Origin of the sequence: Alginatibacterium sediminis, assembly GCF_003610775.1 — a bacterium.
Lineage (GTDB): Bacteria > Pseudomonadota > Gammaproteobacteria > Enterobacterales > Celerinatantimonadaceae > Alginatibacterium > Alginatibacterium sediminis.
The window spans coordinates 115344-173014 of sequence record NZ_RAQO01000006.1 but is presented as its reverse complement, the minus strand read 5'-3'; the positions used below and the strand labels follow the sequence as shown (position 1 = coordinate 173014).

The window sequence follows — 57671 nt, the reverse complement described above, 5'->3', positions numbered from 1 at the left end:
CTGCCACAACCACAATATCAACTGGGATCAGTTCATTACCCCCGACTCGTTCAATCACCCGTTCTTGAATCACTCGAAGCAGTTTGATTTGAACACTAATAGGCATGCTTTCAATTTCATCAAGAAACAATGTCCCCCCATTAGCTTGCTCAATCTTTCCAATGCGCAGCTTATTAGCACTAGTAAACGACCCAGCCTCATGACCAAATAGTTCACTTTCAATAATGCTCTGCGTCATTCCTCCGCAATTTATGGCCACAAAAGGTTTCATTTTACGAGGACTAAACTGATGAAGTGAGCGAGCAATAACCTCTTTTCCAGTCCCTGTTTCGCCGTTGATAATGGTGTCTACGCCGGTATGTGCCAAGGCCAATACTTGCTGGCGAACCGCATCCATGGACTTAGACTGGCCGATTATGACTGACTCTATTTCATGCTCAATGGATTTATCGCTTTGTATCAGCGTGCTTTGGTTTTGCTGGCTTTGCGTCAATGCGAGATTCAACTTTTCCGTCAAAAGCCCAGTATTGAGCGGTTTTTCAAGAAAATCGAAAGCACCTAGCTTCATGGCTTCAATAGCCATGGGTATATCACCATGGCCACTCATCAATAAAACCGGAACATTGGCTACTCGGTGTTGGATTAATCCAAGTAAGGACAATCCATCAATTTTAGGCATGCGGACATCGCACAGTACCACTGACTGACAGTTCGGCTTCAATGACTTCAAACCCGCATTGGGATCGGTGAAACAACTCACCGAAAACCCCTCAAGTTCAAGCATTTCACTCACCGCCTCAACCACATCTGTTTCGTCATCAATAAGTACAATGTGTTTAGCTAATGTCATGCGCGAGCGCCTTTTTGTAAAGTAACGATAAATTCTGTTCCTTGATGCTCTAAGGACTCAACGTGTATTGAACCGCCGAAGTCCTTAATGATGTTATAGGCAATGGACAATCCAAGCCCAAGCCCCTTTCCACTGACCTTTCGAGTATAAAATGGGTCAAACAGATGAGGAATGTCTTCTTCGGGGATGCCTAAGCCGTTATCCAAAACCGATATTTTAACCTGTGACTGCGATTCCTTTATCGAAATACTGATTTGGGGTTGCGGGCTATTTTCTACCGCATCTAAGGCATTACTGATGAGATTCACCAGCACTTGCTCTAATCGAATACTATTGGCTCGTACTGCATAGTTAGCATGCTTACTGTAATTGATACGCACGTTGTTGCGCCTCGTATCAAAGAGATCAATCGCGTCGCTTATGATTGCATTGAGCTCCACAGATTCAATTTTCCCATCACTTTTGCGCGCAAAAGCCCTCAGATGTCGAGTTATCGCAGCAACCTTTTCGAGCAATACTTCTATTTTTTGTATATTTAGTGCCGCTTTATCGGATCGCCCCTTTTCAAGCCAAAGTTGTGCGCTTCGAATATGACTATTTACCGCTGTAAGCGGTTGATTTATCTCATGGGTAAACCCGACACTAAGCTGCCCTAATGCCGCTAGTTTTCCGGCTTGGACTAGTTCATTTTGTGTAATACGAAGCCTTGATTCAGCTAGGGTGCGTTCTTCAACTTCGGCTTCCAGCTTCATATTGGTTTGCTTCACCACCTTAGCCGTGCTTTGGAAGACTTTGAGATACTTAGCCATTTGAGTCACTTCATCTTCACCACGTATAAGTACCTGCGTATCCAAGTGCCCGGTAGAGATGGCAAACATATTGTCTTTAAGTTGTAGTAAACGCTCTAGAATGTTCTTACGTACATAAAACCAAGAAATCGCTGCGGCGGTAAGCACGCTGAATATAGATAAGAACAAGGATAATCGTTGATTAGAAAACAAAGACTGCTGTGCTTTGACAATCGATAGGTCAATATCACTGTTGACCTTAGCGGTATGGCTTTGAACCTGAACGGTTAGTTGATTTAGATGTTCGCGACTGTTTTGCAGTAAATATTGTTCTTGGTAGCGATAATCCAAGGCTTTGTTTTTCATCGCATACAGGCTACTTGAGCTTGACGCTAGATTATAAATAACGCTTAGTTGACGGTCCAATTCAACAAAATCGCCAGCTTGACCGCTGTCTTGCCAAAGCTTCCACCACTGTTCACCGACTTGCTCTAGGCGCGAGCTGGTGTAATCAAGCTCATTAAAACTTGAATCATTGTAGAGTTTTTCGACCAAGCCCAATTGATAGTACAAAAATGACTTTAACTGCGGATATTGGATTCTGTCTTTACTGACTTGTGGTAATCCATCTAGGGAAAGGCTCGCTTGTTGTAACAAGGGGTAAAATCCCTCGAGTAAGTTCTTAAGCTCTTTGTTTAGCTGTTCTGATTCGACTTCACTTTGATATAAAAGACTTAAGCTGTTGCTAACTTGGGCAATAAGATCCTTAAAATAAGAATGATATTCTGGAAACTGAACCATAATCTCATCCATCACTTCAATGGCGGTATCAATCTGCGCAATCGCCTGATTTCGTTCAAGGTTAGATTCAGCTTCAGTGAGTTCAGATGACGCGGTAATAATAAGCCGCACCATGTCATTAAGCCTAGCGGCTTGCTTAAGTGCAGGTATTTCACTTTCTTTGAGTTCAACAAGACGCTGATTTAGCCCGCTAAAGGTAAATGATGAAACCAATGATAAAAACAGTGTTGTCATCGAAAGCATGGTTAAAGCCAATACCAGCCTAAGCTCAATACCTTTCCAACCGAAGCGCTTTTTGCGTGTTAGCGGGCTGGATTTAGACTGTACTGACCGAGTTACGCCTGAACGAAACGCTTGATAAGCCTCACCTACCACACGCATCTCCTTTTATTTCGATGACCTGATATTCAGAATGACGAAATACAAGCCCCGCCATTTAACAAGCCAAACAAAATAACACAACATTCGAGCAACAAAACAATGCGTACCTTGATTTGAGATAGCAGACACATAGTTGAGTCTTTAACTTTAAATGGGAACTGATTCTAAGGGGTATTGAATGGACTTTGAGACCAACGCTATTAACGCGCAGACTAACGCTGCGCTAGCCTAGGTTTACAATTCGCAGTTTAACATCAAGATAAGGCAAACCACATCGAAACAATATGCCGTTCACAATGAACAAGTTGCAGGTCTAGATTACGGGTTTGTTGCTGATGGTAAAGGAGACTATAAGCCGGTTGAAGTGACTAAAACCATGGCTTATACCATGCCATCAAGTCACTGCATTGGTCTATGTTTCGACAATTGTTGGTCAGGTGTGCATGGTGCATGCTTATTTGCCTTTTAGCAACATTCGCCAAAAAATAAAACACGTCTATTTAAAGCGCTCCAGCTTTGGCCTAGCGCGTGGCTTATGGCTTAGCCGTCATTTGCACTATAGAAAGGTAGCGCTTAGGGTAGCCACTTTTGAAGTAATTAGTTTCAGTGACACCAAAGTGTTTTTTAGACGAGGAACTATGGATAAAGTGCAAACTATCTTTACTTATTTTTGTGATAATTCCAGCATGCCCTGGTTTTCGAATGTTGGGGTCGGTTCCGGTAAATATAATCAAATCACCAACCTGTGCATGCTCAAAATCAACGCGCTTGGAGTAAAGCTTGGGGTAATTAGCTGTTGTTCGAGGAATAGAGATATCAAATTTGTGATATACAAATTGAATGAATCCCGAACAATCGAATCCCTTAGGAGAGGTCCCGCCCCAAACATAATCAGTCCCAATGTAATCTCTTGCAAAATCAATCATCTGCTGCGTTTGAGAATGGCTAGATTGCCCTACTTCACTTCGACCAGCTTCCATCACGCTTGGTGCAACGCTACTTGCAGAACAAGCACTGGATAAACCTAACAATGATAGCGCTAGAATTGAGCGATAGCAGTGCTTAGACAGCACTCTTACAGGCATCGATAAGCCATTCATTTAATCTTCCTGATAGGTAAACGTTATACAAATGAGAATATTTCGCAGAACAACTTAAAAGAAAAGCGCAGGCTTCGCAAGTTTTGGGCACTTAGCTTTAAGCTTTGGAATCTTTTCTGTATCGGGTTATGGCCATTCAACTTTTTCTAAATAGTATACCAAACAGCAATACTTGAGCCCACAGACTTAAGAACACTTCGCTTTTTAGCATGTAAAACTCTAGCTTTTCGCTACTTAAAAATGACTAAAACCAACGTTGAGAAAGACCTCAAATAGCAGATTGAATAAGCTCTCCTTTTACGAGATCAATTTCGACTAGGCTAAGTTTGTCATCTCTAAATAATGCGAAACGAATCCGATTTTCTTCCCATTTCAATTGGGAAATTCGTATGCTTAAGCTTTGACTGAGGTTATGCACCACTGCAAGGTCAACACTTGGCTCTTTCGAGCGCAATATCGTGTACGCCAAATCACTGACGGCCGGATTATCTGGTGCATAACCTTGCAGTAAATCAACAGACTGCTGAGTTACTATTTGCTGTTCAAAATTTTGTTGCCCGTCTACAGTATAACTAATATCCACGGATCCGAGGACTGCCCGCGTGTGACTGTTAGTCATACGCTCCAAAGGGCCTTCCATGGGGTTTTTGCATGGTGTCGATAGAGGATCTAAGACATGCTCACCACGGACATGCCAAACCAAATCCAGTTGTTTTACCCGTGGATTGTCTATTGAATTAAACTCAATCGCTACATCACCCAACCACAATATTCTGCGTGTAAATACAACGCCTTTATAAGCATCTTCGTCCCACTGCACTATGGTATGACTATCGACTTTAAGCGGCTTATCATTCCAATCACTTGTAGTATCTAGCCAAGTATAGTCCTTGGTTTGTCGATAAGCGTTTACCTTTGGAGTAGCGGGTGCTTGATTACTTTGCCCTACCGCAAGGGTATTGTGGGTCAAGGTGTTTTTATAATAACCGTAATGCAGCTCGGCGCCGTAACCAGTCGTACCTAGGTCTGGAAGAATTTCTTTACCGTTACGAGTTAGAATGAGACCAAGTCGGTCATAGTGATCATGCTCGCCACCATAGCTCGAATGCTTTAATAGCAGCATGTTGTTCTCTAGTGGTTCATGCATAATCGTAATGCCTGAGACCGGCGCATGCATCGAGTTGCAACTGAGCAAGTTTAGCTCTGGCAATGTCTCTACACCATACAACAAGGCATGAATATTATTGCGCTCTGAATGTTGATAGATATTTGTTAAAGCTGAAGCGAACAACGGATCGTTAAACTCACGATATGCAAATTCAAACAAATGACTATGACTGAGCTTTTCTTGGCCAGCGATGCAATCATTTAATCTCGGAAAATCTCCAGTATTCATTAAGAGCTTAAGTGGAAAAGCCAGCATTGTATAAAAGTTGGGGTGGGATTTTAGTGAGTGAGTGGTTTTACAGGCCATCAGTTCAAAATTAAGCAGCGCCTGAAGTGCATAATAGTGATAATGAATGGAGCCTTCAAACCATAAGCCCTCCCCCTTAACGCCATGCTCTAACTGATAAACTAATCCATAGTTAGAATGAACTGCAAAATCAACATAAAGCGGCTCGTCTAAAACTAAACCGATCACGCCAATTGTCGCTGATATTTTCATCTCGTGATTGTGCAACTGATCGCTGCGATGCTTCATTAAAAACTTTGCTCCCTCTTTAAGCAATCGTTGTTCAATATACAACTGTTGCTCAAGGCTTAGCTCATCTTTAATAAAATCATACCCTTTAGCAAAATCAAGATTACAATTGGCTTCACAGAGTGTTTGAGCATTGGCTTTACCTGGACCATTATAAGGAATACCGCCGTGCTCTTCGTAGTCAGGGTAGAATTCTGCATAGCCGAGTAAAATATCTTTTACTTTATCTAAGTACTGTTGGTCTTGGGTCAGTTGCCAAAGCAGGCCAAGGTCATTACACGCTTTAGAATTTAGTCCGTTTAGCCATCGCCACCATGCTCCGTCATAGGGTTCACCTTTTAAGACTTCGCCATCAACAGGACATACATGTTCGTGTTCTCGATAGCGATTCCATATTAAACGCACACCATGCTCTGGACAAAAATAGTATAGATTCCAGGTAGCCCTTGCATCGGGTGGGATTAATATTTCGCTGTTCATTACAACTTGATTGTCATCAATAATCTGCTTGATGAGGTGAGTACTGGCTCTGTGGCGGATACTTGCCATTTCTTGCGGGGTAAACTGCAACATACGTGAAGACCTATATTTTATGATGTGAATGGCTAAATTTGAAATAGCGCTTAGCATTTAAATAACAGATGTTTTCGACCAGTTGCGTTAGCAAATCCGCATCATTTGGAATTTCTCCTTTGTCCGCCCATTCACCAATGAAGTTGCACAGGATTCGTCTAAAATATTCATGCCGTGAAAACGATAAGACACTGCGTGAGTCGGTCAACATTCCAATGAATCGACCTAAACAACCAAGATTAGCTAAATCTTGTAGCTGTTGTTCCATGCCAGATTTATGATCGTTAAACCACCACGCTGACCCTAATTGAATTTTTCCCGGTGAGCAGTCGCTATCCTGAAAGGCACCCAAAATAGACCCCAGCACGACGCTATCTTTAGGATTTACGCTATATAAAATAGTTTGTGGAAGTTGTCTTTTTTCATCAAGCATACTTAATAGTAAGCTTAAGTTATTGGCAATAGTCTTGTCGTTTATTACACTAAAACCTGCCCCGCTCCCCAGACTATTCAGCCGCCGTACATTTACATTAGTCAACACTCCAACATGGATCTGCATCGACCATCCATACTTATGATAGGCCTTGCCTAAAACTCTAAAAACTGCGGTTTTGAACTGAGCAATTTCTAATTGAGTAAGCAACTCAAAGCTCTGTATTTTAGCCATTATGTAGTCTAGACGCTTAGGTAAACAAAGAGCGAAATCTACAATCTTGAGTCCTAAGTCCGACAAGCAACAGCCAGTGTCTGCGAAGTATTGAACTCGACTGAGCATCGCCTGAGCATAACTTTCAAAATCTGTAATTGGGATTTCAGTGACTTGCTCTAACTGGCGTAGCACTTGATTAAAACCAACTGCATTTTCTATATCAAACAAGCTATCAGCACGAAATGTTGGTAGAACCTGAACTTTAAAATCTGACACAGATAACTTTCGATGATACGCAAGATCGCTGAGAGGATCATCGGTGGTACATAGAGTGTCGACTTTACTCGATAATAAAAGCTGCTGAATCGAATGCGAGTCTAATTGCAGCAACCGATTACAGTGCTCCCAAATTGCATCACAATTTTCCGGTTTGATGACCAGGTCTAAGTCGAAATAGGTTTTAAGTTCTAAATGGCACCAATGGTAGAGCGGATTACCAAGTAAATAAGGCATAGTCTCGCACCACATTTGAAACTTTTTATAATCACTTGCATCGCCAGTAATATAGCGTTCTTCTACGCCATTACTACGCAACGCTCTCCAAAAATAGTGGTCACTGCTTAGCCATGCTTCAGTGATCGACTGATATTTTTGATTTTCAAAGATTGCTTTCGCATCAAGGTGATTGTGATAATCAATAATAGGCAATTGGCAGGCAATATTATGATATAAACCTCTGGCCGTTTCGCCTTGGAGCAAAAAGTTTGAATTGATAAATGGTGTCATAGTCGGCAGGCTCTTTGAGAATTTGTTCTGGAAATCACCCTTTCGACAGATGATTTTAAAAACATTCGTTTGCTAAAAAGAGGAGGGAACCATTCCCTCCAACATTCTTAATTAACTAGCGGTACTGACTTTCAACACCGTCGTTTGTTTAGCACTTCTTAGCAATAAGCCACCAACGCTCACAATTACTACCCCACAGAAGACAAAGGCCATACGTCCCCAGAAAGGATTCGGAATTAGTACCATCAGCGTCACTAGTGCACCAAAGACCAAGATTAGTTTGCCTAACATATCGCGCTGTTGACGATCCATTTCATCTTGACCTTCACCTTCAATAACAGGCGTATCAACATCATGCCAGAATGCTTGCAGTTCTTGACTGCGCTTAACAGCAGGTTCTTTGTAGAATTTCGTGGTCAAGCAGAAGAAGCCGCCGGTAATGAACAGATGTCCAGCAATACCAAGTAAGACTTTAAGGTCTTTTGCCTCACGACTCGTAAACGGTGATTCAAGGTTGAGCCAATCAGCAACAACGTCAGCGGTAATCACGAAGCTAACAAGGTATGACACAACCACACCAACTGCTAAAGTGGCCCATGCAGCCCAGTCAGGTGTCTTTTTGATAAACATACCAAAGAATAGAGGTACCAAAATCGGCATTTGAAGCAAGGTACTTACGTACATCATTGCATCAAACAAGCTCAGGCCCCGTAAGGAGTTAATAAACAAGGCAACCCCTATGATTAGCACACCAAATACCATGGTGACAATCTGGCTCACCCGCATTAGCTTTCTGTCGTCTGCGTTCTTATCAATGATTGGGCTATAGAAGTTTCGAACAAATACCCCTGAATTTCGGTTCAACCCAGAATCCATAGATGACATTGTTGCAGCAAACACCGCTGACATAAGTAAGCCAACCATACCCACAGGCATCGCATTTTCTACGAAAACAAGATAGACCGCATCAGCGGCCTTACTGCCTAGTTCTGCCGCATGAGCTGTTGCCGCTTCTGGATATATAACGGCTGTTACCCATGGTGGTAAGAACCATATTGCTGGACCAATGAGCATTAGAACAAATGCGAGTAGTGCGGCTTTACGGGCGTTGGTTGAATCTTTGGCGGTTAGGAATCGATACGAGTCCTGCATATTGTTGATATTTTGAAGCTGTTTGACGAACATGAAGATAAACCACGACACAAACAACAACGGATAGTTCATGCCCGAACCCATGATGCTATCGGCTGGGAATTGTTCTATTAGATTAGATGGACCGCCAATTTTGACAAGCGCTGCAACAGCACAAACAACGGTAACAGCCATAATAACGACCATCTGTACGAAGTCAGATGCTACAACCCCCCAAGCGCCGCCAAGTACTGAAATAAATAGAACGATGAGTCCGGTCGCGACAATAGTAGTCTCGATATCGATTTTAAATACCGCACTAACAAACAATGCTAAGCCATTTAGCCAGATACCCGTGTAAACAATACTGGTTGGCATGGTTGCCCAGGTAAACACTTGTTCGTTCGTAGCACCAAAACGACGACGAACGCCTTCAATTGGTGTAACCACACGCATTTGTCGAAATCGGTACGAAAAGAATAACCAGGATAGAAGAAAGCCGAATGCATTGGCCATAAATACGACCATAATCGGAAAACCATCGGTAAATGCTTTACCAGCGGCGCCAGTAAAGGTCCATGCACTAAACTGCGTCATAAATGCAGTTGAACCCACCATCCACCACAACATTTTGCCACCACCACGAAAGTAGTCACTCGTAGAGCTTCCCGCAAAACGCTTAAAGATAACGCCTATCGCTATCATAAAGATAAAGTAGACACCTACAACAACCATGTCAATATTCACATTGAGCTCCTTTGCATTTCAAAAACCTTCAAATAATTTTTTTAAACCTACGTTTCATTATTGTGGAATAATCGTTTTAATAAAGACAAATGAGGCTAAAGTGTGATCTGAGTACGATAAATAGTTCCCAAAACCTTGCTCATTAAATCAGCTCTACATTTCGCAACTTTTTTAATATTTTATTAACAAATATATAGTCTTAGCAGAGTTATGCACTCCTGATAATCTGAAAACGCTTTCATGTCAGGCCTACGAATCGAGCAAAAAGAAAGATAGTGAGAAATGATCTATTGAGGTTTTCTGGGATGATACAAAACCGGTTTGGAGTATAATAAAATGATGCAATGAACACATGCGTTGGACTCAATAACGAGGTTTTTCTGAAAACTATGGTCGAAGCATTGTCAGTTGAAGTGAAAAACAATCTCAAAATCTCATTCAACTATTGTTACTAGCAAGTATTTAGTTCCCCCCATCTTACACAATGCCGCTATGGCCTCGATCGCTTAGGTATACGCCGCTGACAATATGACTTTGTAACTCGGCTAATTTCAGATTCCCTTAGATAGCCTTAAGCGGCAGAGGCCACACAACAATAAACTGCCCTAAAAACTGAATTTATCTAATTGTTACTACATTTTTTCAACATTGCTCACAATTTAATAGATTCCCCATTTACATAAAAATAAAATAATTCTAAATTTATTTTGAAACGCCGGTTCATATTTCAAAGTATAACTAGCTTTAATGGACTACCAAAAACTAAGAGGGATCATTTTTATGTATCGTCTTCACACAGCTATCGCATCAGCTGTCATCGCAAATTGCTTACTTGCTTCACCAGCAGCATTTGCCTCAGATGACAACCTGGTATCGAACAAGCCACTAGAGTTAGATATTCATTTTCACCAGAAAAAATTTGTTTATAACAACGATTGGTTAGTTGAGAAAGAAGCAGCCAAATTAACTAACCTCTCTCTTAACAATGTTGCGTCAATGGCAACCACTAATAGCGAAGAAGCATTCAACCTTATGATAGCGTCAGGGAATTTACCCGATATTGTCGGTGGGGAAATGCTCAAAGAGAATGTGAATCGATATGGCCCCGAAGGTGCTTTTGTACCTCTCAACGACCTAATTGCAGAACACGCACCCCATATCAAGGCACTGTTTGATGAAAGGCCAAATGTCTACAATTCGATAAAAGCTCACGATGGCAATGTTTACTATATTCCCTACATCCCCGATGGCAAATACGGGCGGGCTTACTTTATACGTTACGACTGGCTTAATAAGCTCGGCCTAGAAACTCCGCAAAATGTTGATGAACTCTACCAAGTCTTAACCGCGTTTAGAAACAATGATCCCAATGGCAACGGCAAAAAGGACGAAGTCCCCTTTTTCACCAGGCACTGGGAAGAACTTATTCGTCTGGTCACCTTATGGGATGGTCGTTCATCAGGCTCAGACAAATACCATGACTTCTATGTGGAGGACGGGATTCTAGCTCATGGTTATGTGGGCGACAATTATCGAGAAGGGATTAAGAATCTAGCGAAGTGGTACGAAGAAGGTCTTATCGACGCAGAGGTCTTCACTAGAGGAAGTCGTTCTAGAGAGTATTTATTGGCCAATGATTTAGGCGGAATGACACACGACTGGTTTGCCTCCACTTCTGGTTATAACGACGCACTAGCTGACAAAATGCCAGACTTCTTGTTCAAAGCGTTTGCGCCACCCGCCTCCCCCTCAGGAAAACGAGTCGAAGAACATCGCCGGTCTCAAGTTAAAAACTCAGGTTGGGCCATTTCCTACTCAAACGAAAATGTGGTCGAAACTATCAAGTATTTTGACTTTTGGTTCAGCGAGGAAGGCCGTCGTCTAGCCAACTTTGGTGTTGAAGGTGTGCATTACGACATGATTGACGGAAAACCAATTTTTAAAGACACCGTGCTCAATTCTGATACACCAGTTACTTCACAAATGTGGGCTATCGGAGCACAAGTTCAACGCGGCTTCCAACAGGATTACGCCAACGAAGAACAGTGGTCAAATAAATTCGCTTTAGATGGTATTGCGCTGTATGACCAAGGTGACTACTTACTTGAACCATTTCTTGGTGTATCGATGAACACCGAGGAAAAAGGCGTTTATGACAAGCATTGGATTACCATTCGAGACTACATGCTCGAGATGCAACAAGCTTGGATACTAGGAGCCCGAGATATTGATGAAGATTGGGACACCTACCAAGACCAACTAAAACGCATGGGATATCCAAAAGTGATTAAAGCAATGCAATCCGCCTATGACCGCGCCTACAAATAAAAACAGCCTCAAAATCTTGGCATAGGATTGCCGGATTGATGCAAGTATCAGGATCACTGTTGCCAAACTAGTGGTCCTGCCTTTCCCCTAGTGTTTCACCCTAATTAAGTTCATTAAGAAGCCAATTAAAGCACGTAAAGGAGTATGTATGTCTGGAGTAAAATTGGAAGGTGTGGTCAAAAGCTACAAGGACGTCACCGTTGTTCATGGAATAGATCTCGAAGTTAAATCTAAAGAGTTCGTTGTTTTGGTTGGGCCATCAGGATGTGGTAAGTCGACAACTTTGAGAATGCTTGCTGGGCTGGAAGAAATCAGTGATGGGCAGGTTTCTATAGACGACAAGGTCGTCAACCACATAGCTCCAAAAGACAGAGATGTTGCCATGGTTTTCCAAAACTACGCCCTATATCCTCATCTTAGTGTTGCGGAAAACATCGCCTTTGGCTTGCGCATTCGTAAAGTTCCAAAACCGCGAATCGAAGAACTGGTCAAAGAAGTTGCTCATACCTTAGAGCTAACGAGCTTATTAGAACGCAGACCCGCGGACTTATCAGGAGGTCAGCGTCAACGTGTAGCAATGGGAAGAGCTATCGTAAGGCATCCCAAAGTGTTTTTGTTTGATGAACCCTTGTCGAACTTGGATGCTAAGTTACGAACCCAAATGAGGGCAGAAATAAAACAACTTCACACTAAACTTGGTGTCACTAGTGTTTATGTTACTCACGACCAAGTGGAAGCGATGACTTTAGCCGATCGGATTGTCGTTATGAGTGATGGTCGAATAGAACAAATTGGCACCCCAATGGAGCTGTTCAACAACCCGATTAATACCTTCGTTGCAACCTTCATTGGTTCTCCACCAATGAACCTAATTAGCACCACCATCACCAGCATTGATGGTTTGGTCTACGCCGATATTTCAGGCAACAAATGTCTACTCCCACAATTAGAAAATCCCTGCGATTTAGAAGTAATCATTGGTATCCGACCCGAATATGTCGATATCGTTCCCGTGGACAATAGTAGCGCGGTACCAATACACGTTGATCTAGTGGAGACCTTAGGTTCAGAAGCGCTACTGCACTGCAGAATTCAAGAATCTGCTTTTGTCGTCAAAGTCGACACCCATGGAAAAGTTGAGCATTTAAAGCATCTTGACACCCTTTACTTTCGACAAGACGCAATTACCGTTTTCGACAAAACGACCGGACGAGCTCTAAGCCGAAGTTCAGTTGGCTGTAATGCCTAAGGAATGATGATGGAAAATGAACAAAGTTACCAAGTTATAAACGAGAGTCCGCGGAGTAAAAAGCTCACCTGGCTAATCCATCACTTTCAGAGGGAATGGCGGCTCTATATAATGTTAGCGCCGACACTCATTTGGTTTATTTTATTTCTTTATAAACCCATGTATGGTTTGCAAATAGCGTTTAAAGATTACAGCGTTTTTAAAGGTATAACAGACAGCCCTTGGATAGGCTTGGAGCACTTTTATACGCTATTTGAAAACGACCAGTTTATCCGAGCTATAAAAAATACCGTAATCATCAGTGGCGCCAGTCTTCTCTTTGGTTTTCCTGTACCAATTATTCTGGCACTAATGTTCAACGAAATCATTAACCCGAAATTCAAGAAAACCGCGCAAACCATCGTCTATCTACCTCACTTTATCTCAGCAGTTATTATTGCTGGGATTGTGATCACGGCATTCGCTCCCTCAACCGGGGTCGTCAATCTATTACTCAATGCCTTAGGTTATGATTCTGTCTATTTTCTTACAAAACCAGAATGGTTTCGAACGATCTTTGTTGGCACCGGAATTTGGCAAGAGGCCGGGTTTAACTCTATTGTATTTTTGGCCTCGATTGCTGGTGTAAATCCTTCACTCTATGAATCGGCAGTGGTTGATGGTGCATCGCGCTGGCAGATGATGTGGAAAATCACGTTGCCTTGCATCATGCCAACCATCTTAATAATGCTCATTATCCGAATAGGGAACATTCTAGAGGTGGGCTTTGAAATGATCATTATGCTTTACCAACCTGCAACCTATGCAACTTCCGACGTGATCAGTACGTTTATTTATCGTCAAGGTTTGCAAGCCGCTCAATACGACTTAGCTGCAGCCGCAGGGCTCTTCAATGCTGTCATCGCATTTGTATTGGTTATTGCTGCCAATACCATCAGTAAAAAAGTCTCCCGCACCTCACTTTGGTAAACAGGAACCCTAATGAGCCAAATAATGAACATGAATCTATACTCACGAGGCGACAAAGCATTTGTTTACATCAATATGTTTTTAGTTGCTCTATTTACGATTAGTACGCTCTACCCTTTCATTTATGTAGCTTCATTATCAATGAGTATGGGCGAGGCGGTAACTTCTGGGCAAGTGGTGCTAACACCGGTCCAAATTACCTTTGCTGCATACGAGAAGGTGATTTTTGATTCCGCATTTTGGATATCCTATCGAAATACTTTCATCTATACGATCGGCGGCACACTTACGAGCTTAGCTTTTATTGTTCCGTGCGCCTATGCGCTGTCTCGTCCACAATTACTTGGCCGAAAATACTGGAACATCATGATCGCCTTCACTATGTGGTTTAACGCCGGAATGATCCCGTTTTTCTTAAATATGCGCGATCTAGGGCTCTTAGATAGTTACTTGGGGATTATTATTGGATTTGCTTGTAATGCATTTAATATCATACTGCTGCGTAACTTTTTCGAAGCGGTCCCTCCGTCTTTCGAAGAGGCAGCCCGTATGGATGGCGCTAATGATTTCCAAGTATTATGGAAGGTCTTTATCCCACTGGCTAAACCAGCTATCGCGACGGTCACTCTGTTCTGTATCGTATCGCGCTGGAATGGCTTCTTCTGGGCCATGGTATTGCTCCGCGATGAATCAAAAGTACCTTTGCAAGTTTACCTTCGACAAATGATCACGCAATTGTCAGATGATGATACCTTTTCAAGTTCATTACTAGAAGCTGCCTACTCATTTGAAACCGTTAGTGCTGCGATTATGGTTTGTTCCATTATTCCTGTGCTGTTGATCTATCCATTTGTGCAGAAATACTTTAACAAAGGCATCATGTTAGGTGGCGTGAAAGAATAATGGTACTAACACGAACTGCGTTATAGTTTTATTCGATCAAGTAGCAGACCGTTACAGGTTAAGCCTTAGCCAATTAGGCTGGGGCTTTTTTATTGCTCGGTGACAGCAATGCACACCTATCCTTGGCAAACTCACGACGTCAAAGAGCTAAACCTTTCAAGCCTATGTTGAAAGAATGAGCAAAGAAGACTTGCCAATACCGTGTTTGGACCGCTGCTTACTTTAAATCTTTGGGAATCATCACACCTAGTCAATTTCCGTAATTTGTGTCGGAAGTCCATGTACTTACCAACCCAAATACAAGTCGGCAACACTTCAAAGGCTACTAATCCATAACAGCGATACAATTGGTTACAAATACACACATCGACATTATTATTTTTGATACGACGGTTTAAAAATATAGGTATGTGATTTTGATCTTGTATTTTTATATTTATTTAACCTAAATTAGTGCAAGCAAATAAATAGAAGAAAAATGATTTTTCTTCACAAAAGTTACTGAGATCATAATGAGTTTTTCGAATCTAAATCAGGCGGTGAATAGGGCCTTAAGTTCCATACTGATTTTTTTTATGGGGGCGATGGTAGTCACTGTCGTTTGGCAGGTGTTTACCCGCTTTGTCACCAATGACCCGTCGGTTTTTACCGATGAGTTATCACGCTACTTGCTCATTTGGATTGGGATCCTCGGCGGTGCTTACACTTATGCAGTCAAACGTCATCTTGCCTTAGAGCTTTTAATGCCGCATTTATCCTTTACTAAGCAACAAGTGCTCTGCATTTTTATAAACCTTCTGATCGTTGCCTTTTCATCGATTACGTTTGTTTACGGTGGCAGCGCTTATGTGTTGAACACATTAGAACACCAACAAGTTTCCCCTGGTCTAAGCATTGCTGGTCATCAACTCCTTATTGGCTATGTCTATGCTGTTGTCCCTATCGCTGGCTTACTGATTAATTATTACGGCGTACTCGATATTTCGGATTCTTTTGTGAAGATTCTAACCGCTAAGAAAGGGAGTAAATAATGACCCTGCTAGAGCTTATTTTTTCACCCGAGTACCTAGAAGTTATGCCTGATTTCTTCTACGACGTACTCCCTATCGCAATACTATTTGGAACCTTAGCAGTATTGCTTTTAATTGGTATGCCTATCGCTTTCGCCATTGGCAGCGCGGCCTTATTTACTATTTTTATCGACTTCCCACTCGATAAAGCTGCAATCTTAGTGTCTCAACAAATGGTCAATGGTTTGAATAGCTTTGGCTTACTGGCACTGCCATTCTTTATTGTGGCTGGAAATCTAATGAACCGCGGCGGACTGGCCGTTAGGCTGATTAATTTCGCGATGTTATTAGGCGGACGCCTACCTGGATCATTGTCACATGTAAATGTTATTGCAAATATGATGTTTGGCTCACTCTCAGGTTCAGCCGTTGCGTCCGCAGCAGCCGTCGGCGGAATCATGAAACCGCTGCAAGATAAACACGGGTATCCAACAGCCTTTTCTTCGGCGATTAATGTTGCATCGTGTCCAACCGGGCTGCTCATTCCGCCGTCTAACATCCTTATTTTATACGCACTGGTTAGCAGTACATCAGTTCAATACTTGTTTATAGCCGGCTACATCCCTGGATTGCTCATGGGACTAGGGATCATGATTGGGATCTTTTTGCTCGGCAAACGCTACAAAATACCACAACAAAAAATTGTGTTAGAGCAACGTCCCTTAAACGTCATCTTTGATGCCCTTCCAAGCTTGTTACTGGTCGTGATTATCATGGGAGGAATTGTCGGGGGAGTCTTTACCGCAACGGAAGCTAGTGCTATTGCGGTTGTGTATAGCCTATTCCTAGGCTTCGCCTATAAAGAGCTCAAGGTAAAAGCCCTGCCTTCGATTTTGCTCGATAGTGTATTAACCACCTCGATAGTACTGCTGATGATAGCGACCTCATCAGCCATGTCGTGGGCAATGGCCAACGCCGACATTCCCAATGCTATCGCTGAGTTTGTACTTAATTACTCATCTAATCCGATTGTCATCATGTTGTTGATGAATGTGGTGTTGCTGGTTGTTGGCACATTTATGGATATGTCCCCAGCCGTGCTCATCTTCACACCAATATTTTTACCGATTGCCATTCTACTTGGCGTTGACCCGGTGCACTTTGGGATCATTCTAGTCTTTAACTTATGTATCGGTATTTGTACTCCTCCAGTTGGCACCGCTCTGTTTGTTGGGTGCAGTGTCTCCGGAGCAAAAATTGGAGAGGTGGTACCAAAGCTGTTACCACTTTTCTTAATAATGGTCACCACGCTGGCACTGATAGTAGCCTTTCCGGCGCTAACCATGTGGTTACCTGAATTAGCAGGATATAAATCCTAAAAACGCTACAACATTTACACTAAAGGAATAACTCGATGAATGTTAAACATTTACTACTCGCGACATTGGTTGCGGGAATGGCCAGCAGTACGGCGGTTTACGCCAAAACGATTAAGCTTTCACATATTTTGCCGACAGAACATCCAGTACACCAATCCTTGGAATGGTTCGCAGAAGAAACAAGTGGCGAAATTAAAGACCGTATTAAGGTTTATCCAAACGGGACCTTAGGTAGTGAAACAACCTCCATGCAAATGGTTCAAAATGGAACAATTGGCTTAACGAAGGTCAGTGCTGCGCTACTTGAATCATTTTCTGAATCCTACAAAATACTATCCTTACCCTATCTGTATCGTGATTTGGACCATTACTATAGTGTGGTCAACGGCCCTATCGGTAAGGAAATTCTAGAGTCATCACGTGATAAAGGCTTTATTGGTCTCGCATTTATGGATGCTGGGGCTCGCAGCTTTTACACGGATAAACCTATTGTCACCCCAGCAGATTTAGCCGGCATGAAAATTCGAGTTCAGAACTCGCCACTTGCCATTGATATCATTAAATCGCTAGGCGCAACGCCGGTACCACTGCCTTATGGCGAGCTTTACTCTGCGCTGCAACAAGGTGTAGTCGATGGAGCTGAGAATAATATCCCATCGTATTATTCGTCGCGTCATTTCGAAGTTAAGAAATTCTATTCGTATGATCGCCATACCATGGTGCCAGACGTACTCGTCGTTTCGACCGATGTATGGAATGGGTTTACAGACGAAGAACGCTCTAAAATCCGCAATGTGATCATGAAAACTAACGACGTTCAGAAAAAGAATTGGAGCGACTACGTTAGTAAAGCAAAAGTTGATCTCGCGGCAAAAGGGGTCACGTTTGTAGAAAGTGATACACCAACGTTCCAAGCAGCGGTCACACCTGTATACGACAAATTTAAAGCTGAATACCCACAATTTGGCGATATGCTCATTGATATCCAAAACACCAAATAGTTAATCTCGCAAACCAATCTCTCAAGCGATGCCTCTCCAGCATCGCTTTTTAGTCATACAAATATAGTAGATATGACGCTTATTATCTTTCATTATGAATAGCCTAAAACCATACAAAATGGCTCAAAGATCACTACACTCAATCGAAGTCTGTAACGTTTTTTGAAGCAATCTAAAATTAGTATTTCCATCTTCACCTGTCAAAAAATAAAGCTCCTCAGACAACAAAAATCATCTCATAAGCGAAGTATTGGCAGCCCTTTAAAACCCGATGATAAATATATAATGGTCTGGAGACGAACTATTGGAGGTATAGCGAGATCCAAAGAGCATAGTTAAGATGGAAGTGATGCCACAAAGCACATCTGGCCATATTGCATCCAAAGGCCTCAGCAGTTTTACTAAAGATATTAGCATTGAGACAATGTAAGCGACTACCGAAAGAGCGATTTGGAATTGGAATTGGAATTGGAATTGGAATTGGAATTGGAATCAAAAATGGGAGCATACATTTAGCGCGCATCCAAGCCCTGATATCGGAAACTGAAAAAGCACTCATTGAGTGCTTTAAAATCTTTCAGAAACTGCGTAATACTTATCCTAGTTCGCGAAAAACAATACCTTTAATCGATAAGAGACTTCACATAGGCAGCAATTTCGGAATCTTTACAGTTATCAAAGAAACAAGCCTGGAATTGTGTGCTACCCACTGCAGTTTTAACTAAAGATTGGTCAATCGCTTTGAGTGAATCAATCAAACTAGTTTTGGCAACAGCAGCTTTAACTTCATTTAAAATACCAGCGTTTTGTTGCTGTGGAGCTGCGCGCTCGATTGGATAGCCTTGCCCACGCTCGCCAGTAAATGCTTTCTCAAACATATAGCGAACATTAAGCTCACCCGCCCAGCCAAAGCCTTTAGCGAATGCCAAGGCTAAAGCGTTACCATTGTTGATCTGATTAAACAGAAAAGCATCTGAAGGCTCCAGGCAGTAACCACAAACCACTCCAGGGTGAAGATTAAGTGACATCATTGCACCTTGCCCCGTTCCACAGCCTGCAACTACAAAATCAACGGCTTTAGAATTAAGCAGTATACTAGCCATGATTCCAAGGTGGATGTATGTAAGGTGGTGATCATTTTCGTTTGTCATACCGACGTTAAATACATCATGGCCTAAATCACCCGCAACCGTGTTTAGTTCCGCTGCAACCATCGCATTTTTACCGGCTTGGCTGTTTTCCATCATCAAAGCAATTTTCATTGAACTCTCCCGCAGCATGCTGCAACAAATTAGTATTCTAAATAAAATCTTTACGCATTGGCGTAAAGTTATCGATTAGTACTCCGGCTTTAAGACATACACAGCCATGCTCAATATTTGGCTCTTTGTACATCGTATCCCCGGCTTTTACGATTCTTTTTTCATCATTAATAGTGAACTCAAACTCACCGGATAGAACATAAGTTAGTTGTTCATGGGGATGATTGTGCAACGCTCCAATGGCACCTTTTTCAAAGTGCACCTCAACCGCCATCATATTGTCGCTATGCGCCAAAACCTTGCGGGAAATACCGTCACCAAGATCAGTCAACTCTATGTCTTTGTTAAAAATAAACATGAAATTCCTATTTATATTAATTAGTTACGGCAACGAATCCATTGCGAAGCTTTATATGCTGACGCATATATGTTTAACCGCAACCCTAGCCTTGAATTACTATCTAGCTAGCCAGCCGCCATCAACCGCGATGGTATAGCCATTGATATAAGAAGCGGCATCTGATGCCAAGAACACACAAGGGCCAGCTACGTCTTCAGGCGTACCCCATCGGTCTGCTGGAATGCGTTCAAGGATGCTAGCATTGCGTTCTTCATCAGCTCGTAAAGCAGTGGTGTTATTGGTTGCCATATAGCCGGGAGCTATCGCGTTTACGTTGATATTATGATTTGCCCACTCGTTAGCCATGGCACGCGTAATGCCCATAACCGCACTTTTTGAGGCCGTGTATGAAGGTACGCGGATACCGCCTTGAAAAGACAACATCGATGCAATGTTAATTATTTTTCCACCGTGGCCTTGAGCGATAAACTGTTTAGCAACAGCTTGAGACATAAAGAAAACAGTTTTCGAGTTAATGTTCATCACATCATCCCAATTCTGCTCAGAGAACTCGATGGCGTCTTCACGACGAATAATGCCAGCATTGTTAACCAAAATGTCAATCTTGCCGAACTCAGCAATTGCCTGCGCTACGATATCAGCAATTTCATCTTGCTTTAGCAAATTGGCCCGTACATCTAAAAACGAAAAAGCATGTTCATTCATTTTTTCAATCGTTTCAGTCGGCTCTACGTAGTTAACCCCAACAACTTTGCAACCGGCTTGGGCAAGTCCAAGAGCCATTCCTTGACCTAAGCCAGTGTCACATCCAGTTACAATTGCAACTTTCCCTTTAAGATTGAAAGATTCCAAGATCATGTTCCTACCCTCTATTGTCTTTGCTCTGATGACGATTGCCGAATAAGCTCGGTTGAATTAAGTCATACAATATAAGAAAATGATTGCACATACAATTATTTTTGAAACGTCATTTCAATAATACTGAGTGTATGTGCAAATGTGTGAACTGGATCGATCTTAAGTTCTGTTTTTTTAAAAAAGGGTTTCAATAAAAATGATTGATGGTATTTTCACTTGATACTTCAATGATTAGGTATCATCTAATAATGGAAAAAAACACCCAGCCTGAGTCCGTATCTTCTGTGCTAAAAGTCTTTAACATTCTCGAAGCCTTAGGCGATCAAAAAGAAATTGGCGTCTCAGAGTTATCGCAGCGCTTGCTAACATCGAAAGCGACAACCTATCGTTTCTTACAGACAATGAAGACTTTGGGCTATATCTCGCAACAAGGTGAAGCCGATAAATACTCGCTAACTCTAAAAATGTTTGAGCTCGGTTCCAAATCTTTAGAGTGGGTTGATATGGTAACAATCGCAGAATCCGAAATGCGAGTTATTTCAGAAGATACCAATGAAACGGTGCACCTTGGAGCACTTGATAGCGGTTCTATCATCTATATTCATAAGATTGATTCAAGCTTTGCACTGCGTATGCACTCTCGGGTTGGAAGAAGAAACCCGTTACACACAACGGCAATAGGGAAAGTATTGTTAGCTGAGCGCGAAGAAGCCTACGTGCGTAATATACTTAATGGTGCTGATTTCGTAAAAAGCACTCCTAATACATTAGAAAATATTGAACAGTTGCTTGAAGAACTTAAAATCGTTAAGCAGCAACATTTTGGCGAAGACAACGAAGAACAAGAACCAGGCTTGCGTTGTATCGCGGCGCCAATCTATGACCGCTTTGGTGTTGTTATCGCTGGCGTATCTATCTCATTTCCGACAATCCGGTTTGACGAAGACAAAAAATCTCACTATGTAGAAATACTGCATAACGCTGGACGTCATATTTCAGAGCAATTGGGCTTCAAAAACTACCCGGTGAAATAACACCAATAATAAGCTCAATCATGATTTATATGTGACGAATTAGTCATCTAGTTCGTCACAATCTTCAACGTATGCGAATTAACGCAAGGTATCCATATCCACAAAATCCATGTCATCAAAGGTTTGATTTTCACCTAACATCCCCCAAACAAAACTATAGTTCTGGGTACCGCAGCCAGAATGTATAGACCAACTAGGTGACAGGACCAACTGCTTGTCTCTAACGACAATGTGCCGTGTCTCTTCCGGTTGACCCATGTAATGAAAAACAACTTGCTCAGGCTTCACGTTAAAGTACAGATAGGCTTCCATTCGTCGTTCATGAGTGTGAGCTGGCATGGTATTCCAGACGCTACCCGGCTCTAAATGCGTTGCCCCCATGCACAGTTGGCATGTTGGCAGTACATCTGGGTGTAAGTACTGATTAATGACCCGCGCATTCGCGTTCTCTAAGCTGCCCAGTTCAACAACTTTTGCTTGCGAACGGGTGATGATTCTTGATGGGTAAGCATGGTGTGCTGGAGCGCTTAGACAATACAACGAGGTATAGCTGTCTTCTAAGCTAGTGAATTCGATATTTTGTTCACCTTGGCCCAAATAAAGGGCATCAAGATTTTCAAGAACGTAGACTTTATCATTACAACGCACTTCAGCTTTTGGTCCCAAATTGATAATTCCCAATTCGCGGCGTTGTAAAAAAAAGTCCGTCCCAAATGCTTTATCATCAACATAGTCATTGAGTTTAAGCGTTTGCTTCGAAGCGCTCACGCCTAGTGCAACCACTCGATCAATATGGCTATAAACTAAGGTTATTTGTTCTGGATTAAAAAGAGATTCGGTTAAGAATTCTTGTCTTAACCGAGCGGTGTCGTAATGTTTGGTATCTAAAGGGTTATTGTTGTAATTAATAAACATAGAAGTCTCCTGAACTTGGAGAAAGTGTACAACTCATCGAGAAGGGATCAATCCAATTTCTATACAAAACATTAAACTTGAGAGCTAAGCCGCATTTTTGAACCATTGTTTTGATTAATTTATAATATCGTTTCCATTAACAAATGAAGAACTAGGGACCCATTACATTTAGGGCCGTATTTAATCTGAAGCTTTACAAAACGTGAAGCCCCGCATAAATTTTTCAGGCAATACCCTAATCATTGCGACCAAAAAACATATGCGGGCTCCAAAGCTAATTACATAGAGAGTTCGTAGATACTCTCTACTTCTTCGGCGGTTGGCTGATGAGGATTCCCAGGTAAGCATGGGTCAAGCATCGCTTTACCAACCCAGGCATTGATATCAGAATTTTGAACACCCAAGCTACTAAAACCTTCAGGGATCTGTACCCGTACAGAGAGCTCTTTGATTAGCTCGATTGCTTTCTCGGCTCCTTGTTTATCACTCATATCTAACTTTTGGTCTAGTAAAGCCTCAGCGACCAATTTATAGCGCTCAGGAACATATTTAGCATTATATTCACAAACATAAGGTAGTAAGATCGCATTACACACCCCATGCGGTAGATTATGGGTTGCGCCAGGTTGATGCGCCATAGCGTGCACAAGCCCAAGCCCCGAACTGTTAAAGGCCATGCCTGCTAGAAACTGCGCGCAAGCGAGTTTATCGCGCGCTTCCACATTCGTACCATCGTCAACTGCGATTGGCAGCCATTGGCGAATCAACTTGATTGCCTCGCGGGCTGTTGGCTCTGTCAATGCGTGTGCTCCGGGAGTTACGTAGGCTTCAATGGCATGAGTTAAGGCATCCATTCCCGTAGCCGCAGTTACATCCGCTGGTAATCCAATCATTAAATTGGCGTCATTTACAGCAATGTCAGGGATTTGTTTTGCATCTATGATCACCATTTTGACTTGTTTTTTCTCATCCGTAATCACGGAGTTTGACGTCATTTCGGCCGCCGTTCCAGCAGTGGTATTTACAGCTACAAAATATTGCCCAGGGTTTGTGACTTGCCCGACCCCATTAAAATCGCATATATCTCGGCCTGGGTTCGATGCCATTACTCGTATCGCTTTAGCGCAATCCATTGGACTGCCACCACCGACAGCCATAAACGCATCACACTCGTGTTCTAAGTATACTTGATAGCCTTGGCGAACTAAGCTTGCAGTTGGGTTTGGGCTAACCTGATCAAATAGAGCATAGGAAATATTATGTAACTCGAACTGGGCAAACACCTCGTTCAAGATACCTAACTTGATTAAATTTTTATCAGTTACCAATAAAACTCGTTTGGGTTTCTGCTTGGCGAGTTCTTCGATTGCGTCCACAACTGCGCCTGGACCGGCGAAACTTAACTTCGGTAAATTTAGTGCAAATGCCATGCTTAATGCTCCTATAGATTAAAAGTCTCTTTTAGATCCTGCATATCCGCTAGACTGATACCTTCTGGCTCAAATCCACTGGCGAGACATCCCAAAAATAGCTTTGCCCCTTTGTTAGCAACATCAATATAATCAAACGCTTCTAGGGCATCTTGGCCAGTAGAAACTGCGCCATGTTTTTCCCAAACTGCAACATCAAAGCGCATCAATTTTTCTGTGGTAGTGTTTGCCATGGTCTGACTGCCTGGCATGCAATACGGTACAATCCCAATCCCTCGGGGAACAAATGCTCTTACTTCCGGCAACATCTTCCAACACGCATTGGTAAAGATTTCGTCACTACTCACATAATCACGATGATGAGATAACATGATTAGTTCTAATGGATGAGTGTGAACCACACACCGGTCTTTTGAGCCCGATTTTTGCTTAGCTATTATTATTTCCACGTGAGAAATAAACTCGCTAGTTGGTGCATAATCGGTTTGGCCTCGCCCTCCCCATAGGATGTGATAACCTTTGGCTTCATCATCAATACGAAGCACACAACCGGCGTCTTCAGGACGACTTAATTCACGGATCCGCTCGCCAGTGCCTTTCACAAAAAAGATATGGCCAGCGCTTTCCTTAGGGAAGGAAAACTCGCCAATACTATTAAGCGAGCAATGGGGAAATAGATTTATATCGCCATCGAGCTCACCAAATATATCGGTTAAATCTACCGATATATTTCCGCCATTGCGTTCAGCCCATTCACGCAACCATAAATACGAACCTACCTCAGAGACCTTTGTAATTTCATGCAATACTGCGTCGTTTAGTTCGATATTAGTTTTCATTGTTTACCCTTGATAAGGAAGATGTAAAAGCTAAAAAAAATATTATTTACTACCGCTCACGCCATAAAAAACATGCTGCTTAACTCACGACTCACGGGGGAGTTATCTGGATTGCTAGCCATAATGTCTTTCATATAGGCCCACCAGCGCTGACAAACCTCAGTCTGCGCAATACGGTTCCACTGCTCCTCACTTTGGACTTCAACGTAAGCAAATAATTGGTTCGAAGGCGTGTCTAAGAAAATCGAATAATTACTTGCACCGTGATCTTTTAGTACCTCAATCAGCCCAGGCCAGATCTCGTCATGACGTTTTTGGTAAGCGAGCTGGCAGCCCGGGTTTAACAGCATGACAAACGCTTTACGAATCGTTGAATCGGTCATGATTATTTCCTTTTCTTAGAAATCTAAGTCAGTTTCCAACTTTGTTGCGTAGGCGCTGGAACACGCCAGGCAATGCGATGACGCAAATCAACATTGCACCAATGATGATTGACATTACGATGCCAGGTACATTGATGAGACCTAAGCCCGAATTCACCAAGCCCATTAGGAACACTGCAATGACAACCCCAACAATGGTTCCTGAACCGCCTAAAATACTGACACCACCTAGAACTACCATGGTGATGATGTTCAGCTCCCATCCCAAGGCAATAGTTGGGCGAGTGCTGCCAAGTCGAGAGGTCAACATAATTGCTGCTATTGAACAAAAGAATCCAACCATGATGAAGATAATGAGCTTGTGCTTAGCAACATTGATTCCCGAGTAATAGGCTGCTGTAGGATTGTTACCTATGGCATAGGTTCGACGACCAAAGTTGGTTTTTTGCAAAAGAATATAAAAAAGAACCGCGATGACCAGGAAGCTTGCGAATTCAAAGCCGATGAATGGCGCAACATAACCTTGTCCGAAAAACGAAAAACTCTCTGGGTAGTTCTTTAGTGCTTGATCGCCAAGCAATATATAGGTAATCCCTCGAAATAAGCTCATGGTGCCAATGGTTACAACAATTGCTGGAATATTGAGTCTAGTAATCAGTAGTCCATTTAAGGCCCCGCATAACGTGCCTACAATCATTCCGGCTGAACAAATCAAGAACAAACTATCGGTTACTTCTGCAGTGAATCCCATCGCTGTCGAGCTTAACGCAATGATAGATGCAACAGAGATGTCGATGTCTCGAACGATAATAACTAGCGCGAGTGGTAACGCTATAATCGCCTTCTCTGAAAAGTTGAATGTCGCATCAGACAAAGACCAGGGGTCTAAGAAATATGGCGATGCTAAGCAGTTGATGAAGAACACTAAAACAGTGGTCGCCAGTAAAAAGGATTCCCAACTAAATACCCAACTCGGTAAACTTTTTTTCTCTATGTCCTTTGTCTCAAAGGAACTGTTGTTGATCTTTTCCATTGTATTGTCCTTAACAGCAATCAAGAGGCATTCTGTACCGCTTTGCGCAAAATAATTCGACCCACTTTTCGTTCCGAACGCGAGTTAGCAATGACAGCAAGAATGATGACTGAGCCAGAAATAGCCATTTGCCAAAATGGAGATATACCGATAACAGGCAAAGCATTATTAATAATGCCTAGGAACAAAGCGCCCAGTACACAGCCAATAACAGTCCCGGTGCCACCAGCAATACTGACCCCACCAATCACACAAGACGCAATAACCAGCATTTCGAAGCCGTTGGCTATATCGACATAGGCTACCGCGTAGCGGGAAATCCAAAGGTAGCTCGCAATCCCGGCTAAAAGTCCTGAAATGGTAAACGCTATAAATTGTTTTTTACCTACATCAACGCCGATGTAATAAGCCGCTGTTGGACTATTGCCGGCTGCATATATCTTACGACCCAGCTGACGATGACGGGTGAAGTAGTACATCGCAGCGATAACAATCACCGAACACCAACCTAAGATGGGTAGCCCTAAGAATACATAGCGTGGAATTTCTAAGAATGTGGCACTCATTTGGTGCGCGTTAATCCAGGCACCTTTACTGATTAAGAACACCGCCCCTCTAAAGATGGCCATGGTTCCCAATGTCACGACGATTGAGGGTATTTTCATTTTCCATACCAGCCAACCGTTGAGCATGCCCAGCAGTGTTCCAAATCCGGCGCCAATGAGAATAATTACAGGCACTGGGAAATCGGGGTATAAACTGTTGATTGTCGCCACAACCATCCCAGTTAAGGCAACATTTGCGGCTATCGACAAGTCGATGCAACGGGTGATGATTACGAGCATCTGCCCTAAGGCCAAAATGATCAATATGGAGGTGTCCGTATACACCCCAAGCAAATTAGATATGGCGAGAAAGTCAGGGATAATTGCCCCAATCATTGCAAGTAGCGACAATATGACTAAGGCTAGCTGGGCTTCGCGATTTTTTAGTAGCTGTTTCATTGTAATTCTCCTGTCATACCGGTTGCGGCGCTGACAAGTTGTTCTGCAGAAAATTGAGCGCGTTCGAACTCGTTCACCATCAATCCTTCTCGCATCACGATGATGCGGTCCGCCATGCCCATGATTTCCGGCAACTCAGATGAAACCATAATTACCGCAAGGCCTTGTTCAGTTAGCTCTGACATAAATTCGTGTACCGCCGCCTTCGAACCAATATCAATCCCTTTCGTGGGTTCGTCCAAAATGATAATTTTTGGTTCAGTCGCTAACCACTTTCCAATCACCACTTTTTGTTGATTGCCACCGGAAAGGTTTTCTACTTTTTCATTCCAATTAGGCGCTTTAACTTTCAAACGTTTCGCATATTTATCAGCTAAGCTGTACTCGGTTGCAGTGTTCAAAAAACCTTTAGGATTCAATTTGTCTAATTGGGGCAGGCTTATATTTTGATAAATTGGAAACTCAAGTACTGTACCTTGTGCTTGACGTTCTTCCGGTACATATACAATGCCTGCTTTGATGGCATCGCTTGGGGATTTAATTGCGAGCTCTTTGTTATTTACAATGATTTGGCCGCTGGCATTATTTGAAACGCCAAACAGCGACTGCATCACTTCGGTTCGGCCTGCTCCCACTAATCCATAAAAACCTAAAATCTCCCCTTGATGTAACTTGAAATTAATCGCATCGAACTCTGTGGGGTGACAGAAATCCTTCACTTCAATTATGCAGTCGCCAATATCGACCTCGGTCTTAGGAAAAGCGGTGTCAATGCTACGTCCGACCATCATGCTTACTAATTCTTTTTCTTCTACCTCAGCAATCTTGCCTTCACCTATATAACAGCCATCTCTAAATACGGTAAAGCGATCGGCAATTGAATAGATTTCGTCGAACTTGTGGCTGATGAATAATATCGCGCAGCCCTTTTTCTGTAAGCGATACACAATCGCGTAGAATTCTTCGATTTCACGATGAGAAAGTGCCGCAGTTGGCTCATCCAAAATGACAACCCGCGCATCAAAGGATAAGGCTCTAGCTATGGCGACCATATGACGCTGGCCAATACTTAATTCTTTTAGTAGTTTCTTTGGTGCTAGGGGGGCTTCAATTTCGGACAAAATACGTATTGTTTCTTGTTCCATTTGTTTCCAATCGAGTCGACCAGAAGGCAATTGCAGATAATGTCCGGCGAAAATGTTTTCCATCACACTGAGTTCATCAAACAACACTGTTTCTTGATGAATTGCGGTAATACCGTTGTGATGTGCATCTTCGGGTGTTGCGATGTTTACAGGTTTACCATCTAAATATAGCTCTCCCTCTGTGGGCTGATATATACCAGTCATAACTTTCACTAGCGTCGATTTCCCAGCTCCATTTTCACCTACTAAAGCTGTGACTTCGCCGGGATATAGATCAAGCTGTACTTTGTCCAGGGCTTTCACACCAGGAAAATGCTTGCTTATATTTAGCAAAGAAAAAATAGGGGTTACTTCAGACATAATTTTGCCTTCTTTGGCTAAGCCTTATTGGCCGCGTAGTAACGCTACGACAGCCAATAAGGGCCGAACTTATCTAGAAAATTTTCGCGAATTCAGCAACATTGCTGATGTCATACACAAAAGGAGAAGACATTGCTGCATTCCCTTCAGCATCGAGTTGAGCCACGCCCATTCGTCCCATTTCTACTTCAGTTTCACTCGCTGTGTCTTGTATTAAGTTGTATGCAATATGCGTTGCCGCGTAACCCAAGTCGATTGGATTCCAAATCGCGAAACTGTTGACGGCACCAGACTCAACATGCCCAGCCAGCTCCGATGGTAGCCCTAATCCAGTCACAAAGACTTCACCGGTTTTCTTCATATCGGTAATCGCCTGCGCTGCGGCCAAGATACCGACAGTAGTTGGTGCCACAATGACTTTCAGATTAGGATACGTTTTAACCAGGCCTTGAGTTTCGCGATAACTTTTATCTGCTAAATCATCGCCGTAAACCGTTGCAACAAGTGTAAGTTGTGGGAACTCCGGAAGCGCTTTCTCCATCTCTCCAATCCAGATATTTTGGTTGGTTGCTGTCGGTGAAGCACTTAAGATAGCAATATCACCTTTCTCACTTTTTGCAGCCTCAAGTGATGTGGCGGCAAGCTCGATATTCATTCGGCCAATTAACTCATTACTCGACGGGTTTAGATGGATTTGACGCCCTGCAGTAGCTACGCCTGAATCAAATGAAACAACTTTGATTCCTCGTTGCTGTGCTCTTTTCAAAATAGGCACAAGTGCGTCAGGATCATTTGCCGAAACAACAATGGCATCGACTTTTTGCGAAATTAGAGAATTAATAATCTCAATTTGTCCTTCAGCAGTCGGAGTTACTGGGCCGGTATAGATAATTTCAATGTTATCTTCAATTTCTGCAGATGCTTCTTGAGCGCCTTTATAAGCGGCTTCAAAAAAACCGATACCTTGGGCTTTCACAACTAAGCCAATTCTCATGTCCGCAGCTTGCGCAAACGTACTTGCCATGATGCTCGTTGCGATTAGGGTCGTTTTTATTATTGTTGTTAGTTTCATCTTTCAAACTCCATTTATTTGATCACAATTTAGGTGTTAATTTCTATCCATAGTTAAACTGCTATTGGTCCTTTCATTATCTTTTTAGCAATACCTCCTGCTCATATTGTTTGACGTCCTTAAGCCAGTCAGCCCTAACCGGCACGTCTTGTTGTAAACAGTAGTAGTCCCACACCGCTGCCCAAGGAAGCGATTTTGCTTCTTCCAGAAATGCTAGACGGCTGGTGAAATCACCTTTGCTTTCAATATCTTTTAATTGAGCAGTCGGCTCTAAAAGCGCTTTTAATAAGGCTTTTTTCATGTTGCGAGTACCAATAACCCAAGCTGCAATCCGATTGATTGATGCGTCAAAGAAATCCAATCCAATATTGACGCGTTCAGTTAAGTCATTGCGGATGATTTCGCTCGCAATTGCCTGTGTTTCATCATCTAGCATCACCACGTGATCACTATCCCAGCGTACCGGACGGCTAACATGTAGTAATAACTCCTCGACATACAACGAAGCCGATGAAATTTTGTCCGATATAACCTCTGTTGGATGAAAGTGTCCAGCATCTAAGCACAACAGCACGTCTCGCGTTGCAGCGTACCCTAGGTAAAATTCATTAGACCCAGCGGTATATGCTTCTGTACCTATACCAAACAACTTAGATTCAACAGCGTCCTTGTGGTACTGCTTAGAAATAGGTTCTGCGATAATACGGTCCAAAGATTCAGCCAATCGTTTTCGAGGAGAAAGACGATCCACCGGTACATCTTTATAACCATCAGGAACCCAAATATTCATCACCGATGGCGAGCCTAGTTCTTTACCAAAATACTCAGATACTTTGCGACTAGCAATACAGTGTCTTACCCAAAAATCTCGGACTTCGCTATCTGGGTGTGACAGGGTCATATTGTCAGCACTTAAAGGATGGGAAAAACAAGAAGGATTAAAGTCCAAACCAACTCTTGCGTCACGCGCCCAATCAACCCATTTTGCAAAGTGTTCAGGTTTAATCTCATCACGTTCAACTGGCGTGTCAGACTCAAGATAAATGGCGTGTAAATTCAGGCGTAATTTCCCGGGTATCATCGACATTGCAAAGTCAATATCAGCTCTAAGCTGCGCTGGTGATTTGGCTTTTCCGGGATAACTACCTGTGGCTTGAATACCACCTGTTAACTCTCCATCAGGGTTTTCAAACCCTGACACATCGTCACCTTGCCAGCAATGCATCGACACTGGAATTTGATTCAGTATCTCCATCACTTTTTCACAGTCTATTCCCAATTCAGAAAAAATCTTTTGGGCGTTAACATAACTCGATTGAATTTGTTCTGTTGTGTTCATTGTTCTTCCTTTCTGGGGTATCTAGACTTATGCGTTCAAACTTGGCCCAATGGCTAAGAAACTCATTTGTTTGACTTGGTTTATAGGATTTAATTGGAAATGAATTGGATACAAGCTCTCGGGCTTGCTGCACAGACTCAATTTGATTCAAAGCAATGAGTTGTCCACAGATGTTGCCAATCGCGGAGGCTTCAATAGGACCGGTACGGACTTCCACCCCGCAAGCATCAGCGCATAATTGGTTTAAGAAGGTGTTTTGGATCCCGCCACCAATAATGTGAATTCGTTTTAGACTTGCCGGTTTAAGCTGATTAAGTTCAAGCCAAACTTTTCGATATTGGAAAGCTAAACTTTCAAAAATGCAGCGAGCAAACTCGCCAGGAGTTTCAGGTACAACTTGCTGTGTCTCCCTGCAAAAGTCTTGGATAGCGCAACTCATGTTAACTGGGTTTAAAAAACTCGGGTGGTCGGGTGCGATTAAGCTCTTAAAAGCATCGCTATCCTTCGCTAAGTTAACTAATTGAGCGAAACTAAAATCGCCAAACTCTTTCTGAACGTTCTGAATTAGCCATAAGCCCATGATGTTTTTTAGAACTCGAAAGCGATTCTCTGCACCGCCTTCATTAGTCACATTAAACGACTGGGCCAAAGGGCTATTAAGGGCATGCTCACTTTCGATACCCATAAGAGACCAAGTACCAGAACTTATATAAACAGTATCTTGACCAGTGACTGGTAATGCAAGAATGGCTGAAGCAGTATCATGGCTGGCTATAGAAGCGACTTTAATTTGACCTGCAGACTTACTGTTATAGTGGCCAATCAAACGATTAGGGGATTGAGCAGGTAAAAACCACTGTTCAGGAACATTGATGAGCTCTAGAAGCTCTTTATCCCAAGCTCCACTAGCACAATTCAGAAGCTGAGACGTTGATGCATTCGTGTACTCACAGTGTTGTATGCCGCTTAATTTGTAGCCTAAGTAATCAGGGATAAATAGTAATCTAGCCACTGAATCAAACCAGTTTGGCCTGTCTTCAGTAAGAGCTGCAAGTTGATAAAGCGTGTTGAAATCGAGGAATTGAATTCCAGTTTTGGTATAAATTGTATTTTTGGTGATCAACCCATTGAGCTTCTCTTGCATCCCTAAAGTACGATTATCTCGATAAGAAACCGCATCTCCGAGTTGTTCTCCTTGTCCATCTAAAAGAACAAAATCAACCCCCCAGGTATCAATGGCGAGGCTATCAATAACATGGCCTGAGACACCCGCGATTTCGATACCCTGTTTTATCTCTAGAAGTAAGTAGTCTAGATTCCAACAAGCTTGGCCATTTCGAAAAACTGGGCCATTATCAAAACGGTGTAACTCTTGTATTTGTAGAGTCAGGCCATCATAACTGCCAAGGATGACCCTTCCACTTGATGCGCCTATGTCTATTGCCAACATTTTGTTCATACGATCAAAACCTCTCATTTGATGGTTTAAATCATATGAACTTAACAAAGACCCTACCTTTGAAAATTTACGCTTATTTCACAATCAAGCGTCAAAATTTAAAGTTACATACTCGTAACTTCACGTTTTCGAACATGTTAAAACTTAGCCTTGATTTGTACAGGTATAGTGAACATTAGATTTTCATAACGCGTCAATATGCTTAAAGAAAGGGAGGGAGTGGATGATACACCTGAAGCCAAATGAGTTTTTTTTAGACTCTAGTAGCGCAATCACAACTGAGCTTAGACAACCACAGTCCGCTTTCCCTGAACATAGCCATTCGTTCGAAGAAATAGTAATTGTAACCCGAGGCCAAGGTATCCACGTTGTGAACGACGTGCCTATGAACCTCAATAAAAACTATGTGTGCTTTATTAACCATAATGATCGCCATCTTTTTGATAGCGTCCAAGGTCTCTACCTTAGCAATGTACTATTCCAACGCGATAAAATTAACACGAGTTTGAATTTAGAAGACTATCTTCCAGGGCCATCTACACAGGCTTCAGATTGGTATATTGAAGATGATGCAGCGCTACGCGTAAACTACATTATTGAGCGTCTTGATTACGAGTCACACATTAATAGTTTGGCTTCAAAGGCCATTTCTGAACTGCTATTTCAGCAGTTAATCGTTGAGCTGTGGCGAGGGCGAATTGACGATTTAAGTCTGTTATCTAACGAAGATAAACTTAGTTCTTCCCTGGTATACCTCAATAAAAACTATCAACTACCACTGCACCTAGAAAGCGTCGCTGACTATGTAGGATTAAGCCCACGCGTCCTTTCAAAAAATATCAAAAAGGTCACTGGTATGAATTTTTCACAATACCTACATTTCATTCGAGCTAAGAGAGCTGTCTTTTTGTTAATTCACAGCGATAAATCTATCACTGAGATTGCATTTGATGTTGGTTATAGCGATAGCAATTATTTTTCGACGAAGTTCAAAGAGGCCATTAATAAAACACCGCGCGATATTCGTGAACAATACCGGCTAAAAAACTAAATCCAATTACTACTAATAACAAACTTGGCCTCGCACATTGATAGGCAGTTTGTTACCTTCTGATTCCTCTTCTCTTCAAGCTTTATCTCAGTAGACTATAGTTTTTTCGTCACTTAAAAAACCACGTCAAACTTGAACTAGTATCATTAGTCATCCGTATAGTGCGCCTTTTAAACACACTTCTAGAGTAATATTATTTGATGGCACAGAGACAATCGTTTGAGTGGTCTATGGAGGGTAAAAATTAGTTTAATTGGTAGAAACTGAAGTATCAATTATGGAAGGTTAGGCCTTGTTGATGAGCTTCAAATACTCATAGGCTGGCAGGGAAAACAAACCGCATTTGCCACGATAAATATCAAGCGACTGCAGTTTTAGTAATAGCAGCATCCACAGACAGTAGATGCCGCCAACTTAAACTAGCGAGTAAAGGATGGTGCATGTCCCGCATCGACGTTTAGAATATTACCCGTAGATTTCGAAGATATATCCGCCGCAAAGAAATATACTCCTTCAGCAATATCTTCAGGAAACACGTTACGCTTAAGCAAACTGCGTTGGCGATAATGCTCTTCAAGATCATCAGTCGACATTTTATATGCACTTGCTCGTTCTTCTTTCCACTTACCTGTCCAGATTTTTGAACCTCGCAGTACCGCATCTGGGTTAACCACATTGACACGAATTCCCATCGGAGCGCCTTCAAGCGCGACGCATCGAGCCAGCTGTATTTCAGCCGCTTTTGCTGTGCAGTATGCAGCGGCATTTGCCGATGCAACCAGACCGTTTTTACTCGCCACAAATATTATTGCTCCTCCTAAGCTTTGCGATTTCATATGAGAAAACGCAGCCTTCGACACAAGGAAGTAGCCCGTTGAGAGGATCTTCTGATTAAACTCCCAATTCTCTAAACTGGTTTCGTCAAGTGGCGACGACGACGCGATACCAGCATTCGAAACCACTATATCAATTCCACCAAATTCAAGACTCGCAAAACGAAATGCGCTATTAACCTTGTCTTCGCTGGTGACATCCATCAGCACAGTGCGAACGACATCATCGCCAAAAATTTGAGAGAACTCTTTTTCCGCTATTTCTAAGGACTTCTCGTCAATATCAGCTAGTATTACCGCAGCGCCTTCTTGTAATAAGCGTCCTGCCGTCGCTTTACCAATACCACCAGCGCCACCAGTAATAAATGCGACACGACCGGCTAAACTTTTCGCCTTAGGCATACGCTGCAGTTTCGCTTCTTCAAGCAACCAATATTCAATATCGAATGCTTCTTGTTCATCTAGTCCTACGTATTCACCAACTCCAGACGCCCCTTTCATAACATTGATGGCATTAGTATAAAATTCACTAGCAATGCGCGCGGTTGCTTTGTCTTTGGCAAAGGTGATCATACCAACACCAGGGATAAGATAGACAACCGGATTTGAATCTCTAATGGCTGGGCTATTATCATTCTTACAGCGATTATAATAAGCCTCGTAGTCTGCGCGGTAATCTTCCAATAGCGAGTCCAAATTAGAAACTAACGCTTCAAGCCCACCCGTTTCTTGAGAACAATCTAGAACCATTGGTTTAATTTTAGTGCGCAAGAAGTGATCAGGGCAGGACGTTCCAAGATTTGCTAGCGGTTTAAGTTCATGACTATTTACAAACTCGAGCACCTCGGTAGTGTCACTAAAATGGCCTATTTGACGCTGATGAGCGCTAGTTTTACCGCGGATCAGTGGCATGAGCGTTGATGCAATTAGCCGCCTTTGGTCGCTAGCCAAAGATTCAATAACTGCTCCTCCAAATGCTTCAACTTGCGTAAGTTGAGTATCCAACCAAAGCTGTGCTTTATTGATGATTGCTAAAGAGAGTTCATAGCATTCTTTGGAAGATTCAGCCCATGTAAATAAACCATGAGACTCTAGAATCACGCCTTTAAGTTTAGGATTTTCCCGTGCAACTTTTTCAAGTTCCAATCCTAACTGAAAGCCAGGGCGTCGCCATGCTAACCAACCAATATCACCATCAAAAATGTCTTGCGTTAATTGCTCGCTGTTTGCACTGGCTGCAATTGCAATAACGGAATCAGGATGCAGGTGGTCAACATGTTTATAAGGTAAGTAAGCATGCAATGGGGTATCAATACTAGCGGCGCGCGAATTCAAATTGAAGGTACAATGCGAAAGTAAATCGACCATTTCATCTTCATAAGCTTCGCCGCGGTATAAATCTTTTAGTCGAATTAGCTTATCAAGATATAAGGTCGAGAATCCTGACAAGTCCATACTGCCGATGTCACCACCAGAGCCTTTTACCCATAATACCTGACACGGTTCTCCTGTCAGAGGATCATCGCTTAGCAACTTACACGAAGTATTTCCGCCACCAAAGTTGGTAACCCGCATATCAGAACCCAAAAGGTTTGAACGGTATTCCAACAATTGAGCCTGAGAAAATCCGTTGGCGTAGTTATCGTCCCATGCATTGGGTATCAAGTTTTCGTTTCCAGAAGAAGATTTCATTGCAGCTTTCCTTGTTCAATATCGGTTGGGAATACGATTTATTTGGTCTCAAAACGTTTGAATACAATCAAGCTAACAACATGAAACAAAATGACCGTTAATGAATGTCATTGATTGCAAATGACAGAATGAGACTATAAAAACAGGTTTACCGATCACTTTCAATCAAAATGTTTCATTTTTGTTCGTAAACGTTAAATGGTATGATGGTTTTTGACAATTAATTGCAAGATGAAGATAGATATGATTGAACGAGAACGCCATCGACTGATACTGTTAGAACTAGAATCAAACACTGTGGCTACAATCGCTCAGTTGGTAGGCCTTATAGGCTGCTCTGAAGCTACTATTCGCCGAGATGTCCTAGAGCTGTCAAATATTGGAAAATTGAAGCGAATTCGTGGCGGTGTTGAAGCTATTCATCCCGCCAAATCACATAGTCTGGCTAGTAGTCCGTTTTTGATTAATCAATCCATACACACGGCTGAAAAGCAGGCTATTGCTAAACGAGCAGCTGCTATGTGTGAAGATGGGGAATCAATTATTATTGGGGGCGGTTCAACGGCCTTCTACATGGCGCAGTATTTTGAAAGTAAGGTATTAAACGTGATGACAAATTCGTTTGTCGTTGCCGAGTATCTTCATCATAATTCCGAATGTAATGTAACCTTGCCTTCAGGAAAACTCTACAAAGAGCAGAACTTGGTTTTGAGCTCCTACCCTGAAGACGGCGTCTCCAATTTTTTTGCTAGCAAAGTTTTTTTTGGCGCTCAAGGCGTGAGTTCATTGGGTGCACTTGAAACCGACTCACTCATTGTTCAGGGAACAACGCGACTGCTTCGCCAAGCGACAAGCAAAATACTATTGGTGGATAGCAGTAAGTTTGAGCAATTCAGTAACATGATCATCTGCCCGCTCACTGACATTGACTACTGTATTAGTGATCAGAACCTTAACCCTGCCCACAAACAAATGTTAGGTGACAATGCAGTGACTTTAGTACAGGCATAATTGTGGAGCTTTTCTTATTACATCGCTTGTCGCTGCATAAACTCTAATTTTGCTTCTCGGTTATTAAACCTTTTGTTTTTATCATTCCAGCTTTCGAACTTTATCAAACAAAAAAGCCCCGAGACTATTGTCTCGGGGCTTTAATGATGGTGCGGAAGGAGAGACTTGAACTCTCACGCCGTGAAGCACTGGAACCTAAATCCAGCGTGTCTACCAATTTCACCACTTCCGCAAACTTTGTAAGCCGTATTTCGGTACGGCCGTTGTAGTGCTTAACTACTTGTATATGGCGCACCCTGTAGGACTCGAACCTACTACCTACGGCTTAGAAGGCCGTTGCTCTATCCAGATGAGCTAAGGGCGCTTTAAACAACAATACCCGCATTTGATGCGGGCATTAAAAAAGTGGTCGGTGATGAGAGATTTGGCCTTCGGCCCCCTCTAGTCCACTTTCGACCAGCTTCGCGACGATGCACTACTAACTGCGCTAATCATCCCGTTGTAAATAGTGGTCGGTGATGAGAGATTTGGCCTTCGGCCCCCTCTAGTCCACTTTCGACCGCTTCGCGACGATGCACTACTAACTGCGCTAATCATCCCGTTGTAAATAGTGGTCGGTGATGAGAGATTCGAACTCCCGACCCTCTGGTCCCAAACCAGATGCGCTACCAGGCTGCGCTAATCACCGATGGCGGCCATATTAATGGCTCTGCTGGGGAGCGTCAATAGATTTATGACGCTTTGACGCTGATTGCTTATTCTTTGAGTGAATTGAAAATATCCGCTGCGTTTTACGCCGCTTTCTGCCAAAATACGCACTCTGCACAACGTCGCTTCAAAAAGGAAAGAGTTTTAAATGTCAGCCCAAGTCATTGATGGTAAAGCTATTGCGCAGCAAGTACGCCAAAACGTTGCAAAACGCGTTGCTAAGCGCACTTTAGCAGGGAAAAGAGCGCCGGGTTTAGCGGTGGTATTAGTTGGTTCAGATCCGGCTTCACAGGTCTATGTGGGCAGTAAACGACGCGCTTGTGATGAAGTTGGCTTTGTCTCTCGTTCTTTCGATTTGCCAATGGAAACAACTGAGCAAGAATTACTTACACTTATTGAAAGCTTGAATCAAGACTCCAGCATTGACGGAATACTCGTTCAGTTACCGCTGCCAGAAGGCATTGATGAAACTAAAATCGTGGAGAGTATTCGTCCAGACAAAGATGTTGATGGTTTCCATCCTTATAACATTGGTCGTTTAGCGCAGCGCATACCAGCTCTTCGTCCATGTACACCAAAAGGAATTGTGACCCTCATTGAGTCAACTGGAGTCAGTCCTTACGGTCTAGAGGCTGTTGTTGTTGGTGCATCCAATATTGTGGGCCGACCAATGACCTTAGAGCTTTTGTTAGCAGGCTGCACAACCACAACCTGCCATCGCTTTACAAAAGATTTAGAAGCTCATGTTCGCCGCGCGGATTTAGTTGTCGTTGCCGTTGGCCGACCGCAATTTATCCCTGGCGATTGGATTAAACCCGGAGCTTTGGTGATTGATGTTGGGATTAATCGTCTAGAAAGTGGTACGTTAGTAGGCGATGTTGAATACGATGTAGCTAAAGAAAAGGCTGCTTTTATTACACCTGTACCAGGAGGTGTTGGTCCCATGACAGTTGCAACACTGATTGAAAATACCCTCTTGGCTTGTGAAACTTTTCACGATTAGCTGTCTCTTGATTTGAATGTACTTGGTACTTGGATGGTATTACGCGTATGCATATATTGAAAAAAATAGTTAGTGCTGCGCTGTTATCTTTAACAGTCAGTCATAGCTATGCCATCGATTATTTCACAGAAAACCTAGCACCATATAATTACTATGAAAATGGCCGCCTATCGGGGATTTCTATTGATTTGCTACGGCTAGTTTGGGAAGAACTTGGCGAACAACCGCAACAAGTTCAAATGATGGAATGGAGCAAAGCTTACTATTTAACCCAATATAGACCGAATACTGCTTTGTTTTTAACTATGCGCAACCCTAAACGAGAAGATCTTTTCCAATGGGCTTGTCCTATCATGCATGCTGAAATTAGCTTGTTTAGTTTGAAAGAAAACCAAACTAAATGGGATGGATCGACGGACTTAAATCAATATCAATTCGCTGTTGTATCCGGAAGCGTTGGTGAACAACTACTACTTGAAAAAGGAGTGGATTTTGAGAACATTCATTCAACAGATGAGTTTAGTAAAGCCGTCACTCTTCTTAAAAGAGCTCGCGTTGACGCGATTGCGAGCGAGCAAGAAGTCATCAATATCGTTGCTCCCAAAATAGGTATTAATCCTGCCAGTTTCAAAAATGTTTACCTATTAGGTCAAGCACAAGGTTGTTTCGCATTTAACTTGAAAACAGATCCCAAATATATAGCTAAATTTGAAGCCGCTCTACAAAAAATCGTAGCCACACCAGAGTATCAAGAAATCCGGAACAACTACGGATTGTAGAAAGTTAACCCTTCGGAGCTCCCAAAGGGTTAAGGACTAAGCCAGGCGTTTAAGCTTTACGCCAACTGGTACCATTAGCTCCGTCTTCCAACACAACACCCAAAGCGTTCAAAGCGTCACGCGCCGCATCAGCTCCGGCCCAGTCTTTAGCTGCACGAGCCTCATTACGAGCGAGGATCAAGGCTTCAATTTGTTCAACTTCATCGTTTGCTTGTTCACCTTGCAAGAAATCCTCAGCACTTTGCTGCATTAAACCTAGGACTTGCGCTAGTTCCAGAAGCAAAGCGCTAAACTGCCCTGCCTGTTCGGGCTCTGAGCTTTTGCATCGATTAATTTCTTTCGCCAAATCAAATAACACCGGTAAGGCTTCTGGCGTATTAAAGTCGTCGTCCATTGCCAACTTGAAGCGCTCAATGTAAGGCTTAGCAAGTTGTTTGTCGTAATCAATGACATCAACATCGCGAATCGCAGTATATAAACGCTCGAGTGCAGAACGCGATTGCTTTAAGTTATCTTCAGAATAATTGAGCTGGCTGCGATAATGACCAGACAGCAAAAAGTAGCGAATAGTCTCGCCATCATATTGCTTTAAAACGTCGCGAATGGTGAAAAAATTACCCAAACTCTTAGACATTTTTTCTTTGTCCACTTGAACCATGCCCGAGTGCATCCAATAATTTACGTACCGGCCTTTATGCGCGCAGCAAGACTGGGCGATTTCGTTCTCATGATGTGGAAAGGTCAAGTCAGAGCCACCACCATGTATATCGAAATGCTCTCCAAGATGTTTCATATTCATTGCACTACATTCAATATGCCATCCTGGGCGACCTTCTCCCCACGGTGAATCCCATTTGGGTTCACCTGGCTTAGCGCTTTTCCATAAAACGAAATCTAGAGGATTACGTTTACTAGCGTCCACGTCTACCCGAGAGCCGGCTTGTAGCATCTCCAAATTTTGTTGGCTTAAAGCACCGTATTCAGCATAACTATCCACTTCAAACAGAACATCGCCGCTGCTTGTGACATAGGCATGTCCATTAGCAATTAGTTTTTCAATAACCACGATCACTTCAGGCATATGATCGGTCACTCGCGGCTCAATATCAGGCTTTTGCATGTTAAGTGCAGCAAAGTCGTCGTGCATGGCTTGAGTGAAACGCTCGGTTAAGGCGTCGCAAGATTCATTATTTTGCGCCGCACGATTAATAATTTTGTCATCAACATCGGTAATATTTCGAACAAAATTAAGCTCATAACCTGACCAGCGTAAGTAGCGCGCTATTGTGTCAAATGCCGCAAATGTTCGACCATGGCCAATATGACAATAATCGTAGATAGTGACACCACAGACATACATACCAATCTTCCCTTCGACGAGGGGCTTAAAGACTTCTTTTTGGCGACTTAAGGTATTGTAGATTTGCAGCATTGTGCCGAGATTCCTTTGTGGTGTTAGCGTAGTTATAGGGCGCTAATATTAGCACCGAATAGCGCGAAAAACAGCTGTAAACAGTGGTAAGTCAGCGCCTACTTGTTTAGAATCCTAGCCACGCAAGCATAAGGATCAAAAAATGATTACATTACACACCAACTTCGGCGATATCGAAATCGAATTGTTTGAAGACAAAGCTCCAGAAACCGCAGCCAACTTTCTCCAATACGCTAAAGATGGTTTTTATAATGGAACTATCTTCCACCGCGTGATTGATGGCTTCATGGTTCAAGGCGGCGGAATGGCGTCTGGCCTAGAAGAGAAATCAGCACGAGCTCCTATCAAAAACGAAGCGAGCAATGGCCTATCTAATAAAATTGGTACGCTAGCAATGGCACGTACTATGGACCCTCATTCTGCGTCTGCACAGTTCTTCATAAACGTCAGCGACAATACCTTCCTCGATTTTCGCAGCGAAACGACTGACGGCTGGGGTTACTGTGTATTTGGCCAAGTTAGTGCTGGCATGGATATCGTTGATACCATCAAAAAGGTAGAAACCGGTAGCTTTGGCTTTCATCAAGATGTGCCTAAAGAAGAAGTCATTGTAAATTCAGTAACTGTTAGCTAGTTTCAATGTTTTACTATTTCATATCAGACTTGCATCTGAGTGAAGAACGCCCGGAAATTACCCGGGCGTTTTTAGATTTCGCCAAAAACGAAGCACCGCAAGCTAGTGCTTTATATATTCTTGGCGATCTGTTCGAATTTTGGAATGGCGATGACACGCAAGGCAGCTTTGCTAACAGTATATGTAATGCTCTGCTTAAACTAAGCCAGCAAGGCACCCCTGTCTTTTTTCTCTACGGAAACCGTGACTTCTTAGTAAGTCGGAAATTTGCGAAACGCTGTGGCGTAAGTTTGCTCAAGCAAGAGAGCATTGTCGAAATGTTTGGTAATAACTATTTGCTAATGCATGGTGATAGCTTATGTACTGACGACCACGCCTACCAGCGTTTTAGACGGATAACGGAATCAAAAATATTGCGTTTTATCTACCGCAACCTGCCCTTTTCAATACGTTTAAAGCTTTCAGCATCGGTGCGCGGTAAAAGTCAAAACGATAACCAGAATAAAGCTGCAGCAATTATGGACGTTAATCCATTAACTGTGCTTGATAAGCTAAACACCTATAGCTGCAATACACTTATCCATGGCCACACTCACCGGCAAGCAACTCATAATTTAGATCTTATTAGCGGTCAGCAAGGCCAAAGAATAGTACTTGGTGACTGGCATGACAGCACTAGCATATTGAAAGTCGATAGCTCTGGCTTACAGTTTATAAACGCTCCTATTTGCAATTCTTAAGTCCAAGCCAGACCGTTCTGGTCTGATCAGTATCATTTTGCTCAAACTTTAGTCGAAACACTCCCTTATTTGCTTGACCGCAGACCCAATTTCGTACATAAATAGAACTCTTGTTAATTATTTGTAAAATCAGGGATGCGCATATGTTAATGACACACGTCTGGGGTCTATACGCTCACACAAAACAAGAATGGCACGATATTGATCGCAATCATGCGGGAATCAGCTCTAGTATTAGCCACATACTACTAATTGCGTTAATACCAGCAATCTGTGCTTATGTCTCTACGGTTTATTTGGGGTGGAAAGTTGGCAATAACAGCTTCTATTTAACTCCCGATAGCGCATTATTTATGTCCATTGCGATGTACTGCGCGTTAGTTATTGGTGTTGTAGGCTTGGCATTCGCCGCACAATGGATGGCGAAAACATTTAATGCCAACACCACCTATCAGCAAACACTCGAATTATCAGCCTATATTGCGACGCCAATCTTTATGGTTGGTTTCTCTGCGCTCTACCCTCATCCATGGTTCATCATGATAGCGGGCTTTATTGGAGTAGCTTACGCCGTTTATCTTTTGTATACCGGTGTACCAATCATCATGCATATCCCTGAAGAACGCGGTTTCATTTACGCTAGTAGTTTAGTTACCGTTGGATTAGTGATGCTGGTATCGATAATGATTGCGACAGTTATTCTATGGTCAAGCGGCGTTGGTCCGGTGTTTTCGAACTAAATAGATCTCAATATATTTACGTTTATTAGGTTTCTTTAGCTAGACGAGTCCAGATAAACGATCCAAACCGAAGCCTTTGTGCTTCGGTTTTTTTGTACCCATTTTCGCACCATCTATTGCTACAAGCTAAGCTAAGCGCTCGCTGTGTAAACTAATGCCCTAGTTTCGCAAGCTTAAGTAAATTTCCTATTGTTCTCACGGCCTGATTGCTAGTATTTCAACTCAACAGGTACACCAACTTTACGCAACTAATGTAGCTCGGGATACCGCTAAAAGCATATGGCTAATGTCTCTGCTTTTCTATTTGCGATTGCTTGCATCCATAAGGATATCTCCATGAACAGTGCCATCGAATTCATCAAGTACAGTCTAAAAGATCAGATATTTGAGCAAGGTTTTTTAAGTTTGCAGCAGCGCATATATGAATTCATGCAACAACAAAGTGGTTTTTGTCATCGAATGCTAGTTCAACAAACAGACTTGGATTATGTGGATGTTATTCAATGGAAAAGCCCAACTTTAGCTAAGCGAGCCAAAGCTATGCTAGTGCGCCAACCATGCATGCAAGAAATGCTGGAGTATGTGGACGAACAAAGTCTATGCTCGCTTCAACTCGATGCAAGCGCAAAGGCAGGCCTCAACAATAGTTAAAACAGTACTTCATGGTCTAGCGTGTCAGACCAATGTTCGCCAAACAACAAAAGCCACTAGCCTTTCAACATCCCGAGTTGTGACTCGGCTTTTTTTGTCTTCGCCGCTATCACCCATTACTACACTGCTGCTCAATTGGGTATCATGGTCTGCTACCCCACCACTTTATTAGCTTTCTTTAGGTGGTTGAACGGCTCCCTCTTAGATTACGGTGCCCAATACTAAGCCGCAATCACGATAATCCTGAAGGTATATGTTACGAAAATGTAGGCTTAGTCTTGACTTATATCCGACGAACTATATTCTAGAGTACAGGTGTAAGCTGAAATTAAATGGAGTTATTTTGAGCAGTAGCAAACCGCCTTTGCTTTGGCTAAACGTTTTTATCTTTACGGCGAGCTTTGTGCTTGGAGTACTAGTCACCCCATGGTATGCATACAACTTCGGCCTAAGCTGGGTACATTTTGTCTGCTTAGTCGCAGCATTTAGCTTCAGTAACTTGTCTATTACAGCCGGTTATCATCGCTTGTGGAGCCACAAAACTTATCAAGCCAACTGGGTCCTAAGACTGCTTTTTGCAATTGGTGGTGCCTTATCGCTGCAAAATAGTGCTTTACACTGGTCATCATATCATCGCGAACATCACAAACATGTCGACCATAAGCACAAAGATCCGTATTCAGCCTCCAGAGGCTTTTGGTATTCACATATCGGTTGGATGCTACGCGAATACAGCCACCTCGAAAAGCTGGACTACAAAAATTGCAGGGATCTTAAAAAAGACAAAATTGTCATGTGGCAACATCAACACTATGCCGTTTTAGCACTACTAACTAACCTTGGAATGCCGCTTGTTTTAGGCCTGATTTTCAACGACATTCTTGGCATGTTTTTGGTGGTAGGGGCGCTTCGTTTATTATTGAGTCATCACAGTACCTTTTTTATCAACTCCTTGGCGCATATATGGGGACGTCAAACGTTCACCGACAAAAATTCAGCTCGAGATAACGGCATTTTGGCAATCCTGACCTTTGGTGAGGGCTATCATAACTTTCATCACCTGTTTGAAAACGATTATCGCAATGGCGTTTATTGGTGGCACTATGATCCAACCAAATGGCTTATTGCCAGCTGCTCTTGGTTTGGTTTAAGTTCAAACTTACGCACAACCCCACAACTTCGAATAGAAAAAGCTCGCGCCAAAATGCAATTGCAAATGACACACAAAAAGATGGCATCAATTGATGCTTGCCCAAGCTTGATTGCAAACATAGAGCATGAGTTTGAAGCAATGATGGCTTGCATGGCCAGCTACTACGAAAGTAAAAAACAATTGCTACAGAACAAACGCCAGCGCGTGTTAGAAAGCTACGAACTGTCATTACTTAAACAGCGGCACCAGCAATTGAAAGCGGACTTAAAACAGCAGCGTCAAATTTGGAGAAACTCAGTTCGAGTCTATGCCTGAGCTTTAGTATACGCTTTGTAAAATCGCGCCCGCTTTAGGGCGTGCAAACTCACGTTTACTACTTGGCATTTCTCTTACCGATGCAGCACTAGGTAAACCATGCTATTAGCCTCGCTTCGCTTATAAAATTGCCACCGACTTTATTTGAGCCCAGACAGTTTGTCCAAGGTACAAACCTAAACTATGGCATGAGCGCTGGGAAATTTGAGCTAGCAAGAATTGTTGTTTGCCTAAGTTCAAACGAACAATGCAATGCGCAGGGTTTCGACCAGGGCTAAGCTTCTCAATAGAAACAGCCAAACAATTGATGATTGAGCTGTGCTCAGGTTTGATCAAACTAATACTAACGTCACTTGCAAACACTCGGCAACGGGGGTTATAGCACGCATTCTTGCTAAACTGACTTAACCAAAAGCCAAAACCATCGCAGTCAAAGTAGCGCAGACCGTCGTTCGATAAAGACCCAAGTTCACCTTCAAATACGCTACTAAGACCGTCGGCGAAGCTATACATAGATTCATCTTCACTCAGAACTTGCTTAAGTGATCCTTGAGCGCGTACTTTTCCTTTCTCTAATACGACCAAGGTATCAGCCAAGCGAGAAACTTCTGCAGGAGAATGACTGACATAAACTATCGGAATGTCGAGTTCGCCGTGAAGTCGTTCAAGATAAGGCAATATTTCTTGTTTGCGTTCCAAGTCAAGTGCAGATAAAGGTTCGTCCATCAGTAGTAGCTTTGGCGACACCATTAAAGCTCGGGCTATGGATATGCGCTGTCGCTCGCCACCAGACAAAGCTGATATATCGCGCTCGAGTAAGGATTCTATGCCCAGCATTTCGAGCACATTCAATAGTTTGCTATGCCTTTGAGAGCTTTTCAGTCGACGCCATCCAAACAATATGTTGTCCTGTACATTTAGATGTGCAAAGAGGCGTGGTTCTTGAAATACGTAACCAATTTCGCGTTGGTGACAGGGTATAAACCGTTTTGAATCTTGCCAAACCTCACCATTAACGACAACCTCAGCCTGTTTAAAGTGCTCCAAACCCGCCAGGACTCTCAGACAAGTAGTTTTCCCACAACCTGAGGGACCGAAAATGGCACTAACCCCGCTTGCGGCAAGCCTTAAATCGAGATTTAACTCAAAGCTTTCAAATTTTTGATGCACCTTAATTTGTACGCTCATGGTAACAACCGACTACGTTGATTTAGACCATAGATAAGGAGTAGCGCAAAAAATGAGAAGGCGACCAAGCCCCCGGCCAACACGTGAGCGCTAGCGTAATCAAGCGCCTCAACATGATTATAGATGTCTACTGACATAACCCGCGTACTGCCTTGAATATTGCCACCAATCATCAATACCACTCCAAATTCTCCTAAGGTGTGGCAAAAGCCAAGAATGGCAGCCCCAAGTAGACTCGGTTTCGCCAACGGCAATATAACTTTAAAGAAGCGGTCAATCGGTCCAGCTCTTAGTGTTGCAGCCGCTTCCAAAGGCTCGCGACCAATGGCCTCAAATCCACTTTGTAGCGGTTGCACTACAAACGGCAGCGAATGAATAGTGCAAGCGATAACAATTCCGGTAAATGAGAACGGCAGCGTACCTAAGCCAATACTTTGATAAAACTGTCCAAAAAAAGACTGTGGGGACATCAGTAATAACAAGTAGAAACCAAGTACCGTTGGCGGCAACACCAAAGGCATAGCTAAAAGAGCGCTTATCCACGGTTTGAATTTTGAACGCGTTTGAGACAACCACCATGCAAGCGGCGTACAGACTAGCATAAGTATTAAGGTGACCACGCTGGCGAGTTTTAAACTTACCGCCACTGAGCTCAAGTCCATAATCTAAGGCTCATCATTTTCCTTTATTGGTTTAGCAAGAACATGGTAGCCATGCTCTTGAATAATCTGCTGTGCTGCTGGGCTCTTCAGATACGCAAAAAACGCCAATGCGTCACGGTTAGTCGCAGCATTAGAGAGCAACACGGCATCTTGTAATATGGGTTGATAGCAAGCTTGCGGTAATATCCAATAACGACTACTCGCTTGGTCACCGAGAACTTGCGAAAGCGAAACATAACCAAAATCTACATTGCCGCTACTGGTAAATTGAAAGCTTTGCCCGACATTTTGCGCCACTATTAACGTGGGCTTAGTCGGCAGCAGATCGGAAAAGTATTGCTGGCATTGCTGTGCTGCTAAGCCATAGGGGGCAATCTTAGGGTTTGCCATGGCAATGCGACTGCCTAAATTAGACGCGAGTGCGTCCTGCGTGACCTCTGTTTCCCAGTAAGGCCCCCACAATACCAAGCGGCCTTGGGCATAGCTAAATTGAGAGCCCGGTACAGCCAGTTTATTGTTTACTGCACGATGCGGTCTTTGTTGATCAGCGGCCAAAAAAATATGAAACGGGGCACCGTGTTCTATTTGAGTATAAAGCTGGCCGGTTGAGCCAAATGACACGCCAATTTCTACTGATTGATCCGGATAAGCGTCAAGAAGTGCTCGCATAGGCTTGGCAAAATTAGAAGCAACTGCAAGTTGCAAAGCATAACTTGGAGACAGGCTCGTCAAATAAAATAGCGTTCCTAAAAGAACCGCTTTAAGGCATTGCCACATAGTGCACGCTTTGGCTGAAGGTATAGCTCAAAGTGTCTGTTATATAGATATAAAAATCTAGTCAGAAACGAAAAAAGGTTGGCCAAGGCCAACCTCTTACACTAATTACCGACGAAGGTGATTATTGTTTTGGAAGTACTTTTTCAAGTTTCCAGATACGCTCAACATAATCTTCAATTGAACGGTCTGAGTTAAACTTACCTACAGATGCGGAGTTGATGATAGCCATTTTCGCCCACTTCGCTTGATCGCGGTAAGCCGCATCCACATTTACGTATTGGTTGGTAAATGACTCATAATCGGCCAAGCACAGATATGGGTCGCCGCCATCAAGCATACTGTTTTTAATGGAAGACAATTCGCCTGGTTTACCCGGAGTAAAGAAGTCAGTGTCTAACCAATCGAGTACAGCTTTAAGCTCTGGGTTAGCATAGTAATAATCCCATGGGTTATAACCCTCAGCTTTAAGCGCCTTAACTTCATCACAATTCTTACCAAAGATGAAGATGTTCTCATCGCCAACTTCTTCACGAATTTCCACGTTTGCACCATCCATAGTACCGATAGTAAGCGCACCGTTAAGGGCAAACTTCATGTTACCTGTACCTGAAGCTTCAAAGCCTGCAGTAGAAATTTGCAACGACACATCACCGGCTGGGAACAGTTTCTCAGCAAGCGTTACACGATAGTTTGGCATGAAGACAACTTTCAACTTACCTTTAATGCGCTCGTCGTTATTTACCTTGTCAGCAACTTTGTTGATGGCATAGATAATATCTTTCGCAAGTTTGTAGCCTGGCGCTGCTTTAGAACCGAAGATGAATACCTGTGGACCCATATCATAATCTGGGTTTTCAAGTAAACGGCGGTAAAGGGCCAAGATGTGAAGAAGTGCCAAGTGTTGACGCTTGTACTCATGAAGACGCTTAATCAAGATATTAAACATAGCATCAGGACTTACCTTGATACCGCATAATTTCTCGATTTCATCAGCTAGTTCAACTTTCTTCTCGCGTTTAATCGCCATGAACTCTTTTTGGAACTTAGTATTATCAGCGAGTTTAGCCGCACCTTTAAGTTGGTCTAGGTGTAAAGGCCAGTCAGTTCCAACGGTTTTGTCGTACATTTTGGCAAGTTGCTCGTTACATGCTAACAACCAACGACGAGGCGTCACACCGTTAGTCACGTTAACAAAACGCTCTGGCCACAGTTCGTAGAACTCGGGGAACAAATCTTCTTTAACTAACTCAGAGTGCATTGCTGCAACACCGTTAGTCTTAAAGCTACCAACAACCGCTAGGTAAGCCATACGCACCATACGAGACTCACCTTCTTCGATGATAGACAGGCGACGCTTCATTTCGTCGTTGCCAGGCCATTTTTTCTCTACAACATCTTCAAGGAAGCGACGGTTGATTTCATAAATGACTTCAATATGACGTGGAAGTACCTTCTCAAACAAATGCACGCCCCACTTCTCAAGCGCTTCAGGCAAGAGAGTGTGATTGGTATAAGCGAAGCTTTCGTTACATACTTTCCACGCGTCGTCCCAATTGAGGCCTTCTTCATCAACTAATATGCGCATCAATTCAGGGATAGCCACAGTTGGGTGAGTATCGTTTAACTGAATGACAGCTTGTTTCGAGAAGTTAGAGAAATCTGAATGGTTACGCTTATAACGACGGATGATGTCTTTCAAAGAACAAGCACAGAAGAAGTACTGCTGAATCAGGCGCAGTTCTTTACCTGCTTCCGTTTCGTCATTTGGATACAGAACTTTAGAAACGGCTTCAGCTTGCGATTTTTCAGCTTGTGAATCGATATAACCACCGGCATTAAAGACATCCCAATCAAAGAAGTCAGCTGCTTTAGATTCCCACAAACGCAAAACGTTCACTGTTTGGGCTTCATAACCGACAACTGGAATATCCCATGGAACCCCTTTGATTTTACGACCAGCATGCCATACTTTACGCAATTGACCATCTTCACCAAATACGGTCTCTACATAACCGTAAAGCGGGATTTCTTGTACTGACTCCGGACGGCAAATCTCCCAAGGGTTGCCGTATTCGCGCCAACTATCAGGACGCTCAATTTGACGGCCCCCTTGAATGTCTTGACGGAACAAACCATGTTCATAGTGGATACCGTAACCTACGGCTGGATAATTCAATGTGGCTAATGAATCGATAAAACAAGCCGCTAGACGACCTAGTCCGCCATTACCAAGGGCCATATCTGGTTCTTCGTCACAGATTTCATTGATATCTTTACCCAGTGCTTTTAGCGCTTCACGTGCTTGGTCAAACACTTTAACGTTATGCAGATTGTTGATGGTTAAACGGCCCATCAAAAATTCTAGTGAAAGATAGTGCACTGCACGTGAGTCATTCACAGCATTGGACTTTTGAGTTTCAGTTAAACGTTCGAAAATCATTTCATTTACAGCAGAACAAGTTGCTTTCCACCATGCTTGGTCGTTTGCTTTTTTCTCATCTGTACCGTAAGTGCTACGAAGGTGCTTAACGATCAATTCTTGAAACTGAGCGCTGGTCACTGCTTTCGCTTTAGACTTTTTTGCAGCCATGTTTATTTCCTTTAGTTTAAACTTAAATATTAAAACTGGTTTGCGGAGTGTTAAACCCACTAAAATTCGATCCGTCAATCTTACAACATTTGTCCTACATTTTTATGCAGATTTTATTTACGTTGAAGATCCTCGCTCATTCATTGAGGACTATCCTAATTCAAGCGAGCTACAAAGAAAAATTTTGAAAATGATTTCATTTCAACTTTGACGCAATTTGGTGATCGCGATCACCTTAAATGGACTTTAAGCCTACACTTTTGATTTAATTTTGACCATCAGTTAAAGCAATTTCTTCGGCTGCGTGGGCTTATTCATCTCATTAATCAAATCTAAACAAGCTGTTAACTTTAGCCATAGAACATGCACCACCTTGAATAAAACCTGACTTGAATTACGTTTTCATTGACTTTTTATGCAAATAAAAAGGGTAGCCAGTCAGCTACCCCTCTAATTTGTACTACTATTGATATTTTACTTACAAACCAGCTTTGGCCAAGGCATCACTTACGATTTGTTGTGCCTCTTGCTCGATTTGTTCGAGATGCTGTTCGCCTTTGAAGCTTTCCATGTAGATTTTATAGATTGCTTCAGTACCCGATGGTCGCGCTGCAAACCAGCCGTTTTCAGTGACAACCTTGAGTCCACCGATTGCTGCATTATTACCAGGTGCTTTGGTCAACTTAGCAATGATAGGCTCCCCTGCTAGTTCTGTCGCTTCAACTAGGTCAGGGCTCATGCTAGATAATACCGCTTTTTGTTCTACGCTAGCTGGGGCATCAATGCGTCGATAAACAGGTGCACCAAACTCACTCACAAATTCTTGATATAGCTGCGCCGGATCTTTACCTGTCACCGCTATCATCTCAGCTGCAAGTAACGCTAAGATAATCCCGTCTTTGTCAGTACTCCAAACGCTGCCGTCTTTGCGTAAAAATGACGCGCCGGCGCTTTCTTCGCCACCAAAAGCAATGCTGCCATCATACAGACCATCGACAAACCATTTGAATCCAACCGGCACTTCTTTTAATTCGCGGCCGAGTTTCTGAGCAACGCGGTCGATCATTGAGCTAGAGACCAAGGTTTTACCAATCGCAGCCTGCTTACTCCAATTTTCTCGATGCGTATAAAGGTAGGAAATCGCAGCAGCCAAGTAGTGATTAGGATTTAGCAATCCCGCCGAGCGCGTCACAATGCCATGGCGGTCGTAATCTGGATCGTTTGCTATAGCAACATCAAAGCTGTCTTTTAGACCGATTAGACTAGCCATCGCATACGGTGAAGAACAATCCATGCGAATTTTGCCATCTTTATCGAGCGTCATAAACGAAAACGTAGGATCAACGCGATCGTTTACAACATTTATATCCAAGCCATAACGTTCTGCGATAACTGGCCAATACGCAACTCCAGAGCCACCTAAAGTGTCGACTCCAATTTTGACCTTAGCATCCGCAATTGCTTTTAGATTTAACACATTTTCAAGGTCGTCAACATAAGGTGTCACGTAGTCGTAGGCCTGCACATTGGGTGCGAGCAAAGCGTCACTATAGCTAATGCGTTTTATTGCTCCCATATCTGAAGCAAGGATTTGATTAGCTCGATCTTGAACGAGTTTAGTCACATCGCCATCAGCGGGGCCACCATTGGGCGGATTATATTTAAACCCACCATCTTCCGGTGGGTTATGTGAAGGCGTAATCACCACACCATCAGCTTGGTCCTTGTGGTTACGGTTATAGCCTAATATGGCGTGAGATATGACTGGGGTTGGTGTGTAACCGAAGCCTTCTTGATAACGCACTTCAACACCATTTGCCGCGAACACCTCTAAGGCACTGGCAAATGCAGGTTCAGACAATGCATGAGTATCTTTACCCACAAATATTGGCCCTGTATAACCTTGCTCGGCACGGTATTCGCAAATAGCTTGGCTAATGGCCAGGATATGGTTTTCATTAAAGGCTGATAAGCTACTACTTCCCCTGTGTCCTGAAGTTCCAAACGCAACTTGTTGCTCGCGCACCGATACGTCAGGCTTAAGCAAATAGTAGTCAGAAACCAACTTGGGAATATTACATAGGTGCTCAGCTTGTGCTGGCTTTCCTGCTAATGGATGAATAGCCATTGTTACTCCTAAAGATAATTAAAATTCGCTCGGGTTCTCCAGCCTTTAGGCGAGAACGTCTAAAAGTTGTTCCATTGATTGCTCATCAACTTGCATTGCACTGGCTAACTGCCCAGTCAAAAAACGCTTGCGTTGGGAGTTATTATTCGTCACGGCCCAAAACTCGCTGCCCTCGATAGCTTGCGGCTTACTATTATTGCCACTGGTCAGCAGTTCTTCTTGAGAAGCTGCAAAATACAAACGCTTTGATCCTTTAAGCTGGCAAGCTTGTCCAAAGGAATTGGGATCTATCGCATGCAGATACGCGAGTACCGCCAAATATCGTTGGGTAATGCTTAAGCCCTGCTCTGCTTTAATCTCGTTGCAAAAGTCTTCAGCGCTTGGTATCTGTTTTGGATTAAAGCTCAATTGGTATTTACGCCGTTTAACAGTTTTAGTATTACTCGCCTTAGGTTTGAGTTTACTAGAATTTGTTTTTTTGGCACTGACCTTTATTGTAGCTGATGAGCTTGTATTAGAGAGGTTTTCAGTTTTCTTTTCGCCCGACTCCGAAGATGCAGCCTTAATAGCTTGGTCTGGCGTATTAACCAATGCTTCCCCAGTGAGTGCTTTGGTATTGGATACAAGTGCATCGTCTGGTGATACTCGATTACCCAAGGGCTCAAATCCTAGTAAACGTCTGAGGATGTCTGAGGCACTTTCGCCTATGTCTTGAGTTTGGCTAGCAATATAACGATACAGTTGTTCATCGACTTCAATAGATTTCATTGACCCTACAATTCATTTTGTAACTCAAAAGTGGTGGCAGTATAACAGCCTCCTCGCTTCATTTCCCATATCCAATCGTACAATTCACCGCATAAACTTGCTCTATCCTTGGCTGCTAGGCATCATATCAAGAATGAAGAACCACTAAGAAACACCAATGAATTTGAACTATAGCGACCAGGGTCAAGGACCAGTAGTGATATTGATCCATGGTCTATTTGGCGCCAAAAGTAACTTACAGTTATGTGCCCGCCACCTTGTTGATCAGGGCTACAGAGTCGTCAGTGTCGATGCTCGTAATCATGGTCAGTCGCCACGTGAAGACGGCATGAATTATAAAATTCAAGCCAATGACATTATTAGTCTCGCTCAAGATCTGGAACTCTCATCATTTAGCCTTTTGGGACATTCCATGGGGGGTAAAGTAGCAATGGCTACAGCCTTACTTGCGCCAGATAAAGTGGATCAGCTCATTGTAGCTGACATCGCCCCCGTGGTTTATCAAGCTAGTCACGCTGAAGTATTTCAAGGACTAAAAGCCGTTGAATTAGCAAAAATAGAAAACCGAAAGCAAGCGGAACAACAACTTGCACAGTTTGTGACAATGCCTGAGGTTCGACAGTTTTTATTGCGCAGCCTTAGTAAACAGGACCAAGGTTGGAATTGGGACTTCGATATCAACGCGCTTCAAACCTATTATTCAGAGATTCTTGACTGGCCAAATTTCGACAATATCTATTCTGGGCCATGTCTATTCATAAAAGGTAGTGATTCCGAGTATATAAAAGCTGAGTTTCAAACTAAAATAATGCAACAGTTTCCAAATGCTACACTTAAAATCATCCAAGATGCTGGGCATTGGTTGCATGCTCAAAAACCAAGCCTATTTAATCGCATAAGTGCTCATTTTCTAAGCAAAAGCCAATAAAATGTGAAACAAAGTCGATTTTGAATATGCTATAGTTCCGCTTCGAAAATTGAAACTGAGAGCAGCATGTTTGCTGAGCATATTGAACTAATCGAAGCCATTGGAATGAATATTGGCTTTATCATTCTATTTTTCCTGATTGGAATGGCGATTCACGATGTACTCAATAAAGGGCAGGTTCCTCGATTTGGACGCTTAATCGTCTGGATGGTGTTGTTTCTAGGTTGTGCAGGATTTATTGCCAAAGGCGTGATCCAGATATTCTGGGAAGGCCAAGGGCTGGGATAAGAAATACAGTAATGGCAAAGCAAAATACCGATCGAACCACGATCGACCTGTTCAGCGCTGAAAAACGCGTTGGCAGACCAAAGACTAATCCGCTCGATCGCAAAGAGCAGTTAAAAATAAATAAGCGAAACCAAGTACGCCGAGACCGCAACGCAGGTATAAAGCGTATAGAATTAAAAGTTGGAACGGAATTGTTTGACGCTTTGAATGGCTTGGCCGCCTATCACGGTATGAGCCGAAGCGATCTCATTGAATCAGTGCTACTAGAGCATCTGAATCAAGCAAGTTCCGAATCACATCAGCTCGAAACAGGGTAAAACAATGGCAAGTGTAGGCATATTCTTTGGCAGCGATACCGGTAATACCGAAGCCGTCGCACAAATGATTCAAAAAGAGTTGGGCAAAAAATTAGTCGATGTAAAAGACATTGCCAAATCAACTAAAGAAGAAATTGACGAGTTTTCTCTGATTTTGTTCGGTATCCCAACTTGGTACTATGGGGAATCTCAATGTGACTGGGATGACTTTTTCCCAGAACTTGAACAAATTGATTTCTCTGAAAAACTAGTTGCCATTTTTGGCTGTGGTGACCAAGAAGATTACGCAGAGTACTTTTTAGATGCCATGGGTAGTTTGAACGACATTGTTGTAGCCCGCGGCGCAACCGTTGTTGGCCATTGGTCAACAGAAAGCTATGACTTCGAAGAGTCTAAAGCGATGGCTGACGACAATCACTTTGTGGGACTCGGCATTGATGAAGATAGACAACCAGAGCTAACTGCTGAGCGAGTAAAAGCTTGGTGTACTCAAGTCTATGAAGAAATGTGCTTAAGCGAATTAGAGGACTAGCAGCAAGCTAGTCTCGATTTAAAGCGCTATGCAATTCGCAGTAGCGCTTTTTTTTCGTCTAATGAAAATCGACATCCTGTATCTTGTCTCGAAATGAAGAAAATACTATTTTTGGTATTGTTATTGCTTTGATAGTGTTTGAAGATAGCGAGTAGCAAGCGTCATTTGCATTTTGCAAATTATGGACTGCTACAAAATTTGCAAATATTCAAAGGGATAATTTAACGCAGTGTTTTATCATTCAAACATACATTCGCGAACAGCCTTAATCGTTGTCAGTATAACGACAATGTTTTGGCTATTGTTCAGCACTGCTAGTTACGCCGACGTTTATATCTACCAAGACAAAAATGGTACCACTCATTTCGCCACTGAAAAGAAAGGCCCCCAATGGAAGTGGTTTATGCGCACCCCAAAACCCAGCGCAGGGCAAAGCAGCATCGTTCGATCTTCAAACTCACAAAATCAACGCAAACAACTGCTGAGTGAGGTTATCTCGAGTGCTGCATATAAATATCGACTTGACCCTGCCTTGATACACGCGGTAATTGAAGTTGAATCAAACTATAAAGATGACGCTGTGTCACATGCGGGTGCGATGGGATTGATGCAGTTGATGCCCGCAACAGCGGAGCGGTTTTCAGTTAGCGATCCATTTATAGCTGCAGATAATGTCGATGCTGGTAGTCGCTATTTACGCTGGCTACTCGACGAGTTCAATTCCCTACCCCTAGCATTAGCCGGTTATAATGCTGGCGAAGGTGCTGTGCGCCGTTATGGCGACATTCCACCGTATAAAGAAACGCAACACTACGTGACAAAAGTTATTGAACGCTATAAGCGTAACCTTCAAATGTAAAAAGCTGAGTTAGGCTGCTTGTTGCTCAATTACTGGTGTTCGATACTTACGCTTAAGACGCATGTAGACTTGCCGACTTACTGTTGCAACGACCAGCCCAGTTTCATCGCGCACATCAATCTCGAAATTGTGAACATACTTTTCTCCGAGTTCAAGCTCTGAGCGTATCGCGTCGACGGTCTCATGATCGAGTTGAAAATCAGCACTAAGACGACCCATGCCTGGCTTCTTAAATTCAACACTCGCTGAACTATCACACACTAGATACTTCGGACCCAGCAGTCCCATCATCATTAGAGGATAGATAGGATCGGTCATAGCGAACATACTGCCACCAAATTGTGAACGGTTGGCATTTTTGTTCCACCAGCGAAAACTCAATTCGACCCTACATGTCAAAAAATCCTGACTCAAACTTTTAATTTGAATACCAGCCCCCCAAAATGGCGGCCACAAATTTAGTAGCCGACGGGCGCTATTCGCCTTAAGTAATAGAGTTTGCATATGAGTCCTTGATTGTCTGGTCGTACCTGATAATCCCATCCTAGGAAATCCTAGCAAATTCCTCAAGTATTTTTAACGTCACAGCTATATGCGTGTTACTATCTGCTCACTCAAACTCTAAACTTTGCGCGATACTTTGCGTTCATGGATGGACAAGTATGCAAAGTAACTTGAATTGAGTTTATACTTCGGAATAAATTAAGCACATGATTGCAATAGGTAAAAGTCGTTTATGTCTGACAATAATCAAGCACTAAAAAAAGCTGGACTCAAAATTACCCTTCCGCGGGTTAAAATTTTGGATATTCTTCAACAGCCAGGGAATCAACATGTCAGTGCAGAGGATCTCTATAAAATCCTAATTGAGCAAGGCGAAGAAATTGGCTTAGCGACCGTTTACCGAGTATTGAACCAATTTGACGACGCCGGCATTGTCATCCGTCATCATTTTGAAGGTGGTAAATCTGTATTTGAAATTAGTAGCCAAAAGCACCACGACCATTTGGTATGCTTGCGCTGCGGCAAAGTTATCGAGTTTAGTGATGAT

51 protein-coding genes and 3 tRNA genes (2 of these 54 cut by a window edge) are annotated in these 57671 nt (G+C 42.8%); 23 read left to right on the top strand and 31 right to left on the bottom strand.

Annotated features, from left to right (window positions below; genetic code table 11):
- The 6 genes from DBZ36_RS11600 to DBZ36_RS11575 form a co-directional block, all read right to left on the bottom strand.
- Positions 1-850, bottom strand: the 5' portion of a protein-coding gene (locus tag DBZ36_RS11600; RefSeq protein ID WP_120355116.1) for a sigma-54-dependent transcriptional regulator. Its footprint begins 503 nt before the window's first position; only the first 850 of its 1353 coding nucleotides appear in the window; the start codon lies at positions 848-850; the stop codon falls past the left edge of the window.
- A complete protein-coding gene (locus DBZ36_RS11595) occupies positions 847-2814 on the bottom strand; it encodes an ATP-binding protein (RefSeq protein WP_233558129.1) in 1968 nt (655 codons plus the stop codon). The genes DBZ36_RS11600 and DBZ36_RS11595 overlap by 4 nt, the downstream gene beginning before the upstream one ends.
- A 539-nt stretch (positions 2815-3353) precedes the next feature.
- Entirely contained in the window at positions 3354-3920 is a 567-nt protein-coding gene (locus DBZ36_RS11590) for a C40 family peptidase (protein ID WP_233558128.1), read from the bottom strand.
- A gap of 268 nt (positions 3921-4188) precedes the next feature.
- The gene (locus tag DBZ36_RS11585; RefSeq protein WP_120355114.1) at positions 4189-6195 is read right to left on the bottom strand and encodes a heparinase II/III domain-containing protein; all 2007 of its coding nucleotides are present in this window, start codon (positions 6193-6195) and stop codon (positions 4189-4191) included.
- 10 nt (positions 6196-6205) lie between these two features.
- Positions 6206-7630, bottom strand: a complete 1425-nt coding sequence (gene uxaC, locus DBZ36_RS11580; protein ID WP_120355113.1) for a glucuronate isomerase — start codon at positions 7628-7630, stop codon at positions 6206-6208.
- 111 nt (positions 7631-7741) lie between these two features.
- Positions 7742-9508, bottom strand: a complete 1767-nt coding sequence (locus tag DBZ36_RS11575) for a sodium:solute symporter family protein (protein WP_120355112.1) — start codon at positions 9506-9508, stop codon at positions 7742-7744.
- Positions 9509-10288: 780 nt separating this feature from the next.
- Here DBZ36_RS11575 and DBZ36_RS11570 point away from each other — a divergent pair.
- The 7 genes from DBZ36_RS11570 (at position 10289) to DBZ36_RS11540 (ending at position 18347) form a co-directional block, all read left to right on the top strand.
- Positions 10289-11836, top strand: a complete 1548-nt coding sequence (locus tag DBZ36_RS11570) for an extracellular solute-binding protein (protein ID WP_120355111.1) — start codon at positions 10289-10291, stop codon at positions 11834-11836.
- Between the two features lie 148 nt (positions 11837-11984).
- Positions 11985-13085, top strand: coding sequence for an ABC transporter ATP-binding protein (locus DBZ36_RS11565; protein WP_120355110.1), 1101 nt, complete (start codon positions 11985-11987; stop codon positions 13083-13085).
- 111 nt (positions 13086-13196) lie between these two features.
- Positions 13197-14054 carry an ABC transporter permease gene (locus tag DBZ36_RS11560; protein ID WP_199711843.1) on the top strand — a complete coding sequence of 286 codons (858 nt, stop codon included), beginning with the start codon at positions 13197-13199 and terminating at the stop codon, positions 14052-14054.
- Positions 14055-14066: 12 nt separating this feature from the next.
- Entirely contained in the window at positions 14067-14957 is an 891-nt protein-coding gene (locus tag DBZ36_RS11555) for a carbohydrate ABC transporter permease (protein WP_199711842.1), read from the top strand.
- A gap of 512 nt (positions 14958-15469) precedes the next feature.
- Complete coding sequence (locus tag DBZ36_RS11550) at positions 15470-15988, top strand: TRAP transporter small permease (protein WP_120355108.1); 519 nt, start codon at positions 15470-15472, stop codon at positions 15986-15988.
- A 44-nt stretch (positions 15989-16032) separates the two neighbouring features.
- Entirely contained in the window at positions 16033-17346 is a 1314-nt protein-coding gene (locus tag DBZ36_RS11545) for a TRAP transporter large permease (RefSeq protein WP_199711863.1), read from the top strand.
- A 35-nt stretch (positions 17347-17381) separates the two neighbouring features.
- Positions 17382-18347 (top strand): TRAP transporter substrate-binding protein, encoded by a 966-nt coding sequence (locus DBZ36_RS11540; RefSeq protein ID WP_120355106.1) that lies wholly within the window; start codon positions 17382-17384, stop codon positions 18345-18347.
- A gap of 623 nt (positions 18348-18970) precedes the next feature.
- Here DBZ36_RS11540 and DBZ36_RS11535 read toward each other — a convergent pair.
- The 3 genes from DBZ36_RS11535 to kduD all read right to left on the bottom strand — a co-directional run bounded on the left by DBZ36_RS11535 (position 18971) and on the right by kduD (position 20828).
- On the bottom strand, positions 18971-19609 hold the full coding sequence (locus DBZ36_RS11535; protein WP_120355105.1) for an RpiB/LacA/LacB family sugar-phosphate isomerase: 639 nt from the start codon (positions 19607-19609) through the stop codon (positions 18971-18973).
- Positions 19610-19646: 37 nt separating this feature from the next.
- Positions 19647-19967, bottom strand: coding sequence for a cupin domain-containing protein (locus tag DBZ36_RS11530; RefSeq protein ID WP_120355104.1), 321 nt, complete (start codon positions 19965-19967; stop codon positions 19647-19649).
- 99 nt (positions 19968-20066) lie between these two features.
- Complete coding sequence (gene kduD, locus DBZ36_RS11525) at positions 20067-20828, bottom strand: 2-dehydro-3-deoxy-D-gluconate 5-dehydrogenase KduD (protein WP_120355103.1); 762 nt, start codon at positions 20826-20828, stop codon at positions 20067-20069.
- Positions 20829-21076: 248 nt separating this feature from the next.
- On the opposite strand from kduD, the gene kdgR reads away from it, so the two are divergent.
- Positions 21077-21862, top strand: a complete 786-nt coding sequence (gene kdgR, locus DBZ36_RS11520) for a DNA-binding transcriptional regulator KdgR (protein WP_120355102.1) — start codon at positions 21077-21079, stop codon at positions 21860-21862.
- Between the two features lie 78 nt (positions 21863-21940).
- On the opposite strand, the gene kduI is transcribed toward kdgR, so the two are convergent.
- From kduI to rhaB, 10 genes are all read right to left on the bottom strand, one after another.
- A complete protein-coding gene (gene kduI, locus DBZ36_RS11515; protein WP_120355101.1) occupies positions 21941-22777 on the bottom strand; it encodes a 5-dehydro-4-deoxy-D-glucuronate isomerase in 837 nt (278 codons plus the stop codon).
- 278 nt (positions 22778-23055) lie between these two features.
- Positions 23056-24207, bottom strand: a complete 1152-nt coding sequence (fucO, locus tag DBZ36_RS11510; RefSeq protein ID WP_120355100.1) for a lactaldehyde reductase — start codon at positions 24205-24207, stop codon at positions 23056-23058.
- A gap of 11 nt (positions 24208-24218) precedes the next feature.
- Positions 24219-25046 (bottom strand): rhamnulose-1-phosphate aldolase, encoded by an 828-nt coding sequence (gene rhaD, locus DBZ36_RS11505; RefSeq protein ID WP_120355099.1) that lies wholly within the window; start codon positions 25044-25046, stop codon positions 24219-24221.
- A 56-nt stretch (positions 25047-25102) separates the two neighbouring features.
- Complete coding sequence (rhaM, locus tag DBZ36_RS11500) at positions 25103-25429, bottom strand: L-rhamnose mutarotase (RefSeq protein ID WP_120355098.1); 327 nt, start codon at positions 25427-25429, stop codon at positions 25103-25105.
- 28 nt (positions 25430-25457) lie between these two features.
- The gene (locus DBZ36_RS11495) at positions 25458-26462 is read right to left on the bottom strand and encodes an ABC transporter permease (RefSeq protein ID WP_120355097.1); all 1005 of its coding nucleotides are present in this window, start codon (positions 26460-26462) and stop codon (positions 25458-25460) included.
- 20 nt (positions 26463-26482) lie between these two features.
- Positions 26483-27466, bottom strand: coding sequence for an ABC transporter permease (locus DBZ36_RS11490; protein ID WP_120355096.1), 984 nt, complete (start codon positions 27464-27466; stop codon positions 26483-26485).
- Entirely contained in the window at positions 27463-28971 is a 1509-nt protein-coding gene (locus DBZ36_RS11485) for a sugar ABC transporter ATP-binding protein (protein WP_120355095.1), read from the bottom strand. Before DBZ36_RS11485 ends, DBZ36_RS11490 begins: the two co-directional genes overlap by 4 nt.
- Positions 28972-29044: 73 nt before the next feature.
- The gene (gene rhaS, locus DBZ36_RS11480) at positions 29045-30043 is read right to left on the bottom strand and encodes a rhamnose ABC transporter substrate-binding protein (protein WP_120355094.1); all 999 of its coding nucleotides are present in this window, start codon (positions 30041-30043) and stop codon (positions 29045-29047) included.
- Between the two features lie 76 nt (positions 30044-30119).
- Complete coding sequence (gene rhaA, locus DBZ36_RS11475) at positions 30120-31382, bottom strand: L-rhamnose isomerase (RefSeq protein ID WP_120355093.1); 1263 nt, start codon at positions 31380-31382, stop codon at positions 30120-30122.
- A complete protein-coding gene (gene rhaB / locus DBZ36_RS11470) occupies positions 31345-32841 on the bottom strand; it encodes a rhamnulokinase (protein WP_158589086.1) in 1497 nt (498 codons plus the stop codon). Before rhaB ends, rhaA begins: the two co-directional genes overlap by 38 nt.
- Before the next feature lie 223 nt (positions 32842-33064).
- Between rhaB and DBZ36_RS11465 the strand changes: the two genes are divergently transcribed.
- Positions 33065-33892, top strand: a complete 828-nt coding sequence (locus DBZ36_RS11465; protein ID WP_120355091.1) for a helix-turn-helix domain-containing protein — start codon at positions 33065-33067, stop codon at positions 33890-33892.
- 419 nt (positions 33893-34311) lie between these two features.
- On the opposite strand, the gene DBZ36_RS11460 is transcribed toward DBZ36_RS11465, so the two are convergent.
- Entirely contained in the window at positions 34312-36417 is a 2106-nt protein-coding gene (locus DBZ36_RS11460; protein ID WP_120355090.1) for a bifunctional rhamnulose-1-phosphate aldolase/short-chain dehydrogenase, read from the bottom strand.
- A gap of 243 nt (positions 36418-36660) precedes the next feature.
- On the opposite strand from DBZ36_RS11460, the gene DBZ36_RS11455 reads away from it, so the two are divergent.
- Entirely contained in the window at positions 36661-37428 is a 768-nt protein-coding gene (locus DBZ36_RS11455) for a DeoR/GlpR family DNA-binding transcription regulator (RefSeq protein ID WP_120355375.1), read from the top strand.
- Positions 37429-37575: 147 nt separating this feature from the next.
- On the opposite strand, the gene DBZ36_RS11450 is transcribed toward DBZ36_RS11455, so the two are convergent.
- The 3 genes from DBZ36_RS11450 to DBZ36_RS11440 form a co-directional block, all read right to left on the bottom strand.
- A tRNA-Leu gene (locus tag DBZ36_RS11450) sits at positions 37576-37660 on the bottom strand.
- 55 nt (positions 37661-37715) lie between these two features.
- Positions 37716-37792 (bottom strand) — tRNA-Arg (locus DBZ36_RS11445).
- A gap of 247 nt (positions 37793-38039) precedes the next feature.
- Positions 38040-38116 (bottom strand) — tRNA-Pro (locus tag DBZ36_RS11440).
- Between the two features lie 168 nt (positions 38117-38284).
- Between DBZ36_RS11440 and folD the strand changes: the two genes are divergently transcribed.
- Together folD and DBZ36_RS11430 are read left to right on the top strand one after the other, a co-directional pair.
- Complete coding sequence (folD, locus tag DBZ36_RS11435; protein ID WP_120355089.1) at positions 38285-39139, top strand: bifunctional methylenetetrahydrofolate dehydrogenase/methenyltetrahydrofolate cyclohydrolase FolD; 855 nt, start codon at positions 38285-38287, stop codon at positions 39137-39139.
- 47 nt (positions 39140-39186) lie between these two features.
- Positions 39187-39918, top strand: coding sequence for a substrate-binding periplasmic protein (locus tag DBZ36_RS11430; protein ID WP_120355088.1), 732 nt, complete (start codon positions 39187-39189; stop codon positions 39916-39918).
- Between the two features lie 49 nt (positions 39919-39967).
- Here the strand turns inward: DBZ36_RS11430 and cysS are convergent, their stop codons facing one another.
- Positions 39968-41350, bottom strand: coding sequence for a cysteine--tRNA ligase (cysS, locus tag DBZ36_RS11425; RefSeq protein WP_120355087.1), 1383 nt, complete (start codon positions 41348-41350; stop codon positions 39968-39970).
- Between the two features lie 142 nt (positions 41351-41492).
- Here cysS and DBZ36_RS11420 point away from each other — a divergent pair, with 142 nt between their 5' ends.
- The 5 genes from DBZ36_RS11420 to DBZ36_RS11400 all read left to right on the top strand — a co-directional run bounded on the left by DBZ36_RS11420 (position 41493) and on the right by DBZ36_RS11400 (position 45583).
- Positions 41493-41984: a peptidylprolyl isomerase gene (locus tag DBZ36_RS11420; RefSeq protein ID WP_120355086.1), complete on the top strand. Its 492-nt coding sequence runs from the start codon at positions 41493-41495 to the stop codon at positions 41982-41984.
- Positions 41985-41989: 5 nt separating this feature from the next.
- On the top strand, positions 41990-42724 hold the full coding sequence (locus DBZ36_RS11415; protein WP_120355085.1) for a UDP-2,3-diacylglucosamine diphosphatase: 735 nt from the start codon (positions 41990-41992) through the stop codon (positions 42722-42724).
- 143 nt (positions 42725-42867) lie between these two features.
- A complete protein-coding gene (locus DBZ36_RS11410) occupies positions 42868-43464 on the top strand; it encodes a Yip1 family protein (protein ID WP_120355084.1) in 597 nt (198 codons plus the stop codon).
- 336 nt (positions 43465-43800) lie between these two features.
- The gene (locus DBZ36_RS11405) at positions 43801-44115 is read left to right on the top strand and encodes a hypothetical protein (protein ID WP_120355083.1); all 315 of its coding nucleotides are present in this window, start codon (positions 43801-43803) and stop codon (positions 44113-44115) included.
- A gap of 343 nt (positions 44116-44458) precedes the next feature.
- The gene (locus DBZ36_RS11400) at positions 44459-45583 is read left to right on the top strand and encodes an acyl-CoA desaturase (RefSeq protein WP_120355082.1); all 1125 of its coding nucleotides are present in this window, start codon (positions 44459-44461) and stop codon (positions 45581-45583) included.
- 120 nt (positions 45584-45703) lie between these two features.
- On the opposite strand, the gene modC is transcribed toward DBZ36_RS11400, so the two are convergent.
- From modC to DBZ36_RS20615, 6 genes are all read right to left on the bottom strand, one after another.
- Complete coding sequence (modC, locus tag DBZ36_RS11395; RefSeq protein WP_120355081.1) at positions 45704-46771, bottom strand: molybdenum ABC transporter ATP-binding protein; 1068 nt, start codon at positions 46769-46771, stop codon at positions 45704-45706.
- Positions 46768-47433 carry a molybdate ABC transporter permease subunit gene (gene modB, locus DBZ36_RS11390; protein ID WP_120355080.1) on the bottom strand — a complete coding sequence of 222 codons (666 nt, stop codon included), beginning with the start codon at positions 47431-47433 and terminating at the stop codon, positions 46768-46770. Before modB ends, modC begins: the two co-directional genes overlap by 4 nt.
- 3 nt (positions 47434-47436) lie before the next feature.
- A complete protein-coding gene (gene modA, locus DBZ36_RS11385) occupies positions 47437-48210 on the bottom strand; it encodes a molybdate ABC transporter substrate-binding protein (protein ID WP_120355079.1) in 774 nt (257 codons plus the stop codon).
- A 121-nt stretch (positions 48211-48331) separates the two neighbouring features.
- Positions 48332-50800: a glycogen/starch/alpha-glucan phosphorylase gene (locus DBZ36_RS11380; RefSeq protein WP_120355078.1), complete on the bottom strand. Its 2469-nt coding sequence runs from the start codon at positions 50798-50800 to the stop codon at positions 48332-48334.
- Positions 50801-51278: 478 nt separating this feature from the next.
- The gene (gene pgm / locus DBZ36_RS11375; protein ID WP_120355077.1) at positions 51279-52928 is read right to left on the bottom strand and encodes a phosphoglucomutase (alpha-D-glucose-1,6-bisphosphate-dependent); all 1650 of its coding nucleotides are present in this window, start codon (positions 52926-52928) and stop codon (positions 51279-51281) included.
- 45 nt (positions 52929-52973) lie between these two features.
- Positions 52974-53696: a hypothetical protein gene (locus tag DBZ36_RS20615; protein WP_199711840.1), complete on the bottom strand. Its 723-nt coding sequence runs from the start codon at positions 53694-53696 to the stop codon at positions 52974-52976.
- A gap of 157 nt (positions 53697-53853) precedes the next feature.
- Here DBZ36_RS20615 and DBZ36_RS11365 point away from each other — a divergent pair, with 157 nt between their 5' ends.
- The 5 genes from DBZ36_RS11365 to DBZ36_RS11345 all read left to right on the top strand — a co-directional run bounded on the left by DBZ36_RS11365 (position 53854) and on the right by DBZ36_RS11345 (position 56620).
- Positions 53854-54624, top strand: a complete 771-nt coding sequence (locus tag DBZ36_RS11365) for an alpha/beta fold hydrolase (RefSeq protein WP_120355076.1) — start codon at positions 53854-53856, stop codon at positions 54622-54624.
- Positions 54625-54690: 66 nt separating this feature from the next.
- The gene (locus DBZ36_RS11360) at positions 54691-54912 is read left to right on the top strand and encodes a DUF2788 domain-containing protein (RefSeq protein WP_120355075.1); all 222 of its coding nucleotides are present in this window, start codon (positions 54691-54693) and stop codon (positions 54910-54912) included.
- A gap of 11 nt (positions 54913-54923) precedes the next feature.
- Positions 54924-55229: a LexA regulated protein gene (ybfE, locus tag DBZ36_RS11355; protein ID WP_120355074.1), complete on the top strand. Its 306-nt coding sequence runs from the start codon at positions 54924-54926 to the stop codon at positions 55227-55229.
- A 4-nt stretch (positions 55230-55233) separates the two neighbouring features.
- Positions 55234-55761, top strand: a complete 528-nt coding sequence (fldA, locus tag DBZ36_RS11350; RefSeq protein ID WP_120355073.1) for a flavodoxin FldA — start codon at positions 55234-55236, stop codon at positions 55759-55761.
- Between the two features lie 289 nt (positions 55762-56050).
- Positions 56051-56620 (top strand): transglycosylase SLT domain-containing protein, encoded by a 570-nt coding sequence (locus tag DBZ36_RS11345; RefSeq protein ID WP_120355072.1) that lies wholly within the window; start codon positions 56051-56053, stop codon positions 56618-56620.
- Positions 56621-56629: 9 nt separating this feature from the next.
- On the opposite strand, the gene DBZ36_RS11340 is transcribed toward DBZ36_RS11345, so the two are convergent.
- A complete protein-coding gene (locus DBZ36_RS11340) occupies positions 56630-57124 on the bottom strand; it encodes a DUF4442 domain-containing protein (protein WP_120355071.1) in 495 nt (164 codons plus the stop codon).
- A gap of 232 nt (positions 57125-57356) precedes the next feature.
- Between DBZ36_RS11340 and fur the strand changes: the two genes are divergently transcribed.
- Positions 57357-57671, top strand: the 5' portion of a protein-coding gene (fur, locus tag DBZ36_RS11335) for a ferric iron uptake transcriptional regulator (RefSeq protein ID WP_120355070.1). Its footprint extends 114 nt past the window's final position; only the first 315 of its 429 coding nucleotides appear in the window; the start codon lies at positions 57357-57359; its stop codon lies beyond the right edge, outside the window.

What these genes read in the sequence shown, in the direction of transcription:
- DBZ36_RS11590 (WP_233558128.1), bottom strand. Translation starts at nt 3,920, where the DNA reads ATGAATGGCTTATCGATGCCTGTAAGAGTGCTGTCTAAGCACTGCTAT.
- DBZ36_RS11585 (WP_120355114.1), bottom strand. Translation starts at nt 6,195, where the DNA reads ATGTTGCAGTTTACCCCGCAAGAAATGGCAAGTATCCGCCACAGAGCC.
- uxaC (WP_120355113.1), bottom strand. Translation starts at nt 7,630, where the DNA reads ATGACACCATTTATCAATTCAAACTTTTTGCTCCAAGGCGAAACGGCC.
- DBZ36_RS11570 (WP_120355111.1), top strand. Translation starts at nt 10,289, where the DNA reads ATGTATCGTCTTCACACAGCTATCGCATCAGCTGTCATCGCAAATTGC.
- DBZ36_RS11565 (WP_120355110.1), top strand. Translation starts at nt 11,985, where the DNA reads ATGTCTGGAGTAAAATTGGAAGGTGTGGTCAAAAGCTACAAGGACGTC.
- DBZ36_RS11560 (WP_199711843.1), top strand. Translation starts at nt 13,197, where the DNA reads ATGTTAGCGCCGACACTCATTTGGTTTATTTTATTTCTTTATAAACCC.
- DBZ36_RS11555 (WP_199711842.1), top strand. Translation starts at nt 14,067, where the DNA reads ATGAGCCAAATAATGAACATGAATCTATACTCACGAGGCGACAAAGCA.
- DBZ36_RS11550 (WP_120355108.1), top strand. Translation starts at nt 15,470, where the DNA reads ATGAGTTTTTCGAATCTAAATCAGGCGGTGAATAGGGCCTTAAGTTCC.
- DBZ36_RS11545 (WP_199711863.1), top strand. Translation starts at nt 16,033, where the DNA reads ATGCCTGATTTCTTCTACGACGTACTCCCTATCGCAATACTATTTGGA.
- DBZ36_RS11540 (WP_120355106.1), top strand. Translation starts at nt 17,382, where the DNA reads ATGAATGTTAAACATTTACTACTCGCGACATTGGTTGCGGGAATGGCC.
- DBZ36_RS11535 (WP_120355105.1), bottom strand. Translation starts at nt 19,609, where the DNA reads ATGAAAATTGCTTTGATGATGGAAAACAGCCAAGCCGGTAAAAATGCG.
- DBZ36_RS11530 (WP_120355104.1), bottom strand. Translation starts at nt 19,967, where the DNA reads ATGTTTATTTTTAACAAAGACATAGAGTTGACTGATCTTGGTGACGGT.
- kduD (WP_120355103.1), bottom strand. Translation starts at nt 20,828, where the DNA reads ATGATCTTGGAATCTTTCAATCTTAAAGGGAAAGTTGCAATTGTAACT.
- kdgR (WP_120355102.1), top strand. Translation starts at nt 21,077, where the DNA reads ATGGAAAAAAACACCCAGCCTGAGTCCGTATCTTCTGTGCTAAAAGTC.
- kduI (WP_120355101.1), bottom strand. Translation starts at nt 22,777, where the DNA reads ATGTTTATTAATTACAACAATAACCCTTTAGATACCAAACATTACGAC.
- fucO (WP_120355100.1), bottom strand. Translation starts at nt 24,207, where the DNA reads ATGGCATTTGCACTAAATTTACCGAAGTTAAGTTTCGCCGGTCCAGGC.
- rhaD (WP_120355099.1), bottom strand. Translation starts at nt 25,046, where the DNA reads ATGAAAACTAATATCGAACTAAACGACGCAGTATTGCATGAAATTACA.
- rhaM (WP_120355098.1), bottom strand. Translation starts at nt 25,429, where the DNA reads ATGACCGATTCAACGATTCGTAAAGCGTTTGTCATGCTGTTAAACCCG.
- DBZ36_RS11495 (WP_120355097.1), bottom strand. Translation starts at nt 26,462, where the DNA reads ATGGAAAAGATCAACAACAGTTCCTTTGAGACAAAGGACATAGAGAAA.
- DBZ36_RS11490 (WP_120355096.1), bottom strand. Translation starts at nt 27,466, where the DNA reads ATGAAACAGCTACTAAAAAATCGCGAAGCCCAGCTAGCCTTAGTCATA.
- DBZ36_RS11485 (WP_120355095.1), bottom strand. Translation starts at nt 28,971, where the DNA reads ATGTCTGAAGTAACCCCTATTTTTTCTTTGCTAAATATAAGCAAGCAT.
- rhaS (WP_120355094.1), bottom strand. Translation starts at nt 30,043, where the DNA reads ATGAAACTAACAACAATAATAAAAACGACCCTAATCGCAACGAGCATC.
- rhaA (WP_120355093.1), bottom strand. Translation starts at nt 31,382, where the DNA reads ATGAACACAACAGAACAAATTCAATCGAGTTATGTTAACGCCCAAAAG.
- rhaB (WP_158589086.1), bottom strand. Translation starts at nt 32,841, where the DNA reads ATGAACAAAATGTTGGCAATAGACATAGGCGCATCAAGTGGAAGGGTC.
- DBZ36_RS11465 (WP_120355091.1), top strand. Translation starts at nt 33,065, where the DNA reads ATGATACACCTGAAGCCAAATGAGTTTTTTTTAGACTCTAGTAGCGCA.
- DBZ36_RS11460 (WP_120355090.1), bottom strand. Translation starts at nt 36,417, where the DNA reads ATGAAATCTTCTTCTGGAAACGAAAACTTGATACCCAATGCATGGGAC.
- DBZ36_RS11455 (WP_120355375.1), top strand. Translation starts at nt 36,661, where the DNA reads ATGATTGAACGAGAACGCCATCGACTGATACTGTTAGAACTAGAATCA.
- folD (WP_120355089.1), top strand. Translation starts at nt 38,285, where the DNA reads ATGTCAGCCCAAGTCATTGATGGTAAAGCTATTGCGCAGCAAGTACGC.
- DBZ36_RS11430 (WP_120355088.1), top strand. Translation starts at nt 39,187, where the DNA reads ATGCATATATTGAAAAAAATAGTTAGTGCTGCGCTGTTATCTTTAACA.
- cysS (WP_120355087.1), bottom strand. Translation starts at nt 41,350, where the DNA reads ATGCTGCAAATCTACAATACCTTAAGTCGCCAAAAAGAAGTCTTTAAG.
- DBZ36_RS11420 (WP_120355086.1), top strand. Translation starts at nt 41,493, where the DNA reads ATGATTACATTACACACCAACTTCGGCGATATCGAAATCGAATTGTTT.
- DBZ36_RS11415 (WP_120355085.1), top strand. Translation starts at nt 41,990, where the DNA reads ATGTTTTACTATTTCATATCAGACTTGCATCTGAGTGAAGAACGCCCG.
- DBZ36_RS11410 (WP_120355084.1), top strand. Translation starts at nt 42,868, where the DNA reads ATGTTAATGACACACGTCTGGGGTCTATACGCTCACACAAAACAAGAA.
- DBZ36_RS11405 (WP_120355083.1), top strand. Translation starts at nt 43,801, where the DNA reads ATGAACAGTGCCATCGAATTCATCAAGTACAGTCTAAAAGATCAGATA.
- modC (WP_120355081.1), bottom strand. Translation starts at nt 46,771, where the DNA reads ATGAGCGTACAAATTAAGGTGCATCAAAAATTTGAAAGCTTTGAGTTA.
- modB (WP_120355080.1), bottom strand. Translation starts at nt 47,433, where the DNA reads ATGGACTTGAGCTCAGTGGCGGTAAGTTTAAAACTCGCCAGCGTGGTC.
- modA (WP_120355079.1), bottom strand. Translation starts at nt 48,210, where the DNA reads ATGTGGCAATGCCTTAAAGCGGTTCTTTTAGGAACGCTATTTTATTTG.
- DBZ36_RS11380 (WP_120355078.1), bottom strand. Translation starts at nt 50,800, where the DNA reads ATGGCTGCAAAAAAGTCTAAAGCGAAAGCAGTGACCAGCGCTCAGTTT.
- pgm (WP_120355077.1), bottom strand. Translation starts at nt 52,928, where the DNA reads ATGGCTATTCATCCATTAGCAGGAAAGCCAGCACAAGCTGAGCACCTA.
- DBZ36_RS20615 (WP_199711840.1), bottom strand. Translation starts at nt 53,696, where the DNA reads ATGAAATCTATTGAAGTCGATGAACAACTGTATCGTTATATTGCTAGC.
- DBZ36_RS11365 (WP_120355076.1), top strand. Translation starts at nt 53,854, where the DNA reads ATGAATTTGAACTATAGCGACCAGGGTCAAGGACCAGTAGTGATATTG.
- DBZ36_RS11360 (WP_120355075.1), top strand. Translation starts at nt 54,691, where the DNA reads ATGTTTGCTGAGCATATTGAACTAATCGAAGCCATTGGAATGAATATT.
- ybfE (WP_120355074.1), top strand. Translation starts at nt 54,924, where the DNA reads ATGGCAAAGCAAAATACCGATCGAACCACGATCGACCTGTTCAGCGCT.
- fldA (WP_120355073.1), top strand. Translation starts at nt 55,234, where the DNA reads ATGGCAAGTGTAGGCATATTCTTTGGCAGCGATACCGGTAATACCGAA.
- DBZ36_RS11345 (WP_120355072.1), top strand. Translation starts at nt 56,051, where the DNA reads ATGTTTTGGCTATTGTTCAGCACTGCTAGTTACGCCGACGTTTATATC.
- DBZ36_RS11340 (WP_120355071.1), bottom strand. Translation starts at nt 57,124, where the DNA reads ATGCAAACTCTATTACTTAAGGCGAATAGCGCCCGTCGGCTACTAAAT.